Genomic DNA, 56,380 nt, shown 5'->3' with positions numbered 1-56,380 from the left:
TCATTCCATTTCTCAAGAATTTGATATGGAAATCGATGACGAAGCTATCACCGCCTTAAAAGATGCCAATATATCGATTATGCAAGCCAGTGATGGATCATATGATTATGAATTCGAATTTTAGGAGGAATTTAGAATGACAATTTCAATATCACCAGTTATATGGGTTCCAGTTGTATTTTTCTTTTTTGGTTTTATCATCAGACCATTTTATGAACATTCGATTATTCAAGGTTATTTTGACTTGTTTGCCAGCTGGATCTGTTGTGATCCTGAATATAAGTCAAAGAAAAAAGCCTTCTTCATCAAGAAGAAGGCTGCTTAACAAATTGATGTCTGAGTTTAGAGGACAAAGACATCAGTGGGCGTTGATAATAAACACCAAACACATGTTTATTATACAGCGCCTTTAAACGGAAAGAAATAAAGGTGATATATATGGCTGAAGAATTAATAAGGGATTTTAAAGGAGTCTGGATTCCAAAAGAAATTTGGCTGGACGAAAATCTTAATAAAATGCAAATGCTACTTTACGTTGAAATAGACAGTCTTTCAAGTACCGATAGGGGATGTTTTGCGAGTAACAAGCACTTTGCTAAGTTCTTAAGAATAACTCCATCAAGAGCCTCTCAATTGGTTTCTGATTTGAGGGATAAAGGATATATCAAAATTAAATTATTTTATGCTCCTGACAATCCCAAACAAGTAATTAAAAGAGAAATTTACCCAGTTAATAAATTAAGTAGGGTAGTTAATAAATTTACTGACCCTACTAAGAATATTAAAGCCCCCTACTTAGAAAATTGTGAGGAGAGTAATACAGGTTCAGTAATACATAAGAGTAATACAAATACTGTCGGGCAACCCGACAATGTGCCTCCTTATAAATCAATAATTGAATATCTAAACAGAAAAACCAATAAAAGCTTTAAATACTCAACATCCAAAACTAAACATGTTATCAATCAACGTTGGAAAGATGGATTTAAGATTAATGATTTCAAAAAGGTCATTGATTTAAAAGTGAAAGATTGGTTAGGGACAGATATGGATCTGTATTTACGACCTGAGACTCTATTTGGATCTAAATTTGAAAGTTATCTAAATACGAAACGATATCAAAAAAATAATAATCGGAAAGGTAATAAGGAACAGGCAACTGATTGGAGCGCACCTGAAAATCAATCAAGTTCAGTTGGTTCAGGTAGCAATGAACTTTCAAAGAAACTTAAAAAAATACGTGATATAGGACGTGAAAAATGATTAATAATGTTGTCCTAGTAGGACGTTTAACTAAAGATCCACAGGTTCAATACACCCAAGGTGGTAACGGAGTAGCATATGTCAATTTCATTTTGGCAGTGAATCGGACATTTACTAATTCCAAGGGAGAACGTGAAGCTGATTTTGTTCCTTGCCAGCTTTGGCGTAAAGGTGCTGAAAATCTCGGTAAGTATGCTACTAAAGGTTCATTAATAGGTTTTCAAGGCAGAATACAAACAAGTTCTTATGACAATCAACAAGGTCAGAGAGTTTATAGAACTGATGTTGTATCGGATAGATTCTCGCTGTTGGAATCTAAACAAGAGGCAGAGGCACGGAGACAAAATGCCAATCAGCAGGGAAGCGATCCAAATAGTGATTATGGGAGTCGTAATTCCCCTGAAAATAAGGAAAGTGATCCATTTGCTGATAAATCGAAACCAATAGATATTTCAGATGATGATTTGCCATTTTAGGAAGAAATGAAGGGATAAAAATATGACAAAAAATAAAAAGCTAATTAATTTTAATTTATCCACCATGTCAAATGGTGGGGTTCAAGAAAAGTTTGAACAGGAACTTAAGAAAGTAACTGAAAATATTTTAGATCCGAATACTAATACTAAAAAGAAACGAACAGTCACAATTACTTTGACGTATCAGCCAAACGAAAATAGGGATGCTGTTTCTGTATATTCAGAAATTAAATCTAAGCTCATTCCACAAGAAGGAGTGTCAACTACATTACTTGTGGGTCGAAATGCTGATACAGGTTCAATTGAAGCCAATGAGCTTAAATCAGGCGCTAAAGGTCAAACATATTTTGATGATAAAGGTGACGTTAGAACCGATACAGGTCAAAAAGTTGACGATATCGAAAAAGAACAAAAAGTTTCTGATGATTCTAAGGAAACTGAACCTAAACAAATAATCGATTTTCAAAAACAAAATAAAAATAAGGCATAGGTGATAAAAATGGCAGATTTAACTAGTGAAGCAATTGAGAAAATTCAAGAAATGGCTGATAAAGCCAATAGCAAAAATAGAATGGTTCAAATTGGTGGGCGTGACTACGCCTTCAATGATTATGGAGAACCAAAACTAATCATCCCTCAAAATCAAAGTAAAGAGCGTGTCAGTGTTTCAACACTTTCTGGAATTGTTGAACTCATAAAAAATATGGACGAACGAAAAGATGATAAATTATTTATCCAAGTCTTATCACCAACAAAGGTTAAAGTATTTGGGTCAATTGATGAATATGGTAGACGTGAAGGATTGATCAACGCTGAAGCTATGATTCCAAGTTTTAACTTTGATGAATATTATGATGCTGAGTCGTTAAATATAGCCCTGCAGTCAAGATTCGTCCAAACAGACGACAGAGATGTAATCTTACAAGTCATTGGAAACTTGAAAGAAGAACAGGTTCATAGCAGTTCAGATGATGGTGTTAGTCAGACAGTTCAAGCCAAGGTAGGTGTAGCAAGTGTAGCTGAAGTTAAAGTCCCTAATCCTGTTTCTATGAAGCCATATAGAACGTTTGTTGAAGTAGATCAACCAGAAAGTAATTTCGTATTCAGAATGCGTCAGGGTATGGAAGCAGCATTATTTGAGGCTGATGGTGGCGTTTGGAAAAATGAAGCGATGAATAATATTAAACATTATCTAGATGATAACTTAGATTCCGAAATCGAATCTGGTCATGTGACGGTAATCGCCTAATGGTTCAAATAACAGATCGTGAACTTGCTGTATTTCAAATGCACAATAATCGTTATTCAAGAAATGAAATAGCAAAAGCATTGGGAATAAGCAATCAGACAGTCGAATATTGTTTAGAAAAAAATAAAAAGTATTTTAGTAAATTATTCGAAATGGATGCACATGGTGAGAGAGGAGTGATTTAAATGTTTGGACGTGATCATGAACCAACGTTTGACAAAACAAACTTTAGTCGTGGATTTGAGCCAAGTAGTAACGAATTAATGAATAACATTAATAATTTAAGCTCCACCTTATATAAGATATTGGGAATAGACGTTAGTAATCAAATCGAGGAAGTAAAAAATGGTGAAATAAAATATTTTATGCCAGTTTTCAATGACAAGAATCAGTTAGTTATGTCATTAAGGGACTATGTAGATTTGGATAGAAATGTTCAAAAATTTCTTAGAAAAAAAATATTATATCTGTTACCACTGACAACAAAGATATTTTAGATTTGATTGATGAGATTGAAGATGGAAAAAATGGATAATCAAGAATTAATGGACGACAGAGAATTACTAAATGCGTGGGAAAAAGTCCAAGACTTATTACCAGTTCAAGTGAGGGATGATCTTTATCACCGAATGACGGATTGGATGATGATGGGTGGAAAGTTTGGCGATCGATATATGTGGTCACAAATTGATTACGCTAATAAAGTTATTGAAAATCAAAATAAAAAGAAGGACTGGGAAAAAGTAATTGAAAACTACAAGGATCTTATGGGATGGAATTAAGGCATTAATCATAGTTGCAATATTATTTTTGGCAATTTTATTAATGCTGGAATTTATGCACGGAGTTAGGGATGGTGCTTCCACAAGAAATCTAATTGTTAATGGGATTGGATCATTGCTACTTTTTCAGTTATTCAAAATTGATATTACCGTTCGTCATCGGAACAGCGAAGATTATTAATACAAAGGATGTAAAAAAAATGAGTAAAAGGGTAACAGTAAGAATTCGTAAATCAACAGGTATTAATTTTGAAACTTTAAAGTTGGATTCAATTTCTGGAGTATATACTTCTTCATCGTTGACAGAAAAAAGGTACTTCATTGTTTATACCAACATTTTTGGCAGTCAGGCTTTAGAAACTACCAAGTCAGATTACAAGTTGCTCACGGGTGTTATGAACGTGACAGAATTAGATATTTAATGTGGGATGAATAGAAGTGATAGGAGATAAAGATTTGAATTTAGAAAATAGTAATTCTCATGTTTATGATAGGCCATATTCAGATTTATATGAGGGTGGTTTACATGTCGAAAAAGTTGAATTAGGAGATTAATTATGTATGTAGCAAAATTGAATGATTTATATCTAAAAAAAATCGTTGTCGAGAATTTTTACAATGGTACAAAAAGTATTAACGGCCAGTTTACAAATTCATTTAGAAAAGCAGCATTGTTTAATGATTGTGATAATAAAGACGTTGAAATTTTGAAAAGAAACGGCTTCAAGTTCTATAAGCTATCTGAAACAGAGGTGGAAGAATGAAGTCTATCTCATACTCAATAATTTCCTTATTGATTATTACGATATTCAATGTGATAGGAATAATTAGAGCTAAGTCTGTAGAAGGTAAGATAAATCATTTTGGAACCGGAGTACTATTAATTTTATTTTATATTGCGTTGGCAATAGTTGGACAAGGGGGCTAAATAAATTGAATGTAGAAACGATTCAAAAAGCAATGCTGCTGCTTGAAATATATGACTATTGGGGTCCAAAAACTGTTCAATATGCAGAAGATATAGAAGCGGGAGTAGATGTACTAAAAGGTATCTATGAACACGGTTATTAGAGGAGAAATATTTATGGAACTTTTATTTTTTAAGATAACTTTCATTTTTGTGTTTGCAGGGTTGATACCTGCTGTAGGGGTTGTTGGGTATTCAATTTACAAAAAGGATCATATACTTGCTGTTACGAGCTTAATTGCTAATGGAATACTGTTCCTAGCAGCTTATTTAACAGTTTTCATGCTAGTACCTAATCAATATTTTGTTTCAATCGTTATGTGGAATTTAATATCTTTAATTGTTTCATTGGGTGTCAATATGCTCATTTTAGACTTTCAAGGAAACGATGACATGAATTTTATATCACTATCAAGTGTTTCCGCTGTTTTTGCTGTACTTATAATTTTTGGAGTATTCATGTTTGCTATCAGACTAGGATCAACAAAAAACTCAGCAAATACAGTCGAAACTAAAGTAAGTCAACAAGTTAATAAGGCACCAATGCCAGTTATAAGCAGTAAGAATAAAGAAGTTGCTGTTGCTAATTCTGTAAAAACAGTTAAGGCACAGATTCAAAACTCTTTATCAAATGTTCCTAACTCAAATGTTTATGATGTTGATCATCTAAGAGTACAAACTTATCGGGGAAAGATGGTTTATATAGCACCACTCGATTTCGACGGCTCATATTTTAGATATAGACATTATAAAAAGGTAGATGGTTATTTTATCGTTGATGCTACTTCTAAGAATGCCAAGCCTAAATTTGTAAAAAGAGAAATGAAGTACACTCCATCAGCATATTTTGGACATGATGCATATAGAAAGATTTATTCAAAAGTTGCAGGCAGCCTTTACAGCATGGATGGAAATACGCCTCAATTAGAAATTGATGATAGTGGAAAACCTTATTATATTTCTACTTTGTATAAGAGAATTGGAGTTTCTAATAGACCTAATTTTCATTATAAGAAGGTAGCCGTTTTAGATGCTGAAACCGGTAGTGTCAGAATTTATGATTTAAACAATAAACCCGAGTGGTTAGACATTGCCGTTGATCCGACTGTATCTAGTTGGCAAATTAAGTCTTGGGGACAAGAACGAAAAGGCTGGTGGAATGCATATGGTATAGGTGGTTCCAGAGAAGGAGTAATCAAATCAGTAAGTAAAGCTGGTACAGAAGGAACAGACCAGCAGTTAACACCTGTGCTGTTCAATAAACATATTTATTATTTTGCTTCAATGACAAGTACAAATTCTAAGCAAACCTCAGTCTTAGGATATATGTATGTCAATGCTGCAAACGGTAAGACGTATTACTATCGAGAAAAGAATGACGCAATGACCCCAGAGAGAGCATCTAGTTTAGCAGAGAATAGAATGAAACAAACTCAATGGAAATCAAGTATGCCACTGCTATATATGATTGATGGTAAACCTACGTGGATCGTATCCATGCTTGATGACAATGGAGCATTTATGAGCTATGTGTACTTACTAGCAAGTGGAAATGGTACACAGAGTACTGTTGCTGTGGGAACCGATGCTAAAAGTACATTAGCTAAATATCGTTCATTGTTTGATTCTTCAACAGCCATTCCAACTGGTAAAGGGAAGATATCAAATGTCGAAGGAAATATTTATAGATTAAATATCAATGCTACTAAAGTGAGTTTCATTTTGAATGGAGATTCAAAAATCTATACTTTATCTCTGAAAGAATTTCCAAAAGGTCAATTTGTCCAAGCCGGAGACAATGTTAAATTTGAGGCTAATATTTATCAAAAATCAGGGGATGTAAAATCTGAATTTGAAAATAAAACCATAACTGAAGAAAATAAATAGACACAAAAAAGCCACCCACAGAGTGAGCAGCTAATTAATTGATTCCAGCAAATCAATTATATCACAAAAGGGGCTGTTACTTATGGGGCTATTACCGCGAGTTGATGAGAAGGCAACTCAAGATAACGTCAAAGAGTATTTGAAAAAGGATTTTCCAAGATTAGTGGTTCAAGCTGGGTACTCAATGCTAGAAGTACAGTCACCTAGCTTCGGTGGTATTGGAAGTAAAGGCAACAACGTTAGAAATGGTATAGAGGATAAAATTATCGATCACTTTGATGCTAGACCAATAGTTAACGATACAGTCAGAGCTATTAATCATTGTCCTGAAAAGTATTCATTAATTCTTAGAGGATTATATATTGAAGATTTAAAGGACTGGGAAATTGAAAGTAAAGTTAGTTATGGACATACTCAATATACGACTAATAAAAAAATTGCATTATTATACTTTGCTGATGCATTTCAAAGTATTGATGACCTTCACATTTATGAAGAAGTGAGTTGGAAACAATATACATGATTTTAAGAGTGAACTTTTACTGAACTTTTTGTGAACAAATACCGAACCGCGACCGAACTGTTTTTAAGTTATATTGGTATTGTTGATAATTACAGAGATAGCGACAGGTTACTCTACCTGAAAAGGAGCATAAATTTAGTTCTTATTGTTATAGATCAACATTGATGAGTTATGATAAAGCTCATCTTTTTGTGGGTATAGGTTTTATCATCCCTGGACAATTCCTTCAGAAAGTCTTGAATACAATGCTTGGGTTCGATTCCCAAGGCCCACATTTTTTGAAGGGAATGATGTGATGAAGACAATTCTTAATGTAACAAAAGACAACGATACTATATCAGTTCATGTGGATAGGGATGTTACTACTGAAGAATTAGAATATGGCTTAATTAATGTGATGTATCATTTGATTATTCGAGATATAAAAGCCAGAGGAATGAGACTTTCTAAGAATAACTTTAATCAAGTAAATAATCGTTATGGTGAAGCTATTAAGTCACATACTGGTGTCATGTGGGATTTGATTCATAAAAAATAATATTAAGAGAGATTGCTAATCGGTAGTCTCTTTTTTGATTGGAATGATTAGATGTTAGGAATGGTTGTTGGTTCTATTAATTGTAAATATAAGTGTGGTGCAATTGTATATAATTCAGATGGAAGAACGACGGGATATCTTTCAAATGATACTTATTGGAGATTAAAAGAAACATCTATTATTAATGGAGAAGAATGTTATAGCGTATCTAAAAATAGATGGGTACCAAAGAAGTACTTTATATTTAAAGGGGGATTGATCAATGAAGAAAGTAATCGTAATGTCTGAAGATGAGTATGATCAAGCAATGCAAGGACTTGACGGTATACCGTTCAAGACTGATAGAGCTGAAGCAAGCAATGGCAAGTTCATTAGATCAACAATCACTGTCAGTAAGTCAGCACTAGAGGAAGTACTCAGAGCCAGAGAGTATGAGTTAGTCAAGCCAGAAGATGGATCTAAGATTAACTGGGATGCTGCTATTGTCTGGACAGACTGACAAATACATCAGGTTCTATCATACGAAGGCATGGCATGATGCGAGACAAGAGACACTCACACGTCAACATTATCTTTGTCAAGATTGTTTACGTGATGGAAAAATAACAGTTGCTAAAACAGTTCACCATATGGTTCCTCTTAGGGATGCTTGGGACAAGAGACTTGATCAAGATAACTTAGAGGTCATCTGTTTAGAGCATCATAATCAGGAACATCCTGAGAAGGGTTCTGGGAATAAGAAATACTTCAAACATGAGGCAGCGGTCAAAAAACGTTCTGATGTTTTCAAATTCTCATCAAACAAAGACGATGACAAATTATTTTGGTAGCCCCCCTACCTCAAAAAATATTTTGATGAAATCCCAGACAACGGTGTAGTCCCTTGTTCGCAATAAATTCGTTTTTCAATAAAAAAATATTAATCCATTTCAGGCTCAAACCATTAAGTATCAATGGTTTGAGCCTTTTTGGTCGGGTGGAAAGGAGGAAATTTTTGCCACAAACTGCTAAAAGTTCGTTGATTCACTTAATGGAAGGCAATCCGAACAATATTACTAAAAAAGAGCTTCATAAACGCAAAAAAAATGAAGATAAATTAACTTTGCCACGTGATAAGTTGATTCCGCCATCATGGTTAACAACAACTGGTGCTAAAGAATTCAATCGAATCGTTGAAATGATGGAACCAACACAATTGTTAACCAATGGTGATATGAATACGTTGGCGTTATATTGCGATACGCTTGCTGATTATCATTCATTTGATAGAAAGATTAAGCAAAAAGGTTACATGATGAAAGGTCGAGTCAATCCGTTCATTCGTGAGAAACGTAATGCTGCTTTGTTACTGGATAAATTAGCAAATGAGTTAGGGTTAACACCTGGATCACGTGCATCTTTAGCAATTAATATGCCAGATGATAATGAAGGGGATGATGATGACGAATTCGACTAACATTTTAGATTATTCATTCACACAATTAACAAAATGGTGGGATAAATATAGAAGTGATCGTGAGGGATGGGCCTTTTTGAAAGAACCTAGCCCTATTTTATTGACCAATTATTACGCCAAAATGGTTGTTGACGGTGACATTCCAGCTAGTAAGGAAGTCGTAGCATCATGTGAACGACATCTAAAAGATTTAGACCGTCAAGGTATTGATGATTTCCCTTGGATATTTGATGAGGAAAAAGCCTGGCGTCCAATTCGATTCATTGAATCTAAATGTAAACCGTCAAAGGGTGATTTTGACCAATTGGTGCTCCAGCCGTGGCAACATTTCGTTGTCGGCAGCATGTTTGGTTGGGTTCATCGTGATACTGGTTATCGTAGATTTCGTGAAGGTCTAATATTCGTTGGCCGTAAAAATGGTAAGACAACACTCGAGTCTGGACTTGCTGATTATATGACCGGGTTTGACGGCGAACGAGGTGCCAATGTATATTTCCTTGCCAATGCTCAGAAACAAGCTCATAAGTTGTTTGATGAGTCTAAAGCTATGATTGATGCATCGCCATTCTTATCTAATCGTTTTGTAGCAAATAATAACGAGATCAGATTTCCTAAGCGTAAATGTACTATTGTTCCTATGTCAGCTGAAAAAACTAACAAGGATGGTGAGAACCTACATTTCGCTGTTTTCGATGAAATTCATGAATACAAAGATTACAAGTTAATCAACGTTATGAAACGTTCTCGTGGTACTCGTAAACAGCCATTAATCATTTATATTTCAACCGCCGGAACGGTTTTAGATGGTCCACTGATGGATTTTGTTGATAATGGTCAGGATTGTCTAAAAAATTATGATGATCATATTGATGAAAGAACATTTTATTATTTGGCCAAACTTGATGATAAGCAAGAGGCCAATGATCCTGAAATGTGGGTTAAAGCCAATCCTAATATCTGTTTGATGGAAATGGTTGATATGATCGGTGATTACAAGAAAGATCGTAAAAACCCACAAGAGTTAGCCGATTGGATAACAAAGCAGTTCAATATCTTCAGTGAAACTGACGAATTAAGCTTTGTTAATACCGAAACCATTCTTAAAAATAACAAAAATCTCAATCTTAAATTATTAGAAGGCCGAGATTGTACGGGTGGATATGATTTATCAGAGACTGAGGATTTCACTGCCGCTTGCCTTGAATTTCCTTTAGATGACGGCGGTATTTTTGTACTCGAAAAAACCTGGGTTCCTGAAGCCCGTTACAAACGAGATAAGAATCCAGAACGTATCAAAGCGTGGGAACAGGCTGGTGAGTTGGAAATTATCCCTGGAGATTACGTGAAATACGAATATGTTTTGGACTGGTTTACTGAAATGTCTAAAACGTATCAAATTACTAAAGTTATGTTTGATCCGGCGAAGGCCTTATTACTAAATAAAGCTATGACCGATTACGGGTTTGATACTCAAGAAGTTCGCCAAGGTTTCAGAACTCTAGGTGGACCAATGCAGAATCTTAAAGAGCTATTACTTGATAGCAAGGTTATTTATAACAATTCCAAACTATTTAGGTGGTATTTGAACAATATTAAATTAATTAAAGATCGTAATGATAATTGGATGCCACAGAAACAAACACTCTCACGAAAAATTGATGGTTTTGCGGCATTATTAGATGCTCATGTTGATGTCGTAAACAAATTAATTAGCAAGGAAGGTAGCAATATTGAATTTCTATCATTTGATTAAAGGAGGTGATTGAAATGGGCCTAATGAGTAGGTTCAAACAAATATTTAAACCAAATATTTCAGATAAGAAGCAGTGGTCTGGTAAATCATTTGATTTTTCAGATTGGTTTGGAAAAAGTTTTAATGGTTCAAAACAAAATATTCTCGAAAACAATGAAACAATTTTTAGCGTTATTACCAGATTATCCAACACATTGGCATCATTACCGCTTAAAGAATTGAAAAATAGGCAAGATATCAATGACAATGTTAGTAATTTAATCAGGCATAAACCCAATGAGAATATGACAGCATATGATTTCATCAATAGACTTGAGACTGATAGAAATACGTACGGGAATGGTTATGCCGTTATTGAGAGAGATTTTTATAACGTTCCTCGAAGTCTTATTCCAATTAATCCTCAAGATGTTGAGCCGGTAATTAATCGGGATGATAAGTCGCTCTGGTATCATGTTACTTCAGCATTATTTAATATTGATGCTTATGTTTTTAACCAAGATATTATTCATGTTAAACACATTACTGGTGCTTCAAAATATACTGGTATTTCCCCACTTGATGTATTAAAAGGGGCATTAGATTTTGATAATGCAGTCAAAGAGTTCTCATTAGGAGAGATGAAAAGAACGGACAGTTTCATTCTAAAATATGGATCGAATGTTTCTGAAGAAAAGAAACAGCAGATTATTGATATGTTTAAGAAATATTATGAATCTAATTCAGGGGTTCTATTTCAGGAACCTGGGGTTGAAATTGATAAAATTGAGCGTAATTTTGTTTCAGCTGATCTAAAAAACGAAGATGATATAACTGATAAAAGAATTGCTAATGCTTTTAATGTCCCACTGCAATTTTTAAATGCTAGTTCTGGTGGAACATTCAGTTCAAATGAGCAATTAATGACTCAATTTGTTCAAATGACATTGACGCCAATTGTCCGGCAATATGAACAAGAATTTGAAAAGAAATTGCTAACATCAGCCGAATTAACTGCAGGTAGTTATTTTAAATTCAATATGAATTCATTACTTCGTGGCGATATGCAGGCTAGAGCCAATTTCTATCAAATTATGAGGCGTAATGGTATTTATACGACCAATGATATCTTGGATTTGGAAGATTTGCCCGAATCATCGGATGAATATGCTGATAAGTTATTTGTTTCTGGAGACTTATATCCGATAGATATGGATCCAACACAACGAAAGGGGGTGACAAAAGATGCTACAACAAAAGACTCCAAAGAAGTTTTGGGAAATGACCCCAACAAGCAACAATAGTGCTGATGTGAATATCGATGGTGAAATTGTCAGTTATAAATGGGATGATTCCGACACCACAGGTGCTTCATTTAGAGATGATTTGAAAGAACTAGGTGATGTTAAGACCATTAATCTTCATATCAATTCACCGGGTGGATCAGTATTTGAAGGTATTTCAATTTACAATCAACTCAAACAAAATAAAGCGACCGTGAATGTTTACGTTGACGGTTTAGCTGCTTCAATTGCAAGTGTCATCGCTATGAGTGGTGACACTATTTTTATGCCACAAAATTCAATGTTAATGATTCATAATCCATGGACCATGTGCATGGGAAACGCCAAAGAACTCAGAAAGCAAGCTGATGATCTTGACCGAGTTGGTGAGCAATCTGTTAAGACGTATCTCGCCAAATCAGATGGAAAAATTGATGAAGATGAACTTCGTCAATTAATGGATGACGAAACTTGGTTATCCGCTGATGAAGCTGTTGGGTATGGACTTGCTGATGAAATTCTTGAAGCAAATCAAGCCGTCGCTTGTGTTGTTCCAGACAAATTTAAGAGTATGTTTCAGCATTTGCCATCTCAAATTACTCAAGAGAAATCAGATGAAATTTCTGACGAACGTAAAAAAATGATTGAAAGAGCTAATGCTCAAAATGAAAAAATTAAACAAACTTTAGGAGGACTAGTTTAATGCCAGTTACTTTATATCAAATGAAAGATAATCTTTCACAAGTAGGACAAGAATTACAACAAGTTAATGATGAAATTTCTATGAAAGCAGGAAATCCTTCATTTCCAGATAAGGATTTGAATGATCTAAGTGAAAAAGCCGATGGGTTAGAGAAACGCTATAACCTGTTAAAAGCTCAAGTTGATAAAAAAGAAAAGGCCGAATCAAGCAAGAATAAAGAATTCAAGAATTCACAAGATCCAAAGGAAAAGAGAACTCATGCCTATGCCCAATTGATTCGTTCGGTCATGCACAATGAAGCTCCTTCAAAAGAGATTCTTCAAGTTCTTGGAGATGATAATGGTTCAGGTGAAAATGGAACGGGTGGACAATCATTTCTACCGGTTACTGTTTCTAATCAAATCATTACTGAACCACTTGATGACAATCCACTTCGTAACGATGAAACGATTTCAGCAATCACTAATTTAATTTTGCCACGTGTACGTTTTCAAATTGATGATGATAGCTTTGTAAATGATCAAGAAATTGCTAAGGAACTAAAATCAAAAGGTGATTCAGTTACATTTGGTCGTTACAAAACAAAAATTAAGGCTGCGATTACAGAAGCAATTCTTTTGGGTACGGATACGGGATTGGTTTCTTATACAAATGCAGCTCTACAGGCTGGGTTGGCTGTTAAAGAAAAGCGTGTTGCTTTTGCTAAGGAACCCAAGGCCGGTGAAGAACATATGAGCTTCTATTCGGAAAAGACTGGGATCAAATCCGTTAATGGTACAACTATCTTTGATGCTATTACTAATGCAGTTGCTGATATTGCTGATGGATTTCAAAATGGTCTAAAGATCTATATGACACGTCCCAATTATTTACAAATGATTAAAGAATTAGTAAATAATAGCGGTGATTTATTTGGTAAGAAACCTGAAGAAATTCTCGGTTATCCTGTTCGTTTCAGTGAACTTGCAACAACACCAGTAGTTGGTAATTTCTCATTTGCTCAACTTAACTATGAAATTTCTCAAACATTATACGAACAATGGAAAGATTACGACAAGGGTATTAATTACTTCCAATTAACAGCTTGGTTTGATCATCAAATTCTTCTATCTTCAGCATTCCGTTTGGCTAATGTGACAGCGGGAAAATAGATCCCCCATCTGGAAATGATGGGGCTGATACATTCGACCCTAATGGTGATGTGAAACCTACTGCAGCTCAAACGGTTGCAGAAATTACAGCATGGCTAAAAGCACATAGCATTGACACAACCGGTAAATCAACTAAGGACGATTTATTGGGACTAGTTCCTTCTAAATAGGGATGGTGATTAAATGGCAGATGAAAAGAAAGATGATGTTGATACTTTAATTGATAATCTTCGAATTGATAATGCTGATAGTTCCGAGATTTCTACTTATCGGGATGTCGCTATTGACTATATGGTTTCAGCTATTGGTGGAACCAAGGATGATGAATTTTACCAGGGCAATTCAAGATTTAATTTGGCAGTCCAAATGTTGATTGATTACTATTACAAAAATAAGTCTGCAACGACAAGTAGTAAGGAGAAAGAAACTTACTATGGCGTGCAGACTTTTATTTTGCAATTGAAACCTGAATATCAATTTTGGAAGGAGGCTCAGGACGATGGCGATAGCTCAAACGGGTGATTTGAATGAAAGAATACGAATTATTTCTAAGGGTAAAGAATCAGTTGATGATTATGGTGATCCAACACCAGGTGAAGATGAAATTATTTATCCAAAACTATTTGCTATGGAACGAACCAAAAAAGCAGATGAAATAGCTACAAATCCGGATGCATTTAGGGATCAAGTACAGTTCATTATCCGTCATCGCAGACGAACTGAGTCTCTCATCACGTCTGACATGACCCTAATCCACTTGGTAAAACCCGAAAATATTGAGTATCAAATAACCGCTGTTAATTATGATACTCAGTATGGTCAATGGGATGTAATACTTTGTGAAAGGATTGGTCAAAAATGAGTTTCAGTTTGGATGAAGATGTAACTTCAAACCTTTCATCTTTGGGTCGAAAGGGAGCGATAATTCGAAATAAAGCATTGCGAGCTGGTCGGGATGTCGTAGTTCATAATCTGGAACAAAATACACCTTATGAAAATCAATCGGATCGTTCCTGGAAGGGTCAACGAGAAATGGATAAACGTACAGGTCATAAAACGACATTTAAACATTTGAAGGACGATATTGTTTATTCAGGTATTGATCAAACAGGAGCAGTTAAGGTTGGTTTTGGGAAAGATACCTATTGGCGTGCTCATTTCGTGGAATTAGGTACGGTTAATCAAGCACCTCAACCTTTTATTTCTAATACTCTTAATCAGAGTGAAGAAGAATATAGGAGTGTTTTGGAGAAAACTATTAGAGAGGAACTTGGCCTATGATTCGTTCCGCAGCTATTCAGATTGGTAATTTAATTAAAATTATGAATATTGGTTTTGATGATTCTAATCTCTTTATTAATAAGAATATTCCTGAAAAGAATCTTCAAAATAAAATGTTTCCGATTATTCAAATCAACACTTTACCGACCAATTCTCATGATTATGCAAGTAATAAAAAGAATTTTGAAACAGTCAGTTGTCAGGTAAATGTCCTGGTTAAAACTAACCGTGAAGTAGAAAAGTATCACAACTTAATAGAATCAAATTTAAGCACTCATCAATTTGAGTGCTTTTTTGATACTCAGGAATTTGATGAGAACTATGAAGTTCAACGTTTAATTCTTAGATTTAACAAAACTCAAAATATAAAGGAGATTTTTTAAATGGCAGATAAAACACTAAGAGCTATTGGAAGCATGGGCTTTAGACGTGTATTTCTTGGTGTTATGGATGACCAAGAGAATGTAGTAAAAGTAGTAACGGTTGATGAAAGTTCTGGTGGTACTATCGAGCTCAAGACTTCAGGATTTTCAGGTCAATTGAACGTTGAATATGCATCAAATATTGCTTATTTTGTCTCAGATGCCGGTACTGGTACTGGAAAAATTGAACTTTCAATGATGGAAATTCCATCAGATGTTTCAACTGAAATTTTAGGCGACAAATTGAATGATGACGGTATTTATATGACCACATCAGATGTTAAGCAACCATATGTAGCAATTATTGCTGAAGCACAAGATTTAAACCAAAAGCCAATGTGGATTGGCGTGGCAAAAGCTAAGTTCGCAACAACTGATGGCAATGACTTCAAGACTGGTGAGGATAAAGGTATGACTCCTGAGAAGCCTTCTATCTCTGGAAGTGCCATTACCAGACGATTAGGAAAATTAGTTAAAACTAAGGCTTCAAACTCCAATGGAACTACTTTGGCTCAATTTGCTAAAGTCATGTTCCCTGGTTTTACAGGTGATTTAGATTCAACAACTCAAACACTTGATAACGAAGGTCACAAAACTGATGGTTCATCAACTACATCCACAACTAATGAAGGAGTAACTGCATAATGATCAAAATTAATTTGTATGATCCAGAAACCGATGAAACAAAACACTATGAACAATCTCGTATTTCATTTGGTGAATTAAAAAAGGTTTTGAAGTTTAACAAGCTGCAACAAGAAGATGCCGCCTCACTCAAGATTCTCAACACCAAAATGGATAACGGAAAGGCACTGACTTCGGCTGAAGAAAAAAAATATGTCGAATTATCTGGTAAGGATGATGTTTATTTGAACGTAATGGAAGAATTAGTTGCCTCGTTATTCAAAAATCCTAAAGTAACCGTTCAATCAATTGACGATGGTTTGGAATCAGATGGGATGTCAACGTTAAGTGACATTCTTGCTGATGCTATGGGTGGTGTTGAAGCTGACGCTAATCATCCAGCAAAAAAATAACCGCAGCTGAAGCTCTCAAGCTTTTGGATGAGATCACTGATGCACAAATGCAAAATGGAATTTCATTCAAAGATATTGATGACGTAGATGCTGACAGCTTTTTAAGTTATTTACATCGTAAATCATCAGCTGATGATAGCGGTTCAACTGAAGATACTCAAATGATGTCTGCTCAAGACTTCTATAACAATTTCTAAAGGGGGTGTCAGTTAAATGGCTAGTAGTGGTAGACCTCTTGGATCAATGATTATTGAACTGGATATGACTTCAACTAAATTTGAAGATTCGTTGAAATCTATTCAAAATCAATTTCGTTTAGCTAAGAGTGAAATGAAAGCTAATCTATCAGTCTTAGATACAACTGGCACTGCTTATGAGAAAGCAAGTTCTAAGGTTGATGAACTATCTAAACTGATGGAAGTAAATGAAAAACAAATCTCAGCTTTGAAAGATCGTTATGATACGGCGGTCAAAGTTAATGGTGAATATTCTGATTCGGCAATGAAGGTTGCTAATCAGTTAAACAAGGCTGAGACACAGCAAGCTCAATATCAGCGTCAACTTGATAACGCTAAGGTTGCAATGAAAGATGCTGAACGTGGGACAGATTCCTATCGTGAAGCACTTGCACGGGTTCAAAAGCAGACAAAAGTTGAAGTTGATAGTTTACAAACTCAAGGCAAGCAGACTGAAGCTAATGTTGTGAAGTATCGTGCTTTAGGAAAAGAAGTCGATAATTACAGCAAAATTATTGCCTCTGAAAGATCTAAGTTACAAGATCTAATACTTACTAAAGGCGATGATGCTAAAGAGACTCAAGACCAACGGGTTAAAATAGCTGAATTAAATGCCGAACAGGAAAAATCACAGTATCAGTATGATCAACTCGGTAAAAAGGTTAAAAACTTTTCTGATGGTCAGGCACAATCAATTGATAGCTTAAATAAGGTTTCTTCCAAATTAAATGCTGTTGGTGGAGCTTTAAAGGATGCTGGCTCAACAATGACAACGAGATTCACAGTTCCCATTGTTGCAGGCTTGGGCTATGCAGTTAAAAGTGCAACTGATTTTTCTTCACAGATGACTAATATTAAGCCTTTACTTGAAGCCAATGGTGAGGGAGTTAAACAGGTCAAAAAAGAAATTGAAGAAATGTCTGATGATTCAAAGAAGTGGGCAACACAGTATGGTGTATCAACCACAGCAATAAATACTGGTATGGAAGAACTTGTAAAACGGGGATATTCCGCCACGCAGACTATGGGAGCCATGCCGTCAATTCTGAATGCAACTAAGGCTTCTGGTGATGATTTCAATTCAGTAATGAAGGTATCCACATCAACATTGGAACAATTTGGATTGAAATCAAACACAACTTCGGGGATGTTAAAGAATACCCAACGTGTTACCGATTCATTGACATATACAGCTAATGCAACTGCTGCTGGTTTCCAAGATATGGGCGATGCTATGACCTATGTTGGACCAACAGCACATGCCGCAGGTATTTCACTTGAAGAAACTGCATCCGCAATTGGGTTGATGAGTAACCAAGGTATCGAAGGTTCTGTTGCCGGTACTGCATTGCGTTCCGCTTTGACAAGATTGATGAAACCATCAAAACAGAACGCTGAAGGTATGAAAGAGCTAGGAATTAATGCCGAGGACTTCAAAAATCATGCCATGACTTTGCCACAAATGCTGGACAAGATTAAGACTAATACTCAAGGTTGGACAAAAGAGCAAAAGGCGGCCGCAATTGCAACTGCTTTTGGTACTGAAGCTCAGGCAGGTATGAACGTCTTAGTATCTGAAGGTGGTAGTGCTTTACAAGATTTAACAGATAAGACTGACAAAGCGACTGGATCAACTAAGAAAATCGCTGACACTATGAACAATACATCTGCATCAAACATCAGCAAGATGAAAGAATCATTCCATGTTTTAGCCATTACAATTGGTGAAAAATTGGTTCCATCAATAACACCATTGATTAAAAAAATAACCGATATGGTTAAAGCATTTTCTAAAATGAGTCCACAAACAAAGGACTTTATTATCAAAGCTGCTTTGATTGCGGCCGCAGTAGGTCCAATTATCATGGTACTAGGACAATTGGTAACATTGATTTCTGGAATAATATCGGTTGTCACATTTTTAATTGCCAATCCAATAGTTGCTGTTATTGCAGCGATTGCGGCAATTGGCGTTGGGCTGTATGAAGCATATCAGCATATCAAACCGTTCCACGATGCAGTAAATAACTTATTTAACACGTTGAAGACATTTTTCACCAATATTGGAAAATGGTTCTCAGAATTACCTGGTAAAATTCAGGCTGGCTTTAGTGGAATGAGCAAGTGGATCGGACAAATTCCAGATAAGTTTAAATCAGCGTTTAGCGGTATGACTAACTGGGGTTCAAAGTTAACTGACGGATTAAAGAAAGCCTGGGATGGGGTTGTGAAAACTACATCTAAATGGGTTTCTGAGTTTGGTAAGGTCGGTAAGAAGATGCTTGATGCGCTTGTGGGGGCTTTAAAAGGCTTCGGCAAGTTAGCGATTTATGCATTAGCATTGCCGGTTGGAATTGCGGTTCTAATAACAAAGCCATTAGTTCAACCTCTTAAAAATATAATGAAATCCTTGATTGCCGGTATTAAAGCGATTTGGGTTCCATATTCGACATGGTTAAAGAATTTTTGGGTAGGAATCTTCAATACCTGGAAAGTTATAATTACAGCCATTTCGAATTGGTTTCATTCAATTTTTACTGCTTTGGCCAACTGGTTTAAATCAATTATGTCAGGCATTTCTAACACTTGGCGTAGTGCATGGACTAATATCAGTAACTTCTTTAAGCCGATACTATCAAGTATAGGCAATTTCTTTAAATCAACGTTTAATGGGATTAGAAGTTTCTTCGCTGGTGTTATGAATTCTATTGCAAGTATTGCCAGCAGTGTAATGTCTGCAATCAGTGGTGCCTGGAACACTAGTCTAAATGCAATTAGTAGTTTCTTTAAAGGTATTTTCAACGGAATTAAAAGTTTTACTAGTTCCGTAATGTCGAGTATCTCAAATGTGATTTCTGGAGCATTAAGTGCTATTTCTTCGACATGGTCAAAAATGTGGCAGGGAATGGCTAGTTTCTTTGGTGGAATTTGGGATGGAATTAAAAAAGCAGCAGCTGACGGAATTAATGGCGTACTCGGCGTTATCAATTCTGGGGTTGATGCGATTGATTCCGTTTGGAAATTCTTCACTGGTAAGAAGACTTCAGTTCCTCATTTAGGAAAAGTTCACTTCGAACAAGGTGGTGTTGTTGAACAACATTTATCAGTCATAAATGATGGAAAAGGGTCAAATTGGAAAGAATTAGTTCAATTACCTGATGGTGAATTAATGATGAGTCATCAACGTAATTGGACTGGAATGTTACCCGCTGGAACTCGTATTTACAACGGTGATCAAACTAAAGGCATTATGAATGCTGTCGGTATTCAAAAATATGCTAAGGGTGGAATTGTCGGTAGCATTGAAAGTGCCGGTAGTGGATTGATCGATTGGGCTAAAGGTTCACTCGAAAATGTTGGTTCATGGATTGGCGATAAGTTTGAAGCTTTATCTAAGTTCATGGAGCACCCAATTGAGAATACTAAAGCGTTAATGACCAAAGCCGGCGACAAGGTTATGCCTACAATTTCTTCGTATGCTGACTTTGCCAAAGGTGCCTTAGACAAAACAGCTGGAATGGCAGGAGATTGGGTCAAAGATCACATATCTGATGTCATGGATAAAATGATGGAATCAATGGGCGGCTCTGGTGGAGCAATGCCAGCCAAAGCCTATGGTCCTATGATTAAAGCCGCAGCTGCATTTATGCATCAATCAATCACAGACTTCAATGTCGACATGATTGAGAGAATCATTTCCAATGAAAGTGGTGGTAATCCTAAGGCCATCAATTTGACTGATAATAACGCAAAAGCAGGACACCCATCTAAAGGTATCCTACAATATATTGATCAGACTTTTGGTTATTATATGGTTCGACCATATACAGATATTTGGAATCCACTTCATCAATTGATTGCCTTATTTAATGATTCGACATGGCGTTCAGATATGGGCATGGGCTATAACGGCAAATACGGCGAATGGAGAGGTAATGCTTCAGGTCCTTCAGGTCCAAAACTGATGGCGGCCGGTGGCTTAATAACACAGGCTACCAATGCTATCGTTGGTGAAGCAGGTCCTGAAATCGTACTACCTCTTACAAACCAAACTCGAGCTATGCATATTTTGAGCCAAGCTCAAGCAGTAATGGGTAATGGCAATGTTTCTTCATCAAATAATGTAGATACGTCTATGCTCGAGGAGAATCAGAAACAGCAGACTTTATTGATGCAAATTCAAAATAAGTTATTGTCCAAGATTCTTGAAATCATAACTAATGGCAATGGAGGTTCAGATGATAGTAATGCGCTGAATAGAATTTATAAAACAATGGATCAACTTGGATTGAAAGATAGAAAAATTACTAAATATCAAATGGGGTAGGTGATAGTCTTGGCTATTTTAACCAATGGAAAATATCGAGTTAACACGCTTTTATTAAAACCAAATAACGAAGAAGAATTTGCAATCCAAGATTATCATGGGTTGCATTTTTTAGATTTAAAGATAAGTTCACCACAGACTCAAACTACTTTTATAAGTAATAGTGGAATTGATGGGCAACAGCAACAAGGTCCAATTCTTTATGGTGCTAGAACAGCAACGGCTAATTTTTATTTAGAGGTTATTGATGAAGTAGATTTTGAAACTAAATGTCATGAACTTTATAACAAGTTTTTCCACAGACAGTTAACGAGAGTACGTCAGACTAATGATATAGCCAGATGTTTTTATGGAATTGCCAAACCATTTGATATAACTCATATAAGTTACCTAGATAAAACTTTTAGCGTTGAGTTTGATATTCCCAGTGCCTATCTATATTCGGTTATACGAAGCAGTGATTTTCCTGTGGATATTAAAAAGAACCCTTATGTCTTGAGTAATAATTTGAATCTTCCTTTTGAAGATCTAAATTACACGCAACATGAGGGTTCTTTTAAAATATTCAATCCCAGTGATTTTGATATTCAACCTTATGAACAGAATCACGAGCTGAATATTAGGCTCAAAGGGAACGGAAATCCTACGTTAATCAATAAAGATACAGGATATTCGTTTAGTTATAACAAACAACTGATTGAATCAGACACATTGATATTAAAAGGAGTACATCCATTCTTAAATGGAAATCCATGTGAAATTGATACGAATCATGGTTCAATTATTCTTCAAAAAGGTTGGAATAATTTCAGTTTGACTGGCTTTACTGGAACTGCTTCCTTTGATTTTCCATTTATTTATCTATGATTTATCATTTACCAAAATTACAGGTTGGTGATCGTAAAGGCCAGTACAGAGAAACACTAACTTGTATAACTCATGATTCAGTCAGTAAGAATGAGGAAATCAATCAAACATTACAGATAGACTTTACAGCTAGAAACGATGGTAGTATTGGCTACCAATTACTTCAGAATGAAAATTATATTTATTTTGAGGGACAACAGTATCAAATAAAACAAGCCGATAAGGATGATGAGGCATATGACAATAAACGAACAGTTTCAGCAACCCACATTTGGTTTGATTGTCAGCATGTTTGGCAATATGACAAGCTTAAAGGAACGAAGAAATTATCTGCATCCGATCTGATGAGTTTTGTCTTTGATCAAAACTCACTAGGTACTAAAGGTTTTACCTGGTCAGTTGAAAATAGTACCGATACTGCCACTTTTACCGATTATGGAGAAAAGAGCGGTATGGATTGTATTAAGGATTGTATTGAGAAGTTCAATCTGGTTGTAATTGCTGATAATAAGAATCTCAAGTTGATTCCTATGGATAATTTTCAACATAAGACTAATAAGGCCTTCAAATATATTCATGACACGCCAACATTTAAAGTAACTATTGATACAACTGATTTACAAAATATTGCCCGTGTATATGGAAAAACAGATGCACCAGTTACATCAGTTATTGGTACTGCTATTGGAACGATTAATACAATGGATACTTCAGGAGCTCCAGTCGTGACTGATCCTGATAAACCTACCAATGTTGTTCAATATCTTCCAAATGGTACCAAGTGGGTTATGGATTCAAAAATGACCGCTAATAGTGAAGTATGGTATCGAGTATCTACAGACGGATGGGTTAACGAAAAGTATGTCACTTTTGAAAAGGGTGGAGATATTAAACCAGAAAACCACATTATTACGGAAGTATTAGGTCAAGGAACCATTAAGGCCGCTGATGAAAAACAGACAAGTGATGGTGATAATACAGATATTTTACCAATTGGTAATGCAAGTGGAACTATTAGCACCATGGATTCAGATGGTGCACCTGTATACAGTGAACCAGGTAATACTAATGTCATTGATCATTTAACAAATGGTAGTAGTTGGGTTACAACGTCTAAACAAGTTATTGATGGGACAACTTATTATCGAATAGCTACTAATGAGTGGGTTTCTAGTAAGTATTTAACTTTTGATAAAACTGGCAATGTTAAACCTGAAGATCATACGATTAAGCGTGTTACTGGACAGGGTACCGTTAAAAAATCTGAAAAATCATCATCTTCAGATTCAGAAAATGATAGTTCAAATGATTCAAGTAAGGATAACCTGGTTTATGTCTATGATTCTCCATTTACTCCACAATCAAAGACAGGAAGAACTTTAAATCCTGGTGATCAATATAAGATTAGCAGCGAAGTATCTGGTGGTGCTCAAGATAAAGGCTGGTATCAAGTAGGTACTAATGAATGGGTAGAATCAGATAGCTTTGATTTTACTAATTCAACCGATGTAGCTGTTTCTGAAGATGACTCTGCACCAACCGAAGTAACCATATATGATTCTCCATTTTCCGATCATAAAGAGGTCGGTAGAAAACTTCCTAATGGTTCAAGATGGAAAATTAACGGAGAAGTAACTGAAGGTGCAAATGGTAAAACTTGGTATCGTGTTGGAGTTAATGAATGGGTTTCCTCCGACAATTTTGACTTTACGGCAGATAATGATGTTGAACCAAGTGAGGTTAAGGATAGCGATGATAGTGATTCTAATGACGATCATTCTAAGGATTATTTTCAGCCATTTATTATTCGTGATGAAAAGTCTATTCAAGAGTGGGGTGAATTACCTGGTGCTCCGATTACTAATGAAGATATTGAAGATCCGGTTGAGATGAGAAAGTATGCTCTATCTCAGATGAAAACCGAACCTGAAGTTCAAATATCTTTGACATATACAGGTTCTGACAAATTTAAACTAGGCGATATGGTTTATTGTGATATCCCGGCAGAAAACTTCACAACTTGGGTTACAGTTACGGCAGTTAAATATAATCCTTTGTCTTATCAAAGAATTTATGAATTGAGTTTAAATTCTACACCTCAGACTCTGACCGATTATATCCTGTCAGAAAATAAATCGTTGATGGATGCAAGACAGAATGCTGCTATGTCGTTATCTAATGGAGCAATTGCTAGTCCGTGGTTGTCTATGAAAGTGGGGGAAGTTTAATGACTCAAATCAGAATGATGGTTGATCCAAATACTGGGAAAAGATTTTATGTTAAAACCCATGTGTTGGGAATAGATGGGCTACAACAATACGTGGATGATAGAGTCGCCCTTAAAGACGACTCTAATAAAAACTACGCAAAATATATAGAAGATTTGAATTTAATTGATAATTCAGGTCTTTTTTATTTTGATCAGGATACGAAAAATAAACCTTCAAATATCGAAAAAGGATATTTGAGGGCTATTTTTATGGACTCTAAAAATGGAGTCATTGAGGTTACCGCTACTAATAATTATTTTGAAATAGTAGATGGGCAACTATCTGATATAAAAGAAAGGGGTTGAGATATTGAATCTAACAGATGATGTAATTGCGACAGAGTTTCCAAGTATGAAAAAGTTAGTAACACCAGATGGAAAGAAAGTTGTAATGACTTTTAAGAACGGTCAAAGTGTTGTGATTGGAGTCGAACAACCTGATGGATCATATGATTCAGAAGTATATCAATTCTCAGATGTTGATGACAATTTGGTATTCCCAGATAATCCCGAATTTCCTGAATTTTTATCACAGCTTAAATTAGATCAATTTGACGGTGTTGCCAATTCCAACGCTAGGGATGACTATAACAACAATATCAAACATATTGAAAACACGGTCAATGGTCTAGTCGATTATTCAATTGAGCAAAAGGGCTACTTTGATAAATTGAAAGGTTCTTTCGGTGATATTAAGAATCTGATTATGAAGCATGTAGCAATTATTGTAGCTAAATACATGCACGATAATGTCGAGACAAAGTATTACACAAAAGCCGATGTAGATGGGAAATTGAAGTATCTTCAACAACAAATCAACAACCTGAACAATGCTGTTGAATACAAGCCAGATAGCAGCAGTCTTAATAGTGTATTTCCACCTTCATACACAGGAGATAAACAAGTGGATATTAACGATGAAATTCAAGATGCAAATATCGAGAATAAGATTGATTCACTTAATGACATTGACGAGAAAGGAGAATAAATAAATGACAGAAGTTAATACAGATCAATCAGCAGCTAATACTAATCAAGAACCCAATATTCCTGAGTTACATGTACCGGTTGGCTCTGATTACAGAACACTCAAGACAGATATTCCACTTGAACAACCAATGATTTTTTATCTTGATGGTTCGAAAACATTCTATCTCCCATATGAGGATACGGATGATGAGCATATCCATAATTTGCCACAAGGTGTTATTGATACTTTAACCAACAAGAGAATTTTTCAAGAAATCAATATCCGCCAAGGACAGTCGGGGATGTTCAAATCACCAATTCTTTTCCTAACTAAAGATGGTCCCGTAGATATGTCCAATGTATTAATTAGATTTGAGGGAAATGATTCTTCTGGGGCCGAAATCTACGACGATGAAGGATTTAATCGAGTACAAGCGAATACTGGTAGAATCACCTGGTCTCCACAATCAGAAGTTGCTCAAAGTCCTGGTTACTTCAAGAATGCACATTTTGTCATTGAATCTATGGATAGAACTAAGATTTATACCACACTGGACTTTTCAGTTAATGTGATTGCTAATGATATAGCATATCCACGAGCAATGGCCTTTTATGTATCTGAGTATCAACGGGCGCTTTTCCATATCAAAGAAATGCAGACATCAGCTGATCATCAATTAAGTTATTTGTTGAATTCATATGCTGCCATCATTGCCGATAATCTAGCACAAATTCGTCAAAAGATGAAAGAAGCATTAGATCAGCTTGATACTGATTTAAAAAATGGTAATGACAAGGTAGACAGTTTTATTAGTGTTTCTAAAGCTAAGCTAGATGAACTAAATACTGGGTTAACCGATTCGCAGGCTAAAATGAATGCTTTGGAGAAACAGATTACTGATGATGGACTAGTGACAAAGGCGGATTTATACGTTGACGTTCAGATGGGAATCAATAACGGGCAAATTGATGTAAATGTAAATGATTCCATTTTAGATTCGGCTGTATCATCAAAAATCGACCTTCTAACAGGTTTATTGGAAGGGGGTAATGGAGAACAATGAGTGATTTAACTAGAGTTGCTAAACTTCAAACATTAACGCCAATTGGTATTAAATATAGAAATTCTTCAGGAACATATGTCAAAGTGCCGTTTGATAAGACGGATAACTATTTAGATGCTTCATTAGCATTTTTAACGGCTGATAGTGCTAAAACAGTTATTCAAAATCAAATCAGTACTTTGGATACAAATGACAAGATTGAAGATGCTACTGTATCAGACAAAATAACTGCTTTGACGAATACATTACAAGTGGACAATAAATAGGAGGTAAATTAAATGGCAGATAATGCTTTAACAAAAGTTGCTCGTATTGCCTCAAATGCAGCTCAAGGGGCAATGTATAAGGATGCTAAAGGAAATATTCAAATTATTAAACCCGCGGGTGACTCGAACTATATGGATTTTACTAATTTTTTAACTAGCACAAATGGTACAGGTGGTAACACTGGTGGAACTACTGATCCAAATCACCCAGCTGCCGGTGCGGATTATTATGCTGGTAGCCTAGCCGATGGTGAAATCACAGAACGCTACTTGCTATATCAACGTGATGAAAGTGTAGCGGAACAAACGGAATCTCAAACAGTAACTTTATTACGTGACGTAGGTACTCGCTTCAACATGGCGGGCGATGGCGCTACGTTCCTTATTCATGTCCAAAAAACGGCTATGAATGCTGGCGCTAAAGGCGATGTAACCGATATTCAATTGAATTATGATCCTAATAACGTGGCTAAAGATGGATATTTCACAACAACCTCACTATATCCTATTTATATCAAAGCATCCGATCTAGCTACTAAAAAAACGTTAGCAATTCCAATCAATGGTATTGGTGAAAACCTATCAGGTAAAAATGTCAAAGCCCCTCAACTAAATGTTACCTTCAATGGCAATGGGACTATGACTTTCGAGAGTGTTACCGGTTATGATAATGATGGCAGTTCTGCTGGTGCTACAGGTGCTAACTACGATGTTGTGGTCGATGTAATTGCTACATTTTCAGTTCAGCCAGCTGTAGCACAGTTGCCAGCTTCCATTAACTTTTTTACAGGTAATGCAAGTGGCGACATTGCTTTATCAGGGGCAAGTAACTTTTTTGAAAATACAATGGATGGTATTGAAATTACATTAGATGATTATATTTATTTTTATAACCCTTATTTGTTATCACCAGTTTATAGAATTAAAAGCTCTAATTTTATTTTATCCAATATATTTAAAATATCTAAAGAGAAATTGATAGATGAAATAAATATTAATATTATTCTGAAACCATTTCTTGAATCTACCAGTAAAACGACTATTCCTTATGAGCAAAATAATGGTAATAGCGGGAGTGTTATTTGGGGGAAAGCTACAGATAATAATTATAATTTCAAAGGGATAACAAAATCCAATATTATTATTGGCAAATCTAGTTTGAATAGTGATTTTGAAGTTACATTCAACGATACTACATCACCTAAACCAACATCTATCTTTAAATGGAATGTTTTAAAAATTTCACCATACAAAAATTAAGGAGGTAGAATATGAAAATAGCAGTCCAATTAGACGATAATAAAAATATCATTGGTACAGTAACAACTAATGAATTAGGTGCAGAATTACAAGTTAAATTATTTAAAGATAAAGGTTGGACACTAGTTGATAGTGATCCGACCTTTTCTATTGATAATAAATATCAATGGACAGTTCGAGAATCAGACAACAAGCTGGTTCATGTATCAACTGGTAAAACACCTGATGAAGAAACTAAAGATGCAATTACATCACTGACACAGCAAAACTTGGATGGTAAGTTGACTGATGCACAGGTTCAATCAGCAATCACATCATTAACTAAACAGAACTTGCAACTAACTCAAGATAACGTTAGTTTCAAATCAGCAATTACATCATTAACTCAGCAGATTGCTGATCTTAAAACGTCAAATACATCAACGGAAACAACTACTAAATAGGAGGAATTAAAATTATGATCGGATTATTAAAAATGGAATTTGGTTGGGGTACACTCAAGGCTACTGACATCGTAGGTTATGTTCCTATGATTATTTCGACCGATGATTATAAAGACATCACAGGTCAAGAATATCAAGAAAACAAAGAAGGCTAGCCGTTTGGCTAGTCTTTTTTTTAGGGAGATGAATATATGTATGGAGTGCCACAGCCACATGTTGGTTTAGTGGAATGGTGGATAGCAGCATCTAAATTAGCTGAAAATGCTTGGTTTATAACTTTTATAACCGTTATTTTAGTTGATCTGGCTACAGGTTTTACGAAAGGATTTTTTAAAAGTTCTAACACAAAAGTCAATTCAACTATCGGTAGAGAGGGATTGATTAAGCATACTGTAATAGCTGGTATAGCAACTATCTTTTATCCATTAGTTGACTGTTGGGGATTGGCTTCATTAGCCAATCTTTTTTTAATGTTCTTCATTGGTCAATATGGGATTTCAATTGTTGAGAATTTGGGTGCTATGGGAATACCACTTCCAAGATGGGTAACGGATAGTTTAGAAAAACTTAGAGATAGGGGTAATGAAAATTGAAAAATAAATTAACTTTGGATACACATTCAGCAGTCTGGTGGGTTTCCACATTATCACTTGTAGGAGTATTGGTACAACAAGTTGGGCATTTATTTGGCTGGGAAATTACAGGAGAAGAATTAAATCAAGCTATGGGAATTGTTAATACGGTGCTAACGATTGCCGGTTCGTTGGGTTTGGTTTATGACACGTCGAAAGATAAAACTAACGAGTCTAATACGGTTCAATCTGATTTGACCGAAGTTAAAACACCAACATATCAAAATCCTACTAATTTAAGGAGAAACTAATATGACTAAATATTTTGCGGACGTATCCAGCTTTCAACGTGACGATTTAGGCTTCTTTCAGGGGTTAGTTAATGCTGGCGTGTCTGGTATTATGATCAAGACTACCCAAGGTAGTGTTGACGGTGATAATTATTTAAATCCTAAGTCATTAAATCAAACAAAAAACGCTTTAGCAGCTGGAATGAATGTTGGTTTCTATCATTATTTCTTAGCAACAAGCGTTACAGACGCTATCAATGAAGCAAAATTCTTCGAGCAGTCAGTAATTAAACTTGGTTTTGGAAAGGATACACCACTATGTGTTGATGTTGAAGATCCATCATTGGATACCAATAATGTAGGAAGTTATGTCGATACTTTTATTAATTACCTTGAAACACAAGGCTATACAAATGTATTTCAATATAGCATGGCTAGTTGGTTCAACCAAGGTATCTTAAATGCTAATAAGTACCCGACTTGGGTAGCTAGTTACGGATCAAGCGATTGTGGAGCAAGAGGTAACATTGTCGCTTGGCAGTACACATCAAGTTGGGGAGGTGGTTCTCAAGATATGAGTTATGACTGGGGAATCTTTGATAAAACCAAAGAGTCAGCTAAAACTGAAGCAACCACGCAACCTATAGTTGAACCTGAAAAACCAAAAGTAGAAAATGTTATCAAGCTGACGGAACAAACACATCTAGTGGATAGATTAGGTATTGAACGACCTGAAATGTATGAGGCAAGTTCAACTTGGAAGAGTTCAGATATTGTTATGATCAATAATGAACCACATTACCAAATTGCTACCGATATCTTTGTTCCAATTTCAAAGACCACATTTAAGGATTTTATTATCGTTAAATATGTGGACGATTCACCTGCACCCGTCTTTGATTCAAAAGGAAACAGGGTGCAGAATGCGTCTGTCAGCACTGGTAAATCTTTTAAAACCACTGGATTCAAAGTTATCAATGATATTCCGATGGCTAAAATTGCAACTGATGAATACATTCCATTTGAATACACATCGGGATCAAAATTTGAATAGAAGCAGAAATGTTGTGAAATATACGGAAAGAAGTTAACTTTAAATTAAGCTTAATAATTACTTTTGTAATATTAAGTTTGCCTTTCTAAATTATTAGTATCTTACTAAACACAAAAATACCCATCATCTATTAATTTAGGTGGTGGGCTTTTTTGTGCTATTTAAACCGTTGATGTAATCGCAATCTGACAAGATTCACAGAAGTTATCAAACTATAAATATCTTGTAACTTATGGTTCTGGTTTCTTATTAGTATTTTTGATAGTAATGGTAGTTTTAATTTGGAATGTTAATAAGATACATAGAAATGATTTGAATAATATGTATAAAGAATTACATAGAAGAGAGATGAAGAAAATAGATCATAAATTTAAAGATAAATAAATTTTGATAAAAGGCTAATCAGTATATTTCACTGATTAGCCTTTTATGGTTATCTAACTTATAACTAACTGATTTCAAAATGGGGCACCTTTAGAGCACTTTTACCTATTTCAGCCCTATATAATAGGAAGAAACTACCCCGATCACCGGTATTATAGAATTAAGATAATTAAAAGGCTTTGGACAACGTCCAGAGCCTTTTTTGTAGTTTTAATCAATGCTACCGATATTATCCGTCAATAAGGAGATAGCTTTAATTTCAGAGTATTTAGAATTAAGACCAAAATTTATCTTATTTTGATCAATTTTAGTTCGACCATTTAGGAATCCCTGAATGGTAATATAGTTATTTCTTTTAATTCCTTGGATAGAATATACGGTGGTAAAAAAATATTGATTACTAGTTTTTATGGGGGTCAATAATAATGAATATGATTGATCGTTATTTTTTATGAGGCTCTTGATATAAAAATTTTCGAGGGTAACGTTCATAAATAAAATACTATTTGAATACTGGTCCATTGATACTACATCTAATTTATCATTGATGCTAGGATATCTCTTATTGGGTTTTAATTTATTCTTTGTCTTTTTTGCTTGTATTTCCAGTGTAGAGACGTTTTTTAATGGATTGTGACTATTAATTGAAGATATCATAAGCAACGTTAAACTGGTTAAAAAAGCTGTTCTCTTTCGATTCATAATTGTCCTCCCTAATAAATAATTATAATTCGGCTTGTTGTTTAATAAGTAGAGAAAAGCGTACTTAAATATTAATATTTAATAAATTTATATTTGTGTAGATTAGTAGGTGATACAAAAAATTAAATGTAAGAAGTTTCGGAAAATCATATCTATATTTTCAATCATTTGATAATATTATCGAGCAATAAAATATTATCAAATAAAAGGGAAATAAGACCATGAATCTAATAAAGAAGCACTTAATTGAAGTAGCTTATCAGGAGCTTTCAGAACATAGGGTAGAGAAATTCACTTTAACTAAGTTAGCAAAACTTGCCGATGTAAGTAGAAATACCATTTACAATAATTTTGTATGTCTTGATTATATTTATAAAGGAATATTAGAGGAAATCATTGTGAAAGAGATTTCTGAAGGTTGTAATTCATCTGATGAATTGTTAATAAATATTGTAGAATATATAAGCAAACATAGAGTTCTATGTATGAATCTTTATTATCATACGATGGTTATTCTGAAAGTGAGTGATATAATACGTTTCATTAATAATTGGTTTTCAAGCTACAATGAAAATCAGATGTCTGAAAATAAATATATGTCGGGTTGCTTTATCATTATTTTGAGAGATTGGTTTGATAGTGATCTTAAGGCAGATGATAAAGCAATTGTTGCCGAACTTTTGGATTATAATAAGGTTTTAAAGAGAGTAGGTTGAGCAATTTTTTGAAAGTGATCAATTGAAGACATTTTCTGAAAAATGACAATTCTAATCTTATGGAAAATTGTTTAAGCTATAAAAGTAGCGTAACGAATGGTCTTGAGAAACCCTTCTAAAAAAGTTTGCTACATAAAATTAAGAAAATAGGAGCTATTACGGCCAATAATTTTATGTACTAAAATTAAGCAATGATTCTGGACAATCATTGCTTTTTCTTTTTTCAAAACTATAATTTTTCCCACGTTTGAGATTATTTATAAATCATGTATTATATATACTTGAGGTGAAAAAATGTTTAGATATGCAAAAGAAGATGATGCAGATCAGATATTGCCTATTTTATTCCAAATTTTCGATGAAATGGAATTGGATGTATTTAAAGAAGTAGGCGACGAAAAAATGACTGAGGTTATTAAGGAAGGTTTCTTCCAACCTGGTTATCGTTATGGTCTGGGAAATATTCTCGTAAATGAGATTGATGGAAAAGTAGTAGCAATCATGGTTGGCTATCCTGAAGAGCTTGAAGACCATATTGATGAACCGTTGATCAAAATTATGCACAAACATGGTATTAAAGAAAAAAATTTGTTTGGTGACAAGGAAGCTTGGCCCGGTGAATGGTATTTGGACTCCTTTGCAGTTGCTCCTGAATATCAAGGCAAGGGAATTGGTACCAAAACAATGGAACAGTTCATCGACGTGATTCGTGACCGTGGCGAGAAGATATTAAGTCTTAACGTTGATGTTAATAATGAACCGGCTAAACATGTCTATGAAAAGACTGGTTTTAAAAAGGTTGGTCAATTATATATTGGTAGTCATTTGTATGATCATATGCAATACGATTTGACCAAATAAAAATGCCTGAAGAATTATTTCTTCAAGCATTTTTTAGTCACATTTATTTTTGAAGTTATTCAAATAGGACATTTTAGACTTCATTCCCAAATTATCTAAATCAGCTTTTGGTGCTAATGTAGGTAACTTGATATATTTATCCAAAAAAATTGCTAGTAAAGTTCCCATTGGGCCATCATCAAGGTTATCAAAGTGTAATTCAAGACCTGGCTGTCCCTGGCTTAGGATAGTGGGTTGAACTTTTAGAATTTCTTTGCCAGATTTAATAACATGATAATCAGAGGTCACTAAATTACCAATGACGCTCCAGTTGATTTGACTTAAATAAACAAATTTCAAATCAATCATGGGAAGGGCGTTGATAGCAGCTTTTTCTTCACCGTTTATTTTTATGGAGTAGATTTTCAAAAAATTATTTTTTAATGTTATTTCACCAATCAACGTGTTTAAACGATTATATAGTTTAATCAAAAAAGGATTGTCCTTATCACGTGATGCAATAAAAATTGTTTCTTTGCTTTGATTTGCAATAACGAGAATATTACCGACTGCCAAATCTGCTTTTCGAATATAAAGTTCCATAGATTATTCCTGTAACTGAGATTCTGCGACAGTTTTCTCAATAATTTGAGCAACGCCATCGTTAATATTACTGTCAGTGGAGATTTGAGCTAACTCTTTAATAGCAGGAATGGCATTTGCCATGGCTACTCCGACACCGGCATCTCTTATCATTGAGTAATCATTAAGATTATCGCCAATTGCCATAATTTCTTCTGGTAAAATATTCTTGTTTTGGGCATATTGTAGTAAGGCAATTCCTTTTTGAGCATTCACACTATTTATTTCAACGTTATTAGGTGAAGAAGATGTTACAACAACATCTTTGATATTTTTGGTAATATCTTTTTTTAGAGGGGCAAGGATTCTGTGTTGGTGTTCATTAAATCCAATTAACTTCATGATTTTATATGTTTTTTTGTTAAAAATATCATCATAATTATCAACAAAATTCATGGGCATCATCTTGACACGTTCTTGTGTATCTTTTAAAGCCTGTTTATAGGTAGTCCCAGGATTTAGTTTGACTAATAAGTTGGCCAAATTGGTAACACGCTTTTCCCTATCATTTGAAAAAATACCCTTGTCTGTTATGACCTCAAAATAGACATTATATTTATTAAAGTACTCTACGACTTTATCTTGGGCATCTTCAGAAATAGGATTGCTAGAAATTAGCTTTTCGTTGCTATCGAAGACCTCAGCCCCGTTTAAGGTAATGAAGCCTGGATGAACATGGTTTCTTAAAAAAGGTTTAGCCTCTCCGAGACCACGACCAGTAGCGATTAAAAATTCAATTCCAGCTTTCTCAGCTTCTTTGATTGCCTGAATGTTACGTTTAGAAACCTCCATTTTTTCGTTTAATAATGTACCATCCATGTCGGATGCGATTAATTTAATCATAAAGTTTCCTCCGAATGCGTTATGCTATATGTGAATGTTACCATATCTTTAGTAATTATATATCAAAACAGGTAGGTGTAAATTTGAAAACCTTAATAAATAATGATTGGCAAGATGTTTTAAACAGTGAGTTTGATAAGCCTTACTATGAAACTTTACGAGAATTCCTTGTTAATGAATATAATACACAAACTATTTATCCAGAAATGCATAAGATTTATCAGGCTTTTGATTGGACTCCCTTTTCTAAAACAAAGGTGGTTATTTTAGGGCAAGATCCTTATCATGAACCAAATCAAGCAATTGGTTGTAGTTTTGCCGTTGCTCCTGGAATAACAATTCCACCGTCATTAAGGAATATATATAAGGAATTACAGGATGATTTGGGATGTACTCCAGTAAATCATGGTTATTTAAAGTCTTGGGCAACACAGGGGGTCTTGTTATTGAACTCTGTTTTAACCGTTAGACGTGGTCAAGCCAATTCTCATAAAGGAAAAGGTTGGGAACAACTGACGGATTATGCAATTAAGGCCTTATCAGATCGAGGGAAAGTTGTTTTTATTCTTTGGGGAAATTCTGCCAAAAGTAAAATTCCTTTGATTGATCAAACTAAGAATACAATTATTTCTTCAACGCATCCTAGTCCGTTTGCTGCTAGATATGGTTTCTTCGGATCTAAACCATTTTCTAAAGCAAATGAAGCGCTTTTAAACTATAATGAAGAAGAAATCAATTGGCAATTACCAGAATCTGCCGATGAAACGGAGGAAAAGTAATGGATTTATTTGAAAGCCTTAAAAGTAAAATTGATGGAAAGAATTTAACTATTGTATTCCCTGAGGGAGAGGAACCTAGGATTTTGGGAGCCGCCGCTCGATTAGCTAAAGAAAATATTCTTAAACCAATTTTGATTGGTAATCAAGTTGAAATCGAAAAGATCTCTACAAAAAAGTCTTTCGATATTTCAAAAATTGAAATTATCGATCCTAAGAACTATTCAGAGTTTGATTTGATGGTTGAAAAGTTTGTTGAACGCCGTAAAGGAAAAAACACTAAAGAACAAGCTGAAAAAATGCTTTTAGATAATAACTACTTTGGAACAATGTTAGTTTATATGGATAAAGCTGATGGAATGGTTTCGGGTGCAATCCATTCAACCGGTGATACTGTTCGTCCAGCTTTACAAATTGTTAAAACAGCTCCTGGTAATTCTCGTATTAGTGGTTCATTCATTATGCAAAAGGGTGAACAACGTTATATGTTTGCTGATTGTGCAATTAATATAAATCCTAATGCACAAGAATTGGCTGAAATTGCTGTGCAAACGGCTCATGATGCAAAACTATTTGATATTGACCCTAAGGTTGCTATGCTTAGTTTTTCAACTAAGGGTAGTGCTAAGAGTGATGAGGTTACAAAGGTTTCTGAGGCGACTAAAATTGCTAAGGAGTTGGCACCTGAATTGGATTTGGATGGTGAATTGCAGTTTGATGCTGCGTTTGTTCCATCCGTTGGTGCCCAAAAGGCTCCTGGTTCAAAGGTTGCCGGACATGCAAATGTCTTTGTTTTTCCTGAATTGCAGTCAGCTAATATTGGTTATAAAATTGCTCAAAGATTTGGTGGTTTTGAGGCTATCGGACCTATCTTACAAGGGCTTGCTAAACCGATTTCTGATTTATCACGTGGTTGTAATGAAGAAGATGTCTACAAGTCAGCAATTCTAACCGCAGCTTTAGCACTATAGAATTAAGGAGAAATTATGCCTGAATATCAATTAACGACTCATTCATATGAGGATACTGAAAAATTAGGTGAGAAATTATCTGATTTATTAAAAATTGGGGATGTTATTGTACTTAACGGCGATCTTGGAGTTGGTAAAACCACTCTAACACGTGGCTTAGCCCGTGGTCTAGGTATTAAGAGAAATGTTAAAAGTCCTACTTTTACTTTGATTAGGGAGTATAAGGATGGGAGAGTACCGCTATATCATATGGATGCTTATCGACTTGAAAGTAGCCCAGATGAGGACTTGGGATTTGATGAATATTTTAACGGTCAGGGTATTACCATTGTTGAGTGGCCTCAATTTATCAAGGACGAAATTCCGAAAGAACATTTGTCTATTAATATTAAACGTTTGTCGGATACAGACCGTCAGGTTATCTTCAAAACCCATGGAACTAAATTTAATAAGCGTGGATTTGAGGAATTAGTATGAGTCAACAATTAAGTTTGCGTGAGGCAATCCCTAGCGATGCTGATAATTTATTAGTTTTTTTAAAAAAGGCTAGTGAACAAAGTAGCTTTATTTCTTATGAGGATTTGAATACCATTACCAAAACAGATGAAGAAGTTTCTCTTGATGAAATTTATCAATCTGAATTTGATGAATTGATTTTAGCAATTTTTGACGAACAAATAATCGGTTATTGTCGTTTAGAAAATATTGATAACTCAAAGGCTGAGTTTGGTGTAGTAGTTGAAAGGGACTTTTGGAATAATGGAATTGCCTCCTACTTATTGGAGGATGCCTTGGATTGGGCACAACATTCGCAATTGAATGAGGTTGTTTTAGAAGTTTATGAAAACAATTCGGCTGCAATCCATGTCTATCAAAAATATGGGTTTGAACTTGAATTGAAAAATAAAAAAACTCTTAAAATGAAAAAGATGGTTTAGCTTGTTAGCTTAACCATCTTTTTTATTTGTTCTGTTCCAAATTCTTGTTCTGTTTTTATAAGTATTTCAGCACAGGCAACACTATCGGCCAAAGCATTATGATGATTTTTTAAGTCAATATTAAGTGCCTCTGAAACCGTATTTAGTTTATGGTTAGGAAATTGTGGGAAAAACTTGCGGCTGGTACGCAGGGTATCAATAGTTAAATACTTTGGTGCCATTATCCCATAATTTGTCAGAGTATTCTTCAGAACACTATTATCAAAACTGGCATTATGAGCTGCTACTAAGTGACTGTTATCAAATAATGATTGAATATGGGGCCAGACTTGGTCAAAAGTTGGAGCATCAGCAACGTCTTGAGGTCTGATATGATGAATTTGAATATTTCTAGGGCTAAAGTATTCCTGAGGGTTAATTAATGTGTAGAAATTGTCAACAATCTGGCTGTCACGCACTAAAACTAGGGCCAAGGAACAGGCACTAGATCGACTGCCATTGGCAGTTTCAAAATCCATTGAAACAAAATTCATTGATTATTCTCCTTTAATATTAAGATCTAACTCAATTGGACAATGATCAGATCCGTAAATGTCATTTAAAATATCTGCCTTATCAATTAAATCTTTACCGTTATCGGAGACAACAAAATAGTCAATTCTCCATCCAGCATTATTTTGTCGGGCATTAAAGCGGTAGCTCCACCAAGAGTATTTAATCTCAGCGGGATGAAGAGATCTGAAACTATCGATGAAACCACTATTTAATAATTCTGTAAATTTATTACGTTCTTGATCAGAGAAACCAGGATTCTTATGATTAGTCTTAGGATTCTTTAAATCGATTTCCTCATGGGCTACATTTAAATCACCGCAAAGAATAACTGGTTTATCAGATGATAATCTTAGCATATATGTTCTTAATTTATCGTCATAACGCATACGATAATCGATTCTCTTTAATTTGGGTTGGGAATTGGGAGTATAACTATTGATTAAGAAAAAGTCAGGAAATTCTAAAGTGATTGTTCGTCCTTCATCATCGAATTCTTCAATCCCTAAGCCTTCTTTAATATTGAGGGGTTCTTGCTTGGTAAAGATTGCAGTTCCAGAATATCCTTTTTTCTTGGCATAAAAGAAGTATTGATGGTATCCAGATAGATCTAAATCAATTTGTCCGTCTTGAAGTTTTGTTTCTTGAATACTAAAAATATCGGCATCTAATTGTTTAAAAGTTTCAATAAAATCCTTTTTAACTACAGCACGCAATCCATTAACATTCCAAGATATAAGTTTCATAAAATCACCTCTAAATAATTATAGCATTTTTGTAATACCAGTTAGTTCGTTATGCACCTAACTATGTGATAAAATTAAACGTAAGTCTTAGTAATTCAAAGGATGATGAATATTGAAATTTCCAGTTGAAAAATTACCTAATATTGAATTTAAATTAAATGAACCTTTAAGTAAATATACATTCACCAAAACCGGAGGGCCAGCTGATGTTTTGGCATTCCCTAAAACACGTGAAGAATTAGTAGAAATAGTTGACACCGCTAGAGTTAATCAAATTCCGATTACTATTATTGGTAATGCCAGCAACTTAATTATTAAGGATGGCGGCATCCAAGGAATTGTTATTATTTTACCTAATTTTCATAAAATTGAAGTTTCTGAAACCAAGGTTACAGCAGAGGCTGGAGCTACAATTATTAATACTACAATTGCTGCTCAAAAGGCGGGTTTGACTGGCATTGAGTTTGCAGCTGGAATACCTGGATCAGTTGGTGGAGCAGTCTTTATGAACGCTGGTGCTTATGGTGGCGAAATTAAAGATGTTTTTGAATCGGCCGAGGTATTATTACCTGATGGTCATATTACGACTCTAACTCATGATGATATGGAGTTTAGTTATCGTCATAGCACAGTTCAAGATGATGGTGGCATCGTTATAAGCGCTACGTTTGCTTTAAAACGTGGAAATAAAGAGACAATTCAAGAGGAAATGGATCGTTTGAATGAATTACGGCGTTCTAAACAACCTCTTGAGTATCCATCATGTGGTAGTGTATTTAAACGTCCCAAAGGACATTTTACTGGTCCCTTGATTATCAAGGCTGGTTTGCAAGGAAAAATAATCGGTGGAGCCCAAGTTTCTATGAAGCATGCTGGTTTCATTGTTAATATTAAACACGCAACAGCAACTGACTATTTGAACTTGATTCATTTAATCCAGAAGACTGTTAAAGAAAAGTTTGATGTTGAACTTCATACTGAGGTTCGTATTATCGGAGAAAATAAAAAATAAATGAATGGTAGGTGTTGTCTGTGGAAATACTTGAATCAATTATTTTGATTCTATCACTCTTAATTATTGCCAATATTGTAAGTCACTACTTTGTATCAATTCCACCTAGTTTATTGCAAATTGCGGCCGGAATTTTGGCTGCTTTGTTTATGCATGTCAAGGTATATGTTGATACAGAGTGGTTTTTATTAGCTTTTATTGCGCCAATTCTGTTTAATGATGGAAACAATTTTCCTAAAAGGGAACTCTGGAAACTAAAGGGGCCGATTTTGGGAAACGCAATTGTTTTAGTTATTATTTCAACTTTAGTTGGCGGAGTTTTTGTTAAGTTTTTAATTCCAAGTTTGCCTTGGGCGACGGCATTTACTTTAGTTGCTGTGTTGTCTCCAACTGATCCTATTGCCGTACAGTCGATTGCAAAAAAAGCTCATATTCCTGATAAGTTGATGCATTTGATTAGTGGTGAAAGCTTGATCAATGATGCATCAGGATTGATTTGTTTTAAATATGGTGTAGCAGCTACGGTTACAGGAATGTTTTCTCTAAAAGATGCAACAATTGATTTCTTTCATATTTCAATTATTGGCGCATTAGTTGGAGCAATAATGATTTGGATATTCAATGGAATTAGATTGTATTTGATTAATCAGGGTGTTGATGATTCGATTCTTCATGCCATAATTCAAATTATTATTCCATTTATAATTTACTATATTGCTGAAGATGTATTTGATGTTTCTGGTGTCGTTGCAGTTGTTATAGCTGGTATTCTAAATATTTCTTCCAGTCGCAATATGAGTGCTTTTACGCCAGAGATCCAATTGGTTACCTCAAGAACTTGGGATTTGGTAGTTTATGTTCTTAATGGAATAGTCTTCGTGTTGTTAGGAATTGAAATTCCTTTTGCAATGGAAGAATTGATTCATAACGATAATATAAATACCTTTTTAGCCACAATTTTAGCTTTTGCTATTTGGATAATGTTAGTAGTCATTCGTTTTCTATGGAGCTATATTTACTCTACATTCTCCAAAAATGGGGATAGAAAGATTACATTATGGTCCAAAACTAGATTTTATGATTGTTTAATGTCTGGAATCTCTGGGGTTCGTGGTGCCGTTACTATGGTTGGTGTTTTATCATTGCCAATGACTATTAAAGGTGGTGCGCCTTTCCCATCTAGAACTTTGCTATTATTTGTTGCAAGTGCAGTGATTATTTTTAGTTTGTTAGGAGCTACAATCTTAATTCCACTATTGACTAAAAATAGTGCACCAGTTGCTTATCGTGGTAATACCTTTGTTTCAGACGAAAGTTTGAATGATGATAATGAGGGAGAAAGCACAACAACGGTTGAATTCACTCAAAATGAGGCCAGCCGATTAATCCTTGAAAAAACGATTAAAAAGCTCAGAGCTGAGATGGATGAGGGTGATACGGCGGTCTATTCCTCTGTCATTGCTGAATATCTATATGATATTAGAAATTTAGGTACTCAAAATCGTAACTCTCAGGTATTAACTCATCAGATTAGTAAACGTCGTGTTAAGGGCAAAAAGGATGCTGAATTATGGGATATTTGCTTTAACTGTGAATTGGAAGCCATTGAAGAATTATATGAAAACAATGAAATTTCAAGTGATTCCTATGATATTGCAACTAGAAAAATTGCTAAGTATAAAAAGGAAATCGTACATCGTCGATACAATGCTACGGTAGAGTTCTTTCTTGGATATTTAAGAAGAACTTATTTACAGATTAAACGTTGGATTTATCGTTCTGTTAAATCTGATGGTATTAAACAAATGAATCAAGATTCAATTAAAATTTCAATTGCTGGGGCCAAACGAGCCTTGACCAAATTACAAGAATTGAATCAATCAGATAATGATGAATTTGCAGATAATTTAATATATATTTTTCAAAGACATTATGAAGACAGGCTGGAGCTTTTACAGGGCAGATATCGTGGCCGATCACCACAGTTCAATAGTGATCGAATGGCCTTGGAGGTTAAGGCTTTAAGCTATCAACGAGCTTTTGTTCAGGATATGTTGGAACAAGGCAAAATTAGTAAATTAACTGCTAATGAATTGAGACAAAATATTAATTATAGTGAAGAAGTTATGAACATAGATGTTGAATAGTACACAAAATATTGTGAACTTTTATAATTTTTATTGTTTGTTATAATTAGTTCGAACTGCTAAGGAGCTAGAAAAATGAATTTTATACCAAGCAATATTTTTACATGGCAGAATTTGGCTAACTTGGTTGATATCCTAGTGGTCTGGTATTTTTTATATAAAGTTCTGTCGATGTTACGAGGAACTAAGGCGGTACAACTCTTAAAGGGAATTGTAATAATTTTTGGTATAAAGATAGTCAGTTGGGCCTTAAATTTACATACAGTTTCCTTTTTGATGGATCAACTAATTAATTGGGGAATTATTGTTATTGTAATAATTTTTCAACCGGAGATTCGTCGAGGTCTAGAACATCTTGGGCGGATGCCACTATTTAGTTCAACTAGTAACGAAGAAGGTAAGACTAAGAATCATTTGATTGAAAGTCTTGATCAAGCGATTCAATATATGAGTAAGCGTCGAATTGGTGCTTTAATAACTTTGGAAATGAATACCGGTTTGGAAGAGTATGTTGAAACTGGTATTGATTTGGATGCTGAAGTTACAGGGGCGTTGTTGATTAACATCTTTATCCCTAATACGCCATTGCACGATGGGGCAGTGATCGTTCGTAATAATCGTATATCGGTTGCTGCAGCTTACTTGCCATTATCAGAAAGCAATACTATTCCTAAGGAATTGGGTACTCGTCACAGAGCAGCAGTTGGTATCAGTGAAGTTACTGATGCGATAACAATTGTTGTATCTGAGGAAACAGGGGGCGTCATGATTACCCGTAATGGTCATATGATGCTTGATCTTTCTCGTGAAGATTATCTAAAATATCTTCATGCACAATTGAAGGATCCAAATGAAAATGAAAATCATTCATTATTGGACTTCTTCAAGATAGGCAGAAAGAAGGGAGATCAAAATGAAAAAGATAATTAATAGTAATTATTTTTATGCATTTATCGCTCTTTGCTGTGCTTTGTGGTTATTTTTCTTTGTAAGTACACCTGGAGTAGGATCAACCCGAGATTCAAATCAATCTAATACGTCGACCGTAACTAAAAAGGCAACTTTAACGGTTCCTCTGCAATTACAGGCTGATGTGGATAAGTACTATATAACTGGTTATCCTCAAAATGTTAAAGTAACGATCGAGGGACCATCTGCTTTGGTTACCGCAACTAAGAATACACAAAACTTTAATTTATATTTGAATTTGAAAGATTTATCAATTGGACAACATCGAGTACAAATTAAGGAATCAGGTTTAAATAGTGAATTAACTTATACTATTAAGCCGAAATATGTCACTGTAAATATTCAGAGACGAGAAACTAAGAAGTTTGCGGTGGATATTGATTACAATAAAGAATCATTGGCAACTGGATATGAAGCAGGAAAAACAGAGGTTTCTCCTGATACTGTGACCGTTACTGGTGCAGCTTCGGAAATTGAAAAAATTAATAAGGTAATTGTTAAACCAATTTTACCTAAAGGAATAAAGTCCACATTCGATCAAGAAGTTTTAGTGCAAGCACTCGATAAAAATGGTAAAACAGTAAATGTTACATTGAATCCACAAACGGTTCACGTCAAAATTCCTATTACGATTCAAAGTAAGCAAGTAAGCATCAACTTGAAGCAAAAAGGAGATTCAAACGATACGAATTTCACATTTGAATCTGATGTGAAAAGCATTAGAATTTTTGGTACACAGTCGCAAATGGATGCCATCAATGATTCTGTTGATATTCCAATAGATGTATCTGATGTTACCGGAAATACCAAAAAGTCAATTGATTTAGCTGATGCTTTGGGAAATAAAGTGGCCTTTACCGATCCAACTAACATTGATGTGACAATAAATACAGGTAGCTCGACAAGTACGTCAACTAGTGGCAATACTAATGATTCAACCACTAATGGCAGTACTAATAATACAAATTCATCGAATAATAATTCGACAAGTAACAATAATGATAGCGAATAATACGCTGGGGGTAAGTTTTCATGACAAAATATTTTGGAACAGATGGAGTAAGAGGAATTGCAAATAAGGAATTAAGTCCTGAATTAGCTTTTAAACTAGGACGCTTTGGAGGATATGTTTTAACGCAACATTCTGAAAACAGTGAAGCACGTCCTCGTGTTTTAGTGGCTAGGGATACACGTATCTCAGGACAAATGTTACAATCAAGTTTAATTTCTGGATTGCTTTCAGTAGGTATTGAGGTTTTAAATCTTGATGTAATTACTACTCCAGCTGTAGCATATTTAATTCGTGCCGTTTCAGCCGATGCCGGTATTATGATTTCTGCATCACATAATCCTGCTGAAGATAACGGAATCAAGTTCTTTGGTTCAGATGGATATAAATTACCAGATGATGTTGAAGAAGAAATTGAAGAATTATTGGATGCTAAAGAAGATACTTTGCCAAGACCTTCAGCTGAGGGATTAGGTAGCGTTTCTGATTATCCAGAAGGTGCTCAAAAGTATCTTCAATTCTTGAAACAAACTTTGTCAGATGATTTAAGCGGAATAAAGATTGTTTTAGATACGGCTAATGGATCAACAAGTCGTTTGGCAAGTACGTTATTTGCTGACTTGGGTGTTGATTTTGAAATCATGGCTTCTCATCCAGATGGAATTAATATCAATAAAAATGTTGGATCAACACATCCAGAGCAATTAGCACAACGTGTTAAGGATTCAGATGCTGTTGCTGGATTGGCTTTTGATGGTGATGGAGATCGTTGTATAGCGGTTGATGCTGATGGTAATATCGTTGATGGTGATAAGATCATGTTCATTTTGGGTAAATACCTTCATGATGGTGGTCGTTTAAAGAAGGATACTATTGTAACAACTGTTATGAGTAATCTTGGTTTATACAAAGCCATTGAAGCTAACGGAATGAAATCAGTCCAAACTGCTGTCGGCGATCGTCATGTTGTCGAGGAAATTCGTGAGAATAATTATAATATCGGTGGCGAACAATCAGGACATGTTGTTCTATATGAATATATGAATACTGGTGACGGTATGCTTACAGGGATCCACTTGTTACACGTTATGAAGGAAAGTGGCAAGAGTTTGGCTGAATTAGGTGCACCAGTCAAAGTTTATCCACAGAAGCTAGTTAATGTACCTGTTGCAGATAAAGAATCATGGGATCAACATCAACCAATTCTTGACGTTATTAAGACTGTTGAAGATGAAATGGATGGCGATGGACGCGTATTAGTTCGTCCTAGTGGTACGCAAGCTTTGTTGCGTGTTATGTGTGAGGCAGCAACTGAGGAAAAAGTTAACAAGTATTGTGACCAAATTGTAGAAGTTGTAAAAAATGAATTAAATTAGTTTAAAAGGAAAAAGTAGAATAAATATGCTCGACCTTTTAAAATTATCTTAAATAGAGCTAGTAATCGTACCTTGATTACTAGCTCTATTTTGTTCTGCGCTTACAATATTATCAACTTGATCTATACCAAGTTATGAATATCGGTATGTACCAACTATACCATTTATTAAAAAAGTTTATATTCTCTTGACAAAAAAACATATAATTAGTATTCTAGTCATTGTCGCAAGGCGCAAAAGTGACACTCAACGAACTATACCAATAAAAATAAATGAACTATACCAATTTTAGGAAGGCTTGACTTACTATGTGTGGAATTGTTGGAGTAATTGGAAATAATAAAACTACTGATATCTTATTAAATGGATTGGAAAAACTTGAATACCGTGGTTATGATTCGGCTGGTATTTATGTAAATAATGAAAATGGTAAAGATTTCTTAGTAAAAGAAGTTGGAAAGATCAGTAAACTTGAAGATGCTGTTTCAACAGATGTTCAAGGATTAGTTGGGATTGGACATACAAGATGGGCTACTCATGGTAAACCAACAGTAGAAAACGCTCATCCTCATTTCTCAGCAGATAATCGTTTTTACCTAGTACATAACGGTGTTTTAACAAATTTTGAAGAACTTAAAATAAAATATTTACAAGATGTTGATTTTAAGAGTCAAACAGATACTGAGGTTGCAGTTCAATTAGTTGATCATTTTGCTAAAGAAGGAATGGATGGAGAAGCTGCATTTAGAAAATCTCTTAGTTTGATAGAGGGTTCATATGCTTTCGCTATGGTCGATAAAGAACAGCCAGATCGTATCTTTGTTGCTAAAAATAAGAGTCCTTTATTAATTGGATTAGGTGATGGATTCAATGTCATTTGTTCTGATGCCATGGCTATGCTTGATCAAACTGATCAATTTGTAGAAATTCATGATGGCGAGGTTGTTATCCTTGAAAAGAATTCTGTTCAAATCAGTAAACTTGATGGAACACCAGTTTCAAGAGATCCATATACAGTAAATATTGATGCTAGTGATATTTCTAAAGGGACATATGATCATTACATGCTTAAGGAAATTGATGAGCAACCAAATGTAATGAGAAAGATTTCTCAAAACTATATTAATATCGATGGTAGTTTGAATGTTGAAAAAGACTTGCTTGATGAATTAAAAAAAGCGGATCGTTTATACATTGTTGCTGCAGGAACAAGTTATCACGCAGGTTTAGTCGGCAAGAATATTTTTGAAAGGGTGGCTGATATTCCAGTCGATGTTGAACTTGGTAGTGAATTTGGTTATCATATGCCAAAACTATCACAGCATCCATTCTTTATCTTCTTGTCACAAAGTGGTGAGACTGCTGATAGTCGCCAAGTTTTGGTTAAAGTAAATGAAATGAATTTACCAAGCTTGACTATGACCAATGTTGCTAATTCAACTCTTTCAAGAGAGGCAACCTTTACAATGGAATTACTTGCTGGCCCTGAAATTGCTGTTGCATCAACTAAAGCATATACAGCCCAGATTGCTGTTGAATCAGTATTGGCAAAGGCTTTAGGAGATGCTAAAAAAGTACCTGCCGCTAAAGACTTTGATTTAAAGAAACAGTTGGCTTTAGCTGCTAATGGGATTCAAACCATCGTTGATGAAAAAGAAAGAATTAAAACTTTGACGGCTGATTATTTAACTGATCAAAGAGATGCCTTTTATATCGGTCGCGGAATTGATTATGCTTTATCATTAGAAGCTGCTTTAAAATTGAAGGAAATCTCTTATATTCATGCTGAAGGTTTTGCTGCTGGGGAATTGAAACATGGAACCATTGCTCTAATTGAGAAAAATACTCCAGTTCTTGCTTATATCAATGATGGCGCTGGTGCTAGTCATACTCGAGGAAATATTCAAGAGGTTGAGGCTCGTGGAGCACATGTTTTGGTAATTGCTAGTCAAAAATATGCAGAAGCAAATGATCAAATCGTAATTCCAGAAATTGATGAATTAATGTCACCGATTATTAGTGTCGTACCTGCCCAATTGATCGCATACTATGCAAGTTTGGCCCGTGGTAACGATGTTGATAAACCACGTAATCTTGCTAAAAGTGTTACTGTAGAGTAACCTAATTTAAAGTAGATTTAATAATAGCCTCTATAATAGGGGCTATTTTTTATTAGTAAAAAATAGATTGGTGGTTTTATGAGGGATAAGAAATTAAGTTTGTTTTCAACGGTCATGTTTGGTCTTAGCGCGATTATTGGTTCGGGTTGGATGTTTGGCTCAAGCCAGGCAGCCAAAATAGCTGGCCCAGCAGCGATAATAGCTTGGATTTTGGGAGCAATTTTAGTAGCAATGATAGCAATGGTTTATGTGGAAATTGGTACTATGTTTCCAGAAGATGGAGCAATGAGTCGTTTTACTATGTATACTCACGGTTCACTGTTGGGTCATGTTTTTTCATGGGCTAATTGGTTATCATTGTTGGCAATTTTACCGATTGAAGCGGTAGCCTCGACACAGTATATGAGTACGTGGCCTTGGAAATGGGCGCAATGGACGCATGGATTTATGGAAAATGGGCAACTATCAGGTAGCGGAATTATAATGGCGACCGTCTTACTATTGGTTTTCACTTTAATTAATTATTGGTCAGTAACTATTATGGCTAAATTTAATAACTTTATTTCTATCTTTAAAATTATTGTTCCAATTATTACTATGATAGTTTTAATTTCAGCTCACTTTGACATAAGTAACATGGGAACCAGCCTTCATCAATTTATGCCTAATGGGACATCTTCTGTCTTTGTAGCAATTGGCAGTGCGGGAATAATTTATTCTTATGTAGCCTTTCAGACAGTCATTAATTTGGGAAATGATATTATTAAACCAGCAGTTAATATAAGACGTGGAATTATTTTATCTTTGTTGGTAAGTGCAATAATTTATATTGCACTACAAATTGTTTTTATTGGCGCTTTGCCTAAATCTAGTTTTAGTTCAGGCTGGTCACAAATTAACTTCAATTCGCCATTTGCTGATTTAGCGATTCTCTTAAATGTTTATTGGTTATCTACGTTGATTTATTTCACGGCTTTTATTTCACCTATTGGTAGTGGAATTGCTTTTTCAGCATCAGCAAGTAAATCATTATCTTCAATGCCTAAGAATAAGCACTTGCCAAAATTTTTGAGTAATACAAATAACAGTTATAATACGCCACGGATAGCTTTATTAGTTGATTTTGTAGTAAGCTTTATCCTAATTCTAATGTTTAAAAATTGGGCCTTATTGTCACGAGTTGTAGCTGCATCTACATTAATATCTTTATTATCTGGACCAGTTGTGGCTGGCAGTTTAAGAAGAATGGGACCCGATTTTAAACGACCAACGAAAATTTCACATATGAATATTTTGGCTCCAGTGGTTTTTGATTTAATTAGTTTAGCGATTTATTGGTCGATGTTCCCAACAACAGTTGAGGTGATCGTTATTATTATTATTGGATTGCCAATTTATTTTATTTATGACTTTCGACGTGGTTTCAAGGAGTTTAAAGAGAAATTCTATGCTAGTTTATGGTTGATACTACATTTGTCAGGACTGGCAATTATTTCATGGTTAGGTAATAAAAGTTTTGGCGGTATTGATTTGATTAAATATCCTTTGGATTTTGTTGTGATAATCGTTTTTTCAACAATAATTTATTATTGGGCAATTAATTCGTCATATTATTCAGGATATTTTGAAGATGCTAAAAAATTAAATTCCACAGTAAAATGGGATGATTAATTATGGAAAATACTTTAAAGAAAAATATTAAATGGTTCTGGAGTGGAGTCATCTTGATTGAGCTAATTTTGTTTTATAGTTCATCAATGACCTATAAGCAACAAACTTCAGTTCCTTTTCTAGAGAAATATTTATCTAGGAAACCAATGAGTGATACATTAAAAAGTATTAGCTTCAATTATGGTGGGAAAACTCAATCGATTGAAAATGATGGTTATTATCACTTTGTTGAGTTTTTTATTAGAAAAGGCGCCCACTTTGGAATCTATATGATTCTGGGAATATTTCTGTGTTTAGCGCTATATGTATATTTTAAAAATAATAATTTTTTGAGAATTTTTATTCCTTGGATGACCGCCACTGGATTAGCAGCTTTTGATGAATTTCATCAGGGCATGACTGGTGGTAGAACACCCGCAGTTGTTGATGTGATACTAGATAGTACTGGTGCTTTAACTGGGGCGCTAATGATTGTGCTTATTTTATATTTGGTATCTAGGTATAAAGAAAAAAATAATTCTAAAATTTAAGATATTTACTGATTTCATGTAATCGATATCAAAAAACTTTGTTATTAGAGATAATAAATGGTTTATTTCTTTTTGAAACATTGAAATAACGCAATTGTTTTGATAAAATAATATGCGGTTTACAATAATCATGAAAGAAGGAAACAGAAATGTCAGGACATTCAAAATGGCATAACATCCAAGGTAGAAAAGGTGCCCAAGATGCTAAACGTGGTAAAATCTTCCAAAAGCTGTCTCGTGAGTTATTCATGGCAGCTAAATCGGGTGGTGCCGATCCTAACGATAATGCTGCCCTTCGTTTGATAGTAGATAAAGCTCGTGCAGCCAATATGCCTAAGGACAATATCAAGCGTGCCCTTAAAAAAGCTGAGGGTGGCAGTGAAGAACATTATGATGAAGTTACATACGAAGGCTATGCTCCAGGTGGAGTTGCGGTTTTAGTTAAAACTTTAACAGATAACAAGAATAGAACTGCTTCTGCCGTACGTGTTGCATTTACTCGTAACGGAGGAAGCATGGGCTCAAGCGGTTCAGTTGCATATATGTTCGATCGTAAAGGCTATCTTGTTTTAGATCGTACAAAGAATACTCAAGATGAAGATACAGTTTTGATGGATATCATGGATCTTGGTGCGGATGATCTTCAAACGTCAGATGATGCATATGAAATCTATACTGAAGCTAAAGACTTTGGTGCCGTACGTGATGGTTTGATTGAAAAGGGTTATGAATTAGCTGATTCAGAACTAACAATGATTCCACAAAACACAACTCCAGTACCAGAAGAAAAGAAGGAACAATTTGAACACATGATCGACCAATTGGAAGATGATGAAGATGTTTCTGAAGTTTATACTGCTGCTGCAGATGAAGAAGAATAAATAAAAAGTAGACTATGGGCAATTTGTCCATGGCCTATTTTTTTTTGCGTAATTTTTCTGAAGGAGGAATAAAAATGACTGCAGAAACGATGGTTAATAATCTCTTAACAGAAGCATGTATTAATAAAATATCTGATATATATTTTTTTCCAAGAAATAATTTCTATCACTTAGAAGCTAGAAATTCGTTACAGAGTTATACAGTGGCCGATATTACTGGCGAGGAAACTTTTGCAATTATGAATTATTTGAAATTCAATGCGGGACTTGATGTGTCGGAACGGCGTCGTTCACAAAAAGGTTCATTTAATTTTATTTTTCAGAATCGAAATATCTTTATTAGAATATCTTCGGTGGGTGATTTTAAGAATCGAGAATCGATGGTCGTGCGTCTAATTTATCCACAAGAATTAGGTGAAACGATCGATAAGGATATTTTGGATCGTTTTTTGCCATTGGCAAGAAGAAAAGGAATGATGCTTTTTTCTGGTCCGATGGGCTCCGGTAAGACTTCATTGATGTATGCCTTGGGACGTCAGTTAAGTTGGAATAAAAAGATAATGTGTATTGAAGACCCAATTGAAATAGCTGAAGAAAACTTTTTACAGCTTCAGGTTAATTCAGAAGCTGGTATGACGTATGAGGAGTTAATTAAAACAAGTCTAAGACATCGACCAGAGGTTTTAATAATCGGTGAGATACGTGATAGTAAAACGGCCAAACAAGCAGTACAGGCTGCTATTTGTGGATATACCGTTATGACTACAATACATGGGAAATCAAAGTATTCAATTATCCAACGATTACATCAATTTGGAATAGACGATACTGAAATTTTAAATGCAGTTAATTGTATTTCTTATCAAAGACTAGTACCAACAATTACTAAGTTACAGTTATTCGTGGATGTAATGGACAGTAAAGATATAACAGAATTCTTAGATAAGAATGTAAAAGATGATAATTGGAAAAATATGATTCAAGAATCATTTCGGGCGGGTAGAATAAATGATGAAATTTACGAAGAATTTATTTACGGATAAAAAAATCAATTTTTCTCAACAAGCAGATTATTTAACAATTATCAGTAAGTTGTTAAGAAATGGATTTTCACTAAGTCAGTCAATTAATTGCCTGTGCCTATTAGATGGGAAAAATTCTATTTTTGAAAAGATCAATGCTGATTTGAGAGCAGGTAAAACAATTTCACAAGCATTACTTCATCTACAGTTGCCAACAGTGATATTCAATCAATTAGCAATAGCTCAAGACCATGGAAAATTTGAATTAGCTTTAGAACAAACTGGGATTCTATTGAAAAGCCAAGCCAAACAACGAAATAAATTAAAGGAATTATTGATATATCCGTGTTTCATTTTATTTTTTTTAACGGTCATGTTGATAGGGATGAAAGTATATATCATCCCTCAGTTGGCTTTAACTACAGGTGGGAAGAATATTGATTTATTTTTAAAGATGTTAATATTGGCTGTTTTGGTATCGGCAAGTATCATCATTGTTTTTTTCGTCAAAGTTAATAGAAAAACAGAGTATCAAAAGGCTAGAGTTCTTGTGAAAGTACCTCTTATTGGAAAAATATATCTTTGCTTCTATCAATTTTTGCTTTTACAAGGATTGGGAATGCAGTTGGCCAGTGGAATGAATTTATTTGATGTTTGTGAATCAAATAAACAGTTCCAGAGAGGCTCTATACAAAATTATTTAGCAAATAAGTTTGTTAAGGCAATTATAAATGGAGATGATGTATTTTATTTAATTGAAAAAGAACCGTTACTTCCAAATCAATTGAGAGTTGTTTTACAGTCAGGTGAAAGCGGTCTTCAGTTAGCGGAAGATTTACTTTTAATGTCAGAATTGAAATTTGAAGAAACTCAAAAATTATTGAAAAAAATTTTAAATTCGATTCAACCTTTACTTTTTGGTGTTATTGCAATTGTCATTGTAGTAACTTATCTAATAATTTTATTGCCAATTTATGGAATGATGAAAGGAATGTCCTAATGAAAAAGAGAAAAGCATTTACGTTAATTGAAATGGTTATTGTTTTGTTTATTATCTCCTTGTTATTGTTGATTATGATTCCAAATTTAGCGATTCAAAAAGATCATGCGGATAAAAAGTCTCAAGAGGCTTTTAAAACAACGTTAGTAACTCAAGCTGGATTATATGATGAAAATAACGGTGATGGTAAAACAATTACGATAGATGTATTAAAAAGGGAAAAATATATTACCGAGGCACAGTATAAAAGAGCTGAGAAATTAAAAATAAATAAGGATACCGATTTATTGGTATTGTTAAATGATTCAAAGTAGAAAGGCTTTTACATTATTAGAAACAGTTATCAGTCTAACAATATTTTGTTCACTAATAATAATTTCTACAATTAATTTGAAGGATTACCATGCACAAGTCGAAGAAAAACAGGCAATTGAAAGTTTCAAAAATACTTTTAAAAGTTCATTTAATTATTGTTATTTGAATAAAATGGCTTTAAAGATCTATGTTGATAAAACAGAAAATATAATAAGTTTCAATGCTGTGGGTAATGGTTCTAAAGATCTTAACAAAGCTATTATCAAAAAAGTAAAATTTCCCAAAACTTTGTCTATCGTTAAATTTGAAAATGGATATACAATTGGGAACTCAGGGCAAGCGGCACCAGCAACAATTATTTTTAATTCACAATTAACCAATAAGACGTATACGTACAAAATTCAATTGGGATGGGGTGAAATTGTTGAAAAAACGTGAAGGATTTGTTCTAATCGAATCAATAACCGCATTTGCAATTTCAATTTTGATCATTTCAACATTGACGTATTGTGTCAACGAACAATTTAAATTGCTTAATCAATGGGAACAACGGGTAAATGCCCATAAAATAATATTGATGAATTTGGAGAAAAATAATTTTCCGAAAGTCGTTACGATTAAAAATAAGCAATATTCTTTTAAAGAAAATCAAAGTGGTTATCAAGTCAGTGTGGGTAAGGACGTTTATGAAATGGAAAAATAAGCGGGATGGTTTTGCCCTGTATGAGGCTGTAATTGCCTTGATGGTAACAATTATGACATTAGGGATTCTGCAACAGTCACTTTTGCTCTTAAAATCAATTCAAAATACTACTTTTCGAGACCAATTGCGTTGGCATATAACCCAAGAAAAGTTGCAAGCGGATTTAAAAGATAGTCAAATAGTTTCGTATGATTCAAGTAAGATTATTTTTATTAATCCAAAAGATAATAAAAAAAGAGTTATAGAAACGTATAGAAATGGAAATAATGATTACACGTTAAGGATAAGATTTGCCGATCAAAGAGGACAGGAGCCAATAATGACTAATTTAAGAAAAATTAAGATTGAAAAATTTCCAAATTTAGTTATGATTACAACAGTGAATAGTAATAAGCAAACATCTGAAATGTACCTGACATTTGCTGATGGAAATTAAGAGGCGTAAAGGGACAATTTTTTTGAATAGCATATTATTATTGTCGGTCGCAATTATGGTTGTTGGTTATAGTAATTCGTATATTGTTGAACAAATTAGAGATTACCAGCAATTAGATAAGATATATAAGCAACAAATTAACAAAATTTATAGTAAAAGTAATAAAATAAACTATTGTGAATATAGGAATCCTTGAATAAAATCGGTTTCAACGTTAAAATTTTATTATTAAGCAAAGAGGTTAACCATGTCAGAAAAAGATATGCAATCATATTTTGATAAGCTAAATGAGGCCAATTCTTTATTGAAGAAGTCTTTGAAAGTAAGTAACATTGATTCACTTGCTGAAACATTAACTAATATTTCCGATGGAAAAGTTTATGTTGAAAATGACGTTCCAAATAAGGAAACGGTCGCTAAGTTGGAGTCTATTTACAAAGAATTAAAAAATTTAAACTTAACGCCTTTACAGTTAAAGCAATCAATCACTGTTTCTATTATCAAGGCGCAAAAGGATGATAAGTCAGAGGTCAATAAACTGATGACTCCTGATGCAATTGGTTTAATAGCAAGCTTAATTGCTTATGAGATACTAAATGTTCAAGATAAGAAAAATGTGAATATTGTTGATCCAACTGTTGGAACAGGTAATTTACTGATTGAGGTTATTGAACAGTTGAGTATGACTGAGAAGTTTAAAATTAATGCAGCTGCTTTAGATAATGATGATACTTTAGTTGCATTGTCAAAATCGTTTAGTGAAGTTATGAATCTCAATTTGGATGCCTATCATCAAGATAGTATTGCTGATTGGGATATTACTGATATTGATTTGGCAGTAGCAGATTTACCAGTTGGTTATTATCCAATTGATGATAATGCCAAAAATTTTAAAACAAAGTCAGATGAGGGTCATTCATATGCACATCATTTATTAATTGAACAGACAATGAATAATTTAAATGATGGTGGAATCGGTATATTCATTGTACCTTCACAAATTTTCCAGACTGATCAAGCTAAGAAATTATCCGAGTGGATGGTTTCAAGTGTTTATTTGCAAGCCGTTTTGGATTTACCTGCTACTTTATTTGCATCAAAGGAAGCACAAAAGGCAATTGTAGTTCTTCAAAAACATGGTGATAATGCAAAACAAATTGGAAATGTTCTGATGGGCACAATACCAGATACCAATAATCCAAAGTTATTCGAAGGGTTTAAGGACCAGTTGCAAGACTGGGCTAAAAATTTTAAAGGTTAGGTGAGATTAAATGTCTAAAATCATGGCCGTTAATTCTGGTAGCTCTACATTGAAGTGGAAACTATATACAGTACCTGATGAAAAAGTTATTGCTAAAGGGATGGTAGATCGATTAGGTTTATCAGACTCTGTTTTTGAAGTCGAGTTTGATGGTAAGAAGATTAGTGAGATGGGTGATATTCCAGATCATATTACTGCTGTCAATAAAATGCTTGATAAATTAATTGATTTAAAGATTATTAATAACTATAACGAAATCTCTGGTGTTGGTCATCGGGTAGTTGCTGGTGGAAGTATCTTTAAGGATTCCGCTGTAGTCACGCCACGTGTAATTCAGCAAATTAGAAATCTTTCTGAATTTGCTCCATTGCATAATCCAGGTCAAGCTGCTGGGATTGAAGCCTTTGAAAAAGTGTTGCCTGATGTGCCTCAAGTGGCGGTATTTGATACAGCCTTTCATCAGACAATGGACCCAGTTAATTACTTATATAGTATTCCTTACGAATATTACGAAAAATATGGTGTTCGTAAGTTTGGCGCCCATGGAACTAGTCATAGATATGTCTCACAAGCCGCTGCAAATTATTTGCATAAACCTTTGAATGATTTGAAGATTATTTCTTGTCATCTTGGAAGTGGTGCTTCAATTGCCGCAATTGAAGATGGCGAGTCAGTGGATACTTCAATGGGATTTACGCCCTTAGCTGGTATTACGATGAGTACACGCTCAGGTGATATTGATCCTTCACTTGTGGCTTATTTAATGCAAAAAATGAAAATTACCGATCCAACTGAAATGGTTAAGATTCTTAATACTAAATCAGGATTGTTAGGTATTTCTGGAGTTTCACCAGATATGAGGGATCTTTTAGCCACTAGAAAAGAAAATGATCGTTCTGATCTGGCTATTAGAATTTATATTAATCGAATAGTTAAGTATATTGGCTCTTATATAGCCCTATTGGGTGGAGCGGATGTTTTGATTTTTACAGCTGGCACTGGCGCTCAAAATGCTGAAATTCGCGCTGACATTACCAATAGTTTTAATTATATGGGTATAAAAATTGATAAAGAAGCTAACGAGAAGGGTCATGGTACTCGATTGATTAGTACTAAGGATTCTACGGTTCAGGTTCTTGTCGTTCCTACAGATGAGGAATTGATGATTGTTCGTGATGTTGTTAGATTAACAAAATATAGTAATTAAATTAAGAAATGGTAAGTTATGTTTTTTCTGCGTTTATAAAAAGAAATCAAAACAATTTTAATTTGGCTGTTCGTCAAATCAAGTTGATGGCGGTTCAAGTTAACAGTTAGACCATAAATGGTCTAGCTGTTTTTTTATTTAGCTGATGAGCTTGCTCGAAGCCAAAACATTTGAATATTTATACGTTCAGTAAAGTTGTTCCAACTACGATATCCATAGGCACTACTTTTTATCTTTTTTATTT

At 34.5% G+C, this 56,380-nt stretch carries 71 protein-coding genes (1 of these 71 cut by a window edge); 66 read left to right on the top strand and 5 right to left on the bottom strand.

The window, feature by feature from the left end; translation table 11 throughout:
* From CBP76_RS07250 to CBP76_RS07045, 43 genes are all read left to right on the top strand, one after another.
* On the top strand, window positions 1-124 hold the 3' portion of the coding sequence (locus CBP76_RS07250; RefSeq protein WP_102196269.1) for a hypothetical protein. The gene continues 104 nt to the left of window position 1, outside the view; only the last 124 of its 228 coding nucleotides appear in the window; the start codon falls outside the window, past its left edge; the stop codon is at window positions 122-124.
* A gap of 12 nt (window positions 125-136) precedes the next feature.
* Window positions 137-325 (top strand): hypothetical protein, encoded by a 189-nt coding sequence (locus CBP76_RS07245; RefSeq protein WP_102196268.1) that lies wholly within the window; start codon window positions 137-139, stop codon window positions 323-325.
* 113 nt (window positions 326-438) lie between these two features.
* On the top strand, window positions 439-1,263 hold the full coding sequence (locus tag CBP76_RS07240; RefSeq protein WP_245865672.1) for a conserved phage C-terminal domain-containing protein: 825 nt from the start codon (window positions 439-441) through the stop codon (window positions 1,261-1,263).
* Window positions 1,260-1,739, top strand: coding sequence for a single-stranded DNA-binding protein (gene ssb / locus CBP76_RS07235; protein WP_102196267.1), 480 nt, complete (start codon window positions 1,260-1,262; stop codon window positions 1,737-1,739). The genes CBP76_RS07240 and ssb overlap by 4 nt, the downstream gene beginning before the upstream one ends.
* A gap of 22 nt (window positions 1,740-1,761) precedes the next feature.
* Entirely contained in the window at window positions 1,762-2,229 is a 468-nt protein-coding gene (locus CBP76_RS07230; RefSeq protein WP_102196266.1) for a hypothetical protein, read from the top strand.
* Window positions 2,230-2,238: 9 nt separating this feature from the next.
* On the top strand, window positions 2,239-2,988 hold the full coding sequence (locus tag CBP76_RS07225) for a hypothetical protein (protein ID WP_102196265.1): 750 nt from the start codon (window positions 2,239-2,241) through the stop codon (window positions 2,986-2,988).
* Window positions 2,988-3,173 carry a helix-turn-helix transcriptional regulator gene (locus tag CBP76_RS07220; RefSeq protein ID WP_102196264.1) on the top strand — a complete coding sequence of 62 codons (186 nt, stop codon included), beginning with the start codon at window positions 2,988-2,990 and terminating at the stop codon, window positions 3,171-3,173. Before CBP76_RS07225 ends, CBP76_RS07220 begins: the two co-directional genes overlap by 1 nt.
* Window positions 3,174-3,485, top strand: a complete 312-nt coding sequence (locus CBP76_RS07215) for a hypothetical protein (protein WP_102196263.1) — start codon at window positions 3,174-3,176, stop codon at window positions 3,483-3,485.
* 21 nt (window positions 3,486-3,506) lie between these two features.
* Window positions 3,507-3,770 (top strand): DUF6877 family protein, encoded by a 264-nt coding sequence (locus CBP76_RS07210; RefSeq protein WP_102196262.1) that lies wholly within the window; start codon window positions 3,507-3,509, stop codon window positions 3,768-3,770.
* Window positions 3,736-3,951: a hypothetical protein gene (locus CBP76_RS13075; RefSeq protein WP_133120389.1), complete on the top strand. Its 216-nt coding sequence runs from the start codon at window positions 3,736-3,738 to the stop codon at window positions 3,949-3,951. Before CBP76_RS07210 ends, CBP76_RS13075 begins: the two co-directional genes overlap by 35 nt.
* A 19-nt stretch (window positions 3,952-3,970) precedes the next feature.
* Entirely contained in the window at window positions 3,971-4,192 is a 222-nt protein-coding gene (locus tag CBP76_RS07205) for a hypothetical protein (protein WP_102196261.1), read from the top strand.
* Between the two features lie 135 nt (window positions 4,193-4,327).
* Window positions 4,328-4,534, top strand: coding sequence for a hypothetical protein (locus CBP76_RS07200; protein WP_102196260.1), 207 nt, complete (start codon window positions 4,328-4,330; stop codon window positions 4,532-4,534).
* A gap of 169 nt (window positions 4,535-4,703) precedes the next feature.
* Window positions 4,704-4,841 carry a hypothetical protein gene (locus CBP76_RS13185; protein WP_166667219.1) on the top strand — a complete coding sequence of 46 codons (138 nt, stop codon included), beginning with the start codon at window positions 4,704-4,706 and terminating at the stop codon, window positions 4,839-4,841.
* A 13-nt stretch (window positions 4,842-4,854) separates the two neighbouring features.
* A complete protein-coding gene (locus tag CBP76_RS07195; RefSeq protein WP_102196259.1) occupies window positions 4,855-6,624 on the top strand; it encodes a hypothetical protein in 1,770 nt (589 codons plus the stop codon).
* A gap of 82 nt (window positions 6,625-6,706) precedes the next feature.
* Window positions 6,707-7,147 (top strand): ArpU family phage packaging/lysis transcriptional regulator, encoded by a 441-nt coding sequence (locus CBP76_RS07190; RefSeq protein WP_102196258.1) that lies wholly within the window; start codon window positions 6,707-6,709, stop codon window positions 7,145-7,147.
* A 292-nt stretch (window positions 7,148-7,439) separates the two neighbouring features.
* Window positions 7,440-7,685, top strand: coding sequence for a hypothetical protein (locus tag CBP76_RS07185; protein ID WP_133120388.1), 246 nt, complete (start codon window positions 7,440-7,442; stop codon window positions 7,683-7,685).
* 262 nt (window positions 7,686-7,947) lie between these two features.
* Entirely contained in the window at window positions 7,948-8,184 is a 237-nt protein-coding gene (locus CBP76_RS07175; protein WP_102196255.1) for a hypothetical protein, read from the top strand.
* The gene (locus CBP76_RS07170) at window positions 8,168-8,515 is read left to right on the top strand and encodes an HNH endonuclease signature motif containing protein (RefSeq protein WP_245865669.1); all 348 of its coding nucleotides are present in this window, start codon (window positions 8,168-8,170) and stop codon (window positions 8,513-8,515) included. Before CBP76_RS07175 ends, CBP76_RS07170 begins: the two co-directional genes overlap by 17 nt.
* A 164-nt stretch (window positions 8,516-8,679) precedes the next feature.
* Window positions 8,680-9,141, top strand: a complete 462-nt coding sequence (locus CBP76_RS07165; RefSeq protein WP_102196253.1) for a phage terminase small subunit P27 family — start codon at window positions 8,680-8,682, stop codon at window positions 9,139-9,141.
* Window positions 9,125-10,894, top strand: coding sequence for a terminase large subunit (locus CBP76_RS07160; protein WP_102196252.1), 1,770 nt, complete (start codon window positions 9,125-9,127; stop codon window positions 10,892-10,894). The genes CBP76_RS07165 and CBP76_RS07160 overlap by 17 nt, the downstream gene beginning before the upstream one ends.
* A gap of 14 nt (window positions 10,895-10,908) precedes the next feature.
* Window positions 10,909-12,177 carry a phage portal protein gene (locus CBP76_RS07155; protein WP_102196251.1) on the top strand — a complete coding sequence of 423 codons (1,269 nt, stop codon included), beginning with the start codon at window positions 10,909-10,911 and terminating at the stop codon, window positions 12,175-12,177.
* Window positions 12,119-12,859, top strand: coding sequence for a head maturation protease, ClpP-related (locus CBP76_RS07150; protein WP_102196250.1), 741 nt, complete (start codon window positions 12,119-12,121; stop codon window positions 12,857-12,859). The genes CBP76_RS07155 and CBP76_RS07150 overlap by 59 nt, the downstream gene beginning before the upstream one ends.
* Window positions 12,859-14,010, top strand: coding sequence for a phage major capsid protein (locus CBP76_RS07145; RefSeq protein ID WP_102196249.1), 1,152 nt, complete (start codon window positions 12,859-12,861; stop codon window positions 14,008-14,010). The genes CBP76_RS07150 and CBP76_RS07145 overlap by 1 nt, the downstream gene beginning before the upstream one ends.
* Window positions 14,011-14,193: 183 nt before the next feature.
* Complete coding sequence (locus CBP76_RS07135) at window positions 14,194-14,532, top strand: head-tail connector protein (protein ID WP_102196248.1); 339 nt, start codon at window positions 14,194-14,196, stop codon at window positions 14,530-14,532.
* On the top strand, window positions 14,510-14,872 hold the full coding sequence (locus tag CBP76_RS07130; RefSeq protein WP_102196247.1) for a phage head completion protein: 363 nt from the start codon (window positions 14,510-14,512) through the stop codon (window positions 14,870-14,872). The genes CBP76_RS07135 and CBP76_RS07130 overlap by 23 nt, the downstream gene beginning before the upstream one ends.
* Window positions 14,869-15,291: an HK97-gp10 family putative phage morphogenesis protein gene (locus CBP76_RS07125; RefSeq protein WP_102196246.1), complete on the top strand. Its 423-nt coding sequence runs from the start codon at window positions 14,869-14,871 to the stop codon at window positions 15,289-15,291. Before CBP76_RS07130 ends, CBP76_RS07125 begins: the two co-directional genes overlap by 4 nt.
* Entirely contained in the window at window positions 15,288-15,674 is a 387-nt protein-coding gene (locus CBP76_RS07120) for a hypothetical protein (protein WP_102196245.1), read from the top strand. Before CBP76_RS07125 ends, CBP76_RS07120 begins: the two co-directional genes overlap by 4 nt.
* Entirely contained in the window at window positions 15,675-16,358 is a 684-nt protein-coding gene (locus CBP76_RS07115; RefSeq protein ID WP_102196244.1) for a major tail protein, read from the top strand.
* The gene (gpG, locus tag CBP76_RS07110; RefSeq protein ID WP_102196243.1) at window positions 16,358-16,750 is read left to right on the top strand and encodes a phage tail assembly chaperone G; all 393 of its coding nucleotides are present in this window, start codon (window positions 16,358-16,360) and stop codon (window positions 16,748-16,750) included. The genes CBP76_RS07115 and gpG overlap by 1 nt, the downstream gene beginning before the upstream one ends.
* A 23-nt stretch (window positions 16,751-16,773) precedes the next feature.
* Window positions 16,774-16,947 carry a hypothetical protein gene (locus CBP76_RS13180; protein WP_166667215.1) on the top strand — a complete coding sequence of 58 codons (174 nt, stop codon included), beginning with the start codon at window positions 16,774-16,776 and terminating at the stop codon, window positions 16,945-16,947.
* A 16-nt stretch (window positions 16,948-16,963) separates the two neighbouring features.
* Window positions 16,964-21,313 (top strand): phage tail tape measure protein, encoded by a 4,350-nt coding sequence (locus tag CBP76_RS07105; protein ID WP_245865666.1) that lies wholly within the window; start codon window positions 16,964-16,966, stop codon window positions 21,311-21,313.
* Between the two features lie 9 nt (window positions 21,314-21,322).
* Window positions 21,323-22,180 carry a phage tail domain-containing protein gene (locus CBP76_RS07100; protein ID WP_166667216.1) on the top strand — a complete coding sequence of 286 codons (858 nt, stop codon included), beginning with the start codon at window positions 21,323-21,325 and terminating at the stop codon, window positions 22,178-22,180.
* Window positions 22,177-24,408, top strand: a complete 2,232-nt coding sequence (locus CBP76_RS07095) for a phage tail protein (protein WP_102196241.1) — start codon at window positions 22,177-22,179, stop codon at window positions 24,406-24,408. The genes CBP76_RS07100 and CBP76_RS07095 overlap by 4 nt, the downstream gene beginning before the upstream one ends.
* Window positions 24,408-24,755: a hypothetical protein gene (locus CBP76_RS07090; RefSeq protein WP_102196240.1), complete on the top strand. Its 348-nt coding sequence runs from the start codon at window positions 24,408-24,410 to the stop codon at window positions 24,753-24,755. The genes CBP76_RS07095 and CBP76_RS07090 overlap by 1 nt, the downstream gene beginning before the upstream one ends.
* A gap of 4 nt (window positions 24,756-24,759) precedes the next feature.
* Window positions 24,760-25,437, top strand: a complete 678-nt coding sequence (locus tag CBP76_RS07085) for a hypothetical protein (protein WP_102196239.1) — start codon at window positions 24,760-24,762, stop codon at window positions 25,435-25,437.
* A gap of 4 nt (window positions 25,438-25,441) precedes the next feature.
* Window positions 25,442-26,482 carry a BppU family phage baseplate upper protein gene (locus tag CBP76_RS07080; RefSeq protein WP_102196238.1) on the top strand — a complete coding sequence of 347 codons (1,041 nt, stop codon included), beginning with the start codon at window positions 25,442-25,444 and terminating at the stop codon, window positions 26,480-26,482.
* Window positions 26,479-26,748: a hypothetical protein gene (locus tag CBP76_RS07075; RefSeq protein ID WP_102196237.1), complete on the top strand. Its 270-nt coding sequence runs from the start codon at window positions 26,479-26,481 to the stop codon at window positions 26,746-26,748. Before CBP76_RS07080 ends, CBP76_RS07075 begins: the two co-directional genes overlap by 4 nt.
* Before the next feature lie 12 nt (window positions 26,749-26,760).
* Window positions 26,761-28,008 carry a hypothetical protein gene (locus CBP76_RS07070; RefSeq protein ID WP_102196236.1) on the top strand — a complete coding sequence of 416 codons (1,248 nt, stop codon included), beginning with the start codon at window positions 26,761-26,763 and terminating at the stop codon, window positions 28,006-28,008.
* An 11-nt stretch (window positions 28,009-28,019) separates the two neighbouring features.
* Complete coding sequence (locus CBP76_RS07065; RefSeq protein WP_102196235.1) at window positions 28,020-28,451, top strand: hypothetical protein; 432 nt, start codon at window positions 28,020-28,022, stop codon at window positions 28,449-28,451.
* 14 nt (window positions 28,452-28,465) lie between these two features.
* Window positions 28,466-28,606 (top strand): XkdX family protein, encoded by a 141-nt coding sequence (locus tag CBP76_RS07060; protein ID WP_102196234.1) that lies wholly within the window; start codon window positions 28,466-28,468, stop codon window positions 28,604-28,606.
* Between the two features lie 36 nt (window positions 28,607-28,642).
* On the top strand, window positions 28,643-29,044 hold the full coding sequence (locus CBP76_RS07055; RefSeq protein ID WP_102196233.1) for a phage holin family protein: 402 nt from the start codon (window positions 28,643-28,645) through the stop codon (window positions 29,042-29,044).
* Window positions 29,041-29,334: a phage holin gene (locus tag CBP76_RS07050; RefSeq protein ID WP_102196232.1), complete on the top strand. Its 294-nt coding sequence runs from the start codon at window positions 29,041-29,043 to the stop codon at window positions 29,332-29,334. Before CBP76_RS07055 ends, CBP76_RS07050 begins: the two co-directional genes overlap by 4 nt.
* 1 nt (window position 29,335) lies before the next feature.
* Entirely contained in the window at window positions 29,336-30,367 is a 1,032-nt protein-coding gene (locus tag CBP76_RS07045) for a GH25 family lysozyme (RefSeq protein ID WP_102196231.1), read from the top strand.
* A 594-nt stretch (window positions 30,368-30,961) separates the two neighbouring features.
* On the opposite strand, the gene CBP76_RS07040 is transcribed toward CBP76_RS07045, so the two are convergent.
* On the bottom strand, window positions 30,962-31,453 hold the full coding sequence (locus tag CBP76_RS07040; protein WP_102196230.1) for a hypothetical protein: 492 nt from the start codon (window positions 31,451-31,453) through the stop codon (window positions 30,962-30,964).
* Between the two features lie 221 nt (window positions 31,454-31,674).
* On the opposite strand from CBP76_RS07040, the gene CBP76_RS07035 reads away from it, so the two are divergent.
* Window positions 31,675-32,169, top strand: a complete 495-nt coding sequence (locus CBP76_RS07035) for a TetR/AcrR family transcriptional regulator (RefSeq protein WP_102196229.1) — start codon at window positions 31,675-31,677, stop codon at window positions 32,167-32,169.
* 294 nt (window positions 32,170-32,463) lie between these two features.
* The gene (locus CBP76_RS07030; protein ID WP_102196228.1) at window positions 32,464-33,030 is read left to right on the top strand and encodes a GNAT family N-acetyltransferase; all 567 of its coding nucleotides are present in this window, start codon (window positions 32,464-32,466) and stop codon (window positions 33,028-33,030) included.
* Window positions 33,031-33,063: 33 nt separating this feature from the next.
* Here CBP76_RS07030 and CBP76_RS07025 read toward each other — a convergent pair whose 3' ends face one another.
* Window positions 33,064-33,612: a hypothetical protein gene (locus CBP76_RS07025; protein WP_102196227.1), complete on the bottom strand. Its 549-nt coding sequence runs from the start codon at window positions 33,610-33,612 to the stop codon at window positions 33,064-33,066.
* A gap of 3 nt (window positions 33,613-33,615) precedes the next feature.
* Window positions 33,616-34,494, bottom strand: a complete 879-nt coding sequence (locus CBP76_RS07020; protein ID WP_102196226.1) for a Cof-type HAD-IIB family hydrolase — start codon at window positions 34,492-34,494, stop codon at window positions 33,616-33,618.
* Between the two features lie 83 nt (window positions 34,495-34,577).
* Here CBP76_RS07020 and CBP76_RS07015 point away from each other — a divergent pair, with 83 nt between their 5' ends.
* Genes CBP76_RS07015 through CBP76_RS07000 form a run of 4 tightly spaced genes read left to right on the top strand, consistent with a single transcriptional unit; the run spans window position 34,578 to window position 37,179 of the window.
* The gene (locus CBP76_RS07015; RefSeq protein WP_102196225.1) at window positions 34,578-35,273 is read left to right on the top strand and encodes a uracil-DNA glycosylase; all 696 of its coding nucleotides are present in this window, start codon (window positions 34,578-34,580) and stop codon (window positions 35,271-35,273) included.
* Window positions 35,273-36,241, top strand: coding sequence for a phosphate acetyltransferase (gene pta, locus CBP76_RS07010; RefSeq protein ID WP_102196224.1), 969 nt, complete (start codon window positions 35,273-35,275; stop codon window positions 36,239-36,241). The genes CBP76_RS07015 and pta overlap by 1 nt, the downstream gene beginning before the upstream one ends.
* Before the next feature lie 15 nt (window positions 36,242-36,256).
* A complete protein-coding gene (gene tsaE / locus CBP76_RS07005; protein ID WP_102196223.1) occupies window positions 36,257-36,718 on the top strand; it encodes a tRNA (adenosine(37)-N6)-threonylcarbamoyltransferase complex ATPase subunit type 1 TsaE in 462 nt (153 codons plus the stop codon).
* Window positions 36,715-37,179 carry a GNAT family N-acetyltransferase gene (locus CBP76_RS07000; RefSeq protein ID WP_102196222.1) on the top strand — a complete coding sequence of 155 codons (465 nt, stop codon included), beginning with the start codon at window positions 36,715-36,717 and terminating at the stop codon, window positions 37,177-37,179. Before tsaE ends, CBP76_RS07000 begins: the two co-directional genes overlap by 4 nt.
* Here CBP76_RS07000 and CBP76_RS06995 read toward each other — a convergent pair.
* Window positions 37,176-37,712, bottom strand: coding sequence for a 3'-5' exonuclease (locus CBP76_RS06995; protein WP_102196221.1), 537 nt, complete (start codon window positions 37,710-37,712; stop codon window positions 37,176-37,178). The two genes, CBP76_RS07000 and CBP76_RS06995, sit on opposite strands and share 4 nt — an antisense overlap.
* 3 nt (window positions 37,713-37,715) lie before the next feature.
* Entirely contained in the window at window positions 37,716-38,477 is a 762-nt protein-coding gene (locus CBP76_RS06990; protein WP_102196220.1) for an exodeoxyribonuclease III, read from the bottom strand.
* 112 nt (window positions 38,478-38,589) lie between these two features.
* Between CBP76_RS06990 and murB the strand changes: the two genes are divergently transcribed.
* The 17 genes from murB to CBP76_RS06905 all read left to right on the top strand — a co-directional run bounded on the left by murB (window position 38,590) and on the right by CBP76_RS06905 (window position 56,136).
* Complete coding sequence (gene murB / locus CBP76_RS06985) at window positions 38,590-39,489, top strand: UDP-N-acetylmuramate dehydrogenase (RefSeq protein WP_102196219.1); 900 nt, start codon at window positions 38,590-38,592, stop codon at window positions 39,487-39,489.
* Window positions 39,490-39,509: 20 nt separating this feature from the next.
* Window positions 39,510-41,636 carry a cation:proton antiporter gene (locus CBP76_RS06980; RefSeq protein WP_102196218.1) on the top strand — a complete coding sequence of 709 codons (2,127 nt, stop codon included), beginning with the start codon at window positions 39,510-39,512 and terminating at the stop codon, window positions 41,634-41,636.
* 75 nt (window positions 41,637-41,711) lie between these two features.
* Window positions 41,712-42,566 carry a diadenylate cyclase CdaA gene (gene cdaA / locus CBP76_RS06975; protein ID WP_102196217.1) on the top strand — a complete coding sequence of 285 codons (855 nt, stop codon included), beginning with the start codon at window positions 41,712-41,714 and terminating at the stop codon, window positions 42,564-42,566.
* Window positions 42,550-43,617 (top strand): CdaR family protein, encoded by a 1,068-nt coding sequence (locus CBP76_RS06970; RefSeq protein ID WP_102196216.1) that lies wholly within the window; start codon window positions 42,550-42,552, stop codon window positions 43,615-43,617. The genes cdaA and CBP76_RS06970 overlap by 17 nt, the downstream gene beginning before the upstream one ends.
* A 20-nt stretch (window positions 43,618-43,637) precedes the next feature.
* Entirely contained in the window at window positions 43,638-44,990 is a 1,353-nt protein-coding gene (glmM, locus tag CBP76_RS06965; RefSeq protein ID WP_102196215.1) for a phosphoglucosamine mutase, read from the top strand.
* A gap of 308 nt (window positions 44,991-45,298) precedes the next feature.
* Window positions 45,299-47,110 (top strand): glutamine--fructose-6-phosphate transaminase (isomerizing), encoded by a 1,812-nt coding sequence (gene glmS / locus CBP76_RS06960; protein ID WP_102196214.1) that lies wholly within the window; start codon window positions 45,299-45,301, stop codon window positions 47,108-47,110.
* Window positions 47,111-47,188: 78 nt separating this feature from the next.
* A complete protein-coding gene (locus CBP76_RS06955) occupies window positions 47,189-48,781 on the top strand; it encodes an APC family permease (protein ID WP_102196213.1) in 1,593 nt (530 codons plus the stop codon).
* Between the two features lie 2 nt (window positions 48,782-48,783).
* Entirely contained in the window at window positions 48,784-49,311 is a 528-nt protein-coding gene (locus CBP76_RS06950) for a VanZ family protein (RefSeq protein ID WP_102196212.1), read from the top strand.
* A gap of 149 nt (window positions 49,312-49,460) precedes the next feature.
* On the top strand, window positions 49,461-50,192 hold the full coding sequence (locus CBP76_RS06945; protein WP_102196211.1) for a YebC/PmpR family DNA-binding transcriptional regulator: 732 nt from the start codon (window positions 49,461-49,463) through the stop codon (window positions 50,190-50,192).
* Window positions 50,193-50,266: 74 nt separating this feature from the next.
* Window positions 50,267-51,235, top strand: a complete 969-nt coding sequence (gene comGA / locus CBP76_RS06940; protein ID WP_102196210.1) for a competence type IV pilus ATPase ComGA — start codon at window positions 50,267-50,269, stop codon at window positions 51,233-51,235.
* Window positions 51,201-52,214, top strand: coding sequence for a type II secretion system F family protein (locus CBP76_RS06935; RefSeq protein ID WP_102196209.1), 1,014 nt, complete (start codon window positions 51,201-51,203; stop codon window positions 52,212-52,214). The genes comGA and CBP76_RS06935 overlap by 35 nt, the downstream gene beginning before the upstream one ends.
* Window positions 52,214-52,528, top strand: coding sequence for a competence type IV pilus major pilin ComGC (comGC, locus tag CBP76_RS06930; RefSeq protein ID WP_102196208.1), 315 nt, complete (start codon window positions 52,214-52,216; stop codon window positions 52,526-52,528). Before CBP76_RS06935 ends, comGC begins: the two co-directional genes overlap by 1 nt.
* Window positions 52,515-52,967, top strand: coding sequence for a hypothetical protein (locus CBP76_RS06925; RefSeq protein WP_102196207.1), 453 nt, complete (start codon window positions 52,515-52,517; stop codon window positions 52,965-52,967). Before comGC ends, CBP76_RS06925 begins: the two co-directional genes overlap by 14 nt.
* Window positions 52,954-53,232, top strand: a complete 279-nt coding sequence (locus tag CBP76_RS06920; RefSeq protein WP_102196206.1) for a hypothetical protein — start codon at window positions 52,954-52,956, stop codon at window positions 53,230-53,232. The genes CBP76_RS06925 and CBP76_RS06920 overlap by 14 nt, the downstream gene beginning before the upstream one ends.
* Entirely contained in the window at window positions 53,216-53,668 is a 453-nt protein-coding gene (locus tag CBP76_RS06915; protein ID WP_102196205.1) for a competence type IV pilus minor pilin ComGF, read from the top strand. The genes CBP76_RS06920 and CBP76_RS06915 overlap by 17 nt, the downstream gene beginning before the upstream one ends.
* A 247-nt stretch (window positions 53,669-53,915) precedes the next feature.
* A complete protein-coding gene (locus CBP76_RS06910; RefSeq protein WP_102196204.1) occupies window positions 53,916-54,929 on the top strand; it encodes a class I SAM-dependent methyltransferase in 1,014 nt (337 codons plus the stop codon).
* Between the two features lie 10 nt (window positions 54,930-54,939).
* Window positions 54,940-56,136, top strand: a complete 1,197-nt coding sequence (locus tag CBP76_RS06905; RefSeq protein WP_102196203.1) for an acetate/propionate family kinase — start codon at window positions 54,940-54,942, stop codon at window positions 56,134-56,136.
* Window positions 56,137-56,380 lie beyond the last annotated feature (244 nt).

Source organism: Companilactobacillus nuruki (assembly GCF_002872255.1).
GTDB classification, from domain to species: Bacteria; Bacillota; Bacilli; order Lactobacillales; family Lactobacillaceae; genus Companilactobacillus; species Companilactobacillus nuruki.
Note: the sequence above shows the minus strand (reverse complement) of the source record. Positions and strands in the feature narration are given on the sequence as shown.

Excerpts from the sequence above, each read along its gene's own strand:
- CBP76_RS07145 (WP_102196249.1), top strand. The coding sequence starts at position 12,859 with ATGCCAGTTACTTTATATCAAATGAAAGATAATCTTTCACAAGTAGGA.
- CBP76_RS06995 (WP_102196221.1), bottom strand. The coding sequence starts at position 37,712 with ATGAATTTTGTTTCAATGGATTTTGAAACTGCCAATGGCAGTCGATCT.
- CBP76_RS06925 (WP_102196207.1), top strand. The coding sequence starts at position 52,515 with ATGATTCAAAGTAGAAAGGCTTTTACATTATTAGAAACAGTTATCAGT.
- cdaA (WP_102196217.1), top strand. The coding sequence starts at position 41,712 with ATGAATTTTATACCAAGCAATATTTTTACATGGCAGAATTTGGCTAAC.
- CBP76_RS07065 (WP_102196235.1), top strand. The coding sequence starts at position 28,020 with ATGAAAATAGCAGTCCAATTAGACGATAATAAAAATATCATTGGTACA.
- gpG (WP_102196243.1), top strand. The coding sequence starts at position 16,358 with ATGATCAAAATTAATTTGTATGATCCAGAAACCGATGAAACAAAACAC.
- CBP76_RS07055 (WP_102196233.1), top strand. The coding sequence starts at position 28,643 with ATGTATGGAGTGCCACAGCCACATGTTGGTTTAGTGGAATGGTGGATA.
- CBP76_RS06905 (WP_102196203.1), top strand. The coding sequence starts at position 54,940 with ATGTCTAAAATCATGGCCGTTAATTCTGGTAGCTCTACATTGAAGTGG.
- comGC (WP_102196208.1), top strand. The coding sequence starts at position 52,214 with ATGAAAAAGAGAAAAGCATTTACGTTAATTGAAATGGTTATTGTTTTG.
- CBP76_RS06915 (WP_102196205.1), top strand. The coding sequence starts at position 53,216 with ATGAAATGGAAAAATAAGCGGGATGGTTTTGCCCTGTATGAGGCTGTA.
- CBP76_RS06935 (WP_102196209.1), top strand. The coding sequence starts at position 51,201 with ATGATGAAATTTACGAAGAATTTATTTACGGATAAAAAAATCAATTTT.
- tsaE (WP_102196223.1), top strand. The coding sequence starts at position 36,257 with ATGCCTGAATATCAATTAACGACTCATTCATATGAGGATACTGAAAAA.
- CBP76_RS07040 (WP_102196230.1), bottom strand. The coding sequence starts at position 31,453 with ATGAATCGAAAGAGAACAGCTTTTTTAACCAGTTTAACGTTGCTTATG.
- CBP76_RS07200 (WP_102196260.1), top strand. The coding sequence starts at position 4,328 with ATGTATGTAGCAAAATTGAATGATTTATATCTAAAAAAAATCGTTGTC.
- CBP76_RS07060 (WP_102196234.1), top strand. The coding sequence starts at position 28,466 with ATGATCGGATTATTAAAAATGGAATTTGGTTGGGGTACACTCAAGGCT.
- CBP76_RS07220 (WP_102196264.1), top strand. The coding sequence starts at position 2,988 with ATGGTTCAAATAACAGATCGTGAACTTGCTGTATTTCAAATGCACAAT.
- CBP76_RS06990 (WP_102196220.1), bottom strand. The coding sequence starts at position 38,477 with ATGAAACTTATATCTTGGAATGTTAATGGATTGCGTGCTGTAGTTAAA.
- CBP76_RS07155 (WP_102196251.1), top strand. The coding sequence starts at position 10,909 with ATGGGCCTAATGAGTAGGTTCAAACAAATATTTAAACCAAATATTTCA.
- CBP76_RS07210 (WP_102196262.1), top strand. The coding sequence starts at position 3,507 with ATGGAAAAAATGGATAATCAAGAATTAATGGACGACAGAGAATTACTA.
- CBP76_RS07130 (WP_102196247.1), top strand. The coding sequence starts at position 14,510 with ATGGCGATAGCTCAAACGGGTGATTTGAATGAAAGAATACGAATTATT.
- CBP76_RS06945 (WP_102196211.1), top strand. The coding sequence starts at position 49,461 with ATGTCAGGACATTCAAAATGGCATAACATCCAAGGTAGAAAAGGTGCC.
- CBP76_RS07075 (WP_102196237.1), top strand. The coding sequence starts at position 26,479 with ATGAGTGATTTAACTAGAGTTGCTAAACTTCAAACATTAACGCCAATT.
- CBP76_RS07120 (WP_102196245.1), top strand. The coding sequence starts at position 15,288 with ATGATTCGTTCCGCAGCTATTCAGATTGGTAATTTAATTAAAATTATG.
- CBP76_RS07195 (WP_102196259.1), top strand. The coding sequence starts at position 4,855 with ATGGAACTTTTATTTTTTAAGATAACTTTCATTTTTGTGTTTGCAGGG.
- CBP76_RS07160 (WP_102196252.1), top strand. The coding sequence starts at position 9,125 with ATGACGAATTCGACTAACATTTTAGATTATTCATTCACACAATTAACA.
- CBP76_RS06910 (WP_102196204.1), top strand. The coding sequence starts at position 53,916 with ATGTCAGAAAAAGATATGCAATCATATTTTGATAAGCTAAATGAGGCC.
- glmS (WP_102196214.1), top strand. The coding sequence starts at position 45,299 with ATGTGTGGAATTGTTGGAGTAATTGGAAATAATAAAACTACTGATATC.
- CBP76_RS07125 (WP_102196246.1), top strand. The coding sequence starts at position 14,869 with ATGAGTTTCAGTTTGGATGAAGATGTAACTTCAAACCTTTCATCTTTG.
- CBP76_RS07225 (WP_102196265.1), top strand. The coding sequence starts at position 2,239 with ATGGCAGATTTAACTAGTGAAGCAATTGAGAAAATTCAAGAAATGGCT.
- CBP76_RS07025 (WP_102196227.1), bottom strand. The coding sequence starts at position 33,612 with ATGGAACTTTATATTCGAAAAGCAGATTTGGCAGTCGGTAATATTCTC.
- CBP76_RS07035 (WP_102196229.1), top strand. The coding sequence starts at position 31,675 with ATGAATCTAATAAAGAAGCACTTAATTGAAGTAGCTTATCAGGAGCTT.
- CBP76_RS06970 (WP_102196216.1), top strand. The coding sequence starts at position 42,550 with ATGAAAAAGATAATTAATAGTAATTATTTTTATGCATTTATCGCTCTT.
- pta (WP_102196224.1), top strand. The coding sequence starts at position 35,273 with ATGGATTTATTTGAAAGCCTTAAAAGTAAAATTGATGGAAAGAATTTA.
- CBP76_RS07205 (WP_102196261.1), top strand. The coding sequence starts at position 3,971 with ATGAGTAAAAGGGTAACAGTAAGAATTCGTAAATCAACAGGTATTAAT.
- CBP76_RS07090 (WP_102196240.1), top strand. The coding sequence starts at position 24,408 with ATGACTCAAATCAGAATGATGGTTGATCCAAATACTGGGAAAAGATTT.
- CBP76_RS06955 (WP_102196213.1), top strand. The coding sequence starts at position 47,189 with ATGAGGGATAAGAAATTAAGTTTGTTTTCAACGGTCATGTTTGGTCTT.
- CBP76_RS07150 (WP_102196250.1), top strand. The coding sequence starts at position 12,119 with ATGCTACAACAAAAGACTCCAAAGAAGTTTTGGGAAATGACCCCAACA.
- comGA (WP_102196210.1), top strand. The coding sequence starts at position 50,267 with ATGACTGCAGAAACGATGGTTAATAATCTCTTAACAGAAGCATGTATT.
- CBP76_RS07070 (WP_102196236.1), top strand. The coding sequence starts at position 26,761 with ATGGCAGATAATGCTTTAACAAAAGTTGCTCGTATTGCCTCAAATGCA.
- CBP76_RS07030 (WP_102196228.1), top strand. The coding sequence starts at position 32,464 with ATGTTTAGATATGCAAAAGAAGATGATGCAGATCAGATATTGCCTATT.
- glmM (WP_102196215.1), top strand. The coding sequence starts at position 43,638 with ATGACAAAATATTTTGGAACAGATGGAGTAAGAGGAATTGCAAATAAG.
- CBP76_RS07175 (WP_102196255.1), top strand. The coding sequence starts at position 7,948 with ATGAAGAAAGTAATCGTAATGTCTGAAGATGAGTATGATCAAGCAATG.
- CBP76_RS07080 (WP_102196238.1), top strand. The coding sequence starts at position 25,442 with ATGACAGAAGTTAATACAGATCAATCAGCAGCTAATACTAATCAAGAA.
- CBP76_RS07230 (WP_102196266.1), top strand. The coding sequence starts at position 1,762 with ATGACAAAAAATAAAAAGCTAATTAATTTTAATTTATCCACCATGTCA.
- CBP76_RS07000 (WP_102196222.1), top strand. The coding sequence starts at position 36,715 with ATGAGTCAACAATTAAGTTTGCGTGAGGCAATCCCTAGCGATGCTGAT.
- CBP76_RS07095 (WP_102196241.1), top strand. The coding sequence starts at position 22,177 with ATGATTTATCATTTACCAAAATTACAGGTTGGTGATCGTAAAGGCCAG.
- CBP76_RS07020 (WP_102196226.1), bottom strand. The coding sequence starts at position 34,494 with ATGATTAAATTAATCGCATCCGACATGGATGGTACATTATTAAACGAA.
- ssb (WP_102196267.1), top strand. The coding sequence starts at position 1,260 with ATGATTAATAATGTTGTCCTAGTAGGACGTTTAACTAAAGATCCACAG.
- CBP76_RS07240 (WP_245865672.1), top strand. The coding sequence starts at position 439 with ATGGCTGAAGAATTAATAAGGGATTTTAAAGGAGTCTGGATTCCAAAA.
- CBP76_RS07105 (WP_245865666.1), top strand. The coding sequence starts at position 16,964 with ATGGCTAGTAGTGGTAGACCTCTTGGATCAATGATTATTGAACTGGAT.
- CBP76_RS07190 (WP_102196258.1), top strand. The coding sequence starts at position 6,707 with ATGGGGCTATTACCGCGAGTTGATGAGAAGGCAACTCAAGATAACGTC.
- CBP76_RS06950 (WP_102196212.1), top strand. The coding sequence starts at position 48,784 with ATGGAAAATACTTTAAAGAAAAATATTAAATGGTTCTGGAGTGGAGTC.
- CBP76_RS07135 (WP_102196248.1), top strand. The coding sequence starts at position 14,194 with ATGGCAGATGAAAAGAAAGATGATGTTGATACTTTAATTGATAATCTT.
- CBP76_RS07245 (WP_102196268.1), top strand. The coding sequence starts at position 137 with ATGACAATTTCAATATCACCAGTTATATGGGTTCCAGTTGTATTTTTC.
- CBP76_RS07215 (WP_102196263.1), top strand. The coding sequence starts at position 3,174 with ATGTTTGGACGTGATCATGAACCAACGTTTGACAAAACAAACTTTAGT.
- CBP76_RS07045 (WP_102196231.1), top strand. The coding sequence starts at position 29,336 with ATGACTAAATATTTTGCGGACGTATCCAGCTTTCAACGTGACGATTTA.
- CBP76_RS07115 (WP_102196244.1), top strand. The coding sequence starts at position 15,675 with ATGGCAGATAAAACACTAAGAGCTATTGGAAGCATGGGCTTTAGACGT.